Genomic DNA, 42,466 nt, shown 5'->3' with positions numbered 1-42,466 from the left:
CGGGTGGGGGCGCCCCGAGGAGCGCCCCCACCCGCGTACGGGGAACGTCAGTCGGCGAACGTGGCCGCCAGCGCCTCCGCGAGCCCCGGGACCAGGTCGGACCCCGTGAGGACCTCGGTCGGCGAGTCCTTCTCGCGCAGCCGCAGGGCCGAGTCGCGCGCACCGTCACGGAGCACGGCGACCGTCATGCGGACCTCCTGGCGGTCGGGGTGCCGCGCGACCCACTTCGCGAGCTGCGCCTCGCCCAGCCCTTCGGGTACGGACGTCTCCGCGGACGGCGGCAGCATCAGGCGCTCCACCGTGAGGGCGCAGCCCACCACGGCGTCCGGCCAGGCGATGGTGCCGAGGAACTCGTCCAGCGGCTTGCCCGCCGGGATCTCCTCCTGCTCGATGGGGGTCAGTGCGGTTTCTTCGGGGGAGTCGTCGAGGCCCAGCTGGGTGGCCAGACCGGGTTCTTGGGTGCGCAGTCGCGCCGTGTCGACGAGCGCGAAGAGGCGTGCGGGCTGGTCCCAGCCGAGGCCGGACGCGTACTCATCGATCTCGAGCACGGCACGGGTGAGGGGGCTCGCTGCCATGGGAGTGTTGGACATGGTCACAATCCTGCCTCGTTAGTCCCGCAAAACGGGAACCGAGTAAAGCGTGAGTAAGTTGCATAGGTGTGGGTCCACGATCAAAGGACCCTGACGGATCAACAGAATCAACATCGAACTTCGAGGTGCGCACCTTGGCTTTCCAGATGCCGGACCGCGGCGGAGGCCCGACGGGGCCACGGATCAGAGTGGGCCGACCGTCCCGTCGCGTCCGGACCCTGCTCATGACACTGGGCATCCTGGCTGTACTCGCCATGGTGTTCGTCATGTTCGCGGGGTTCTGGACGGACTGGCTCTGGTACCGCTCGGTCAACTATTCGTCGGTCTTCACGACGACCCTGTGGACCAAGATCGGCCTGTTCTTCGTCTTCGGCCTCCTCATGGCGGCCGCGGTCGGCTTGAACATCTGGCTGGCGCACCGGCTGCGCCCGCCGCTGAGCGCCATGTCGATGGAGCAGCAGTCCCTCGACCGGTACCGCATGAGCATCGCGCCGTACAAGAAGTGGCTGCTGCTCGGCATCGCCACGCTCGTCGGCCTCATCGCGGGCGCGTCGGCCGCGGGGCAGTGGCGCACATGGCTGCTCTGGGTGAACGGCGTCTCCTTCGGTCAGAAGGACCCGCAGTTCCACCTGGACGTGTCGTTCTTCGCGTTCGACCTTCCCTGGTACCGCTTCCTGCTGGGCTTCGGCTTCGCGGCCACGGTGCTCTCGCTGATCGCCGCGGCCCTCACCCACTACCTGTACGGCGGGCTGCGCATCACCAGCCCCGGCGCGCGGGCCACGGCGGCCTCGACGGGCCACCTGTCGGTGCTCCTGGGCGTCTTCGTGACGCTCAAGGCCGTGGCGTACTGGCTCGACCGGTACGGCCTCGCGGTGAAGTCCAGTGACTTCAAGGCGACCGGCGACTGGACGGGCCTTCGCTACGTGGACGCGAACGCGTACCTGCCGGCGAAGACCATCCTGTTCTGCATCGCCGTCATCTGCGCGCTGCTCTTCTTCGGGACGCTGTGGCGCCGCACCTGGCAGCTGCCGGTCATCGGCTTCGGTCTGATGGTCCTCTCCGCCATCCTCATCGGCGGTCTGTACCCGGCCATCGTGCAGAAGTTCCAGGTCCAGCCGAACGAGCAGGCCAAGGAAGCGCCGTACATCGAGAAGAACATCGAGGCCACGCGCAACGCGTACGGCATCAGCGGTGTGAAGCCCGAGGACTACAAGGGCGCCGGCAAGGCCGACGAGGACCCCAAGAAGAAGCGCGACGACGCGGACTCGGCGGCCAACTACCGGCTGAACGACCCGAACATCGTCTCGCCGACGTTCCAGCAGCTGGAGCAGGAGCGCGAGTACTACCGCTTCCCCAAGACCCTGGACGTGGACCGCTACAACGGCCAGGACACCATCGTCGGTCTGCGTGAGCTGAGCCTCGACAAGCTCGACAAGCGCAACTGGATCAACGACCACTTCGCCTACACCCACGGCTACGGCATGGTCACCGCCAAGGGCACGGAGACGAAGAAGGGCTCCAAGGGCGCCCCGGACTTCACGGAGTCCGGCCTGCCGACCACCGGCAACCTCGGCCCGTACCAGCAGCGGATCTACTACGGAGAGAAGACCACCCAGTACTCGATCGTGGGCGGGCCCCAGAAGGAGCTCGACTACGAGGAGGACGGCGGCGGTCAGAAGACCTACAGCTACAAGGGCGACAGCGGGGTCAACCTCTCGAACCCGATCAACCGCGCCGCGTACGCCGTGTCCTTCGGCGAACCGCAGATGCTGTACTCGGGCGCGATCGGCGAGGGCTCGCGGATCCTCTACAACCGCACGCCCAAGGAGCGCGTCGAGTCGGTGGCTCCCTGGCTGACCATCGACGGCGACACGTATCCGACGGTGGTCGACGGCAAGATCCAGTGGGTCGTCGACGCGTACACGACGAGCAACGGCTATCCGTACGCCTCGCGGACCACGCTCGGCGACACGACGGCCGACTCGCTCTCCGAGTCGGACGACGCGCGCGCGGTGGTGGCCCAGCAGAACCAGGTCAACTACATCCGCAACTCGGTGAAGGCGACCGTCGACGCGTACACGGGTGAGGTCAAGCTCTACACCTGGGACGACAAGGACCCGGTCCTCAAGACCTGGAAGAAGGCGTTCCCGGACACCGTCAAGGACAAGGGTGAGATCCCCAAGGCCCTGATGGACCACCTGCGCTACCCCCAGGACATGTTCAAGGTGCAGCGCGAGCTCCTGACGCTCTACCACGTCACGGACCCGGGCCAGTTCTACAACGCGAGTGACGCGTGGCAGGTGCCGAACGACCCGACCAAGAAGGACAACAGCGCGGTTCCGCCGTACTACCTGTCCATGAAGGCACCGGGTCAGGCACAGCAGCAGTTCTCGCTGACGACGACGTTCACCCCGAGCGGGCGCCCCAACCTACGAGCCTTCATGACGGTCGACGCCGACGCAAGAAGCAAGAACTTCGGCACCATGAAGCTGCTGAGAGTCACGGGCGACGTGGACGGCCCGGAACAGGTCCAGAACAAGCTGAACTCGATGACGGAGGTCGGCAACTTCGTCCGGGACATGAAGGGCGCCGACTCCGACGTCCTCTACGGAAACCTGCTGACCGTGCCACTGGACGACGGGTTCCTCTACGTCGAGCCCGTGTACGTCCAGGGACGTAAATCGGCGTATCCGCTCCTGAAGAAGGTCGCGGTGTCCTACGGCACGGAGACCGCGTTCGCGGACTCCCTGAGCGACGGCCTCAACCAGGTCTTCGGCGCCGAGGGGACCACCAAGCCACCGGCCGACGAGGGCGACACGGACGAGCCCGCCGAGCCGCCCAAGACGAACGACCCGACGGTGCAGGCTGCCCTCGACGACGCCCAGACGGCGTTCGAGGACGGGCAGACGGCCCTGAAGGACGGCGACTGGAAGGCCTACGGAGAAGCCCAGGAGAAGCTGGAGGACGCCCTCCAGCGAGCCGAGGACGCGCAGGCCGCGGCGGACAAGAAGGGCGACAAGAACGCCGACAAGAGCGAGGACAAGAACGGCGACAAGAAGGGCGGCTGACCAGCTGCGAAACACCCCCTCCGCGCCGTGGTACGGTTTGAACACAACGGCGCGGGGTGGAGCAGCTCGGTAGCTCGCTGGGCTCATAACCCAGAGGTCGCAGGTTCAAATCCTGTCCCCGCTACTAGTAGGCGAAGGCCCGGATCCTTATCGGATCCGGGCCTTCGTCGTGTGTGCGTGGGGTCCGTGGCGGCATGCGCTGGTCTGTGCGAACGGTGCGCCGCCCGAGGGGAGTTGGGAAATCTGTGTTTGACTTATCTCTCTGTGGGCATGTCGACAAAACGCTGAAGTGACCTCACTGGCTGCGGTATACCAGGTGTACCCAGGTTGCAGGTGGTGCGACGATGGACGTTATGGGGGACAAGGCAACTCTGTTGGAGACAGGGCGGTTTGTGCAGCCGGCCGACCGGGAGGATCCCGGGGCGGCCGCCGAGGAGATGCGCCATCGGCTGGCCGCCGAGGCCGGAGACGTCGACGCGATGAGCGTCCTCGGAAGCCTTCTGCTGCGCCGCGGTGATCTCGACGGGGCCGAATCCCTGCTGCGCGCCGCGACCGCCGAGGGCGACCGCGCCGCGGCCAACAACCTCGGAGTCCTCCTTCACCAGCGCGGGTACGCCGATGAGGCCGCCGGATGGTGGCGGGTCGCCGCCGTCGCGGGTTCCGCGGCGGCCGCGCACGCGCTCGGGCGCCACCACCGCGAGCGCGGCGACGAGCCCGCCGCCGAGTACTGGCTGCGGCAGTCCGCCGAGCAGGGCCACGCCCTGGGCGCGTACGCCCTCGCCGACCTTCTGGAGCACCGCGGTGACGTCGGCGCCGAGCGCTGGATGCGCGCGTCCGCCGAGCGCGGCCACCGCGAGGCCGCCTACCGCATCGCGCGCGCTCTGGACCGGCGGGCCACGGCCGAGCGCGGAGACGTCGGAGCCGCCGCCAAGGCGGACATCAAGGCCAAAGGGGCACGTTCCGCCGAGGCCGAGGCCGAGCAGTGGTACCGCCAGGCCGCCGCGCGCGGTCACCGGCGGGCCGCGCTGCACCTCGGCGCGATCCTGGAGCAGCGCGGCGAGCTGAAGGAGGCGGGGCGCTGGTACCTGAACTCCGCGAAGGACGGGGAGGCGCGGGCCGCCTGCGCCCTCGGCTTCCTGCTGCGTGACGCGGGCGACGAGGAGAGCGCCGCCGTCTGGTGGCTGAAAGCGGCCCAGGACGGCGACGGGAACGCCGCGAACGCCCTGGGCGCGCTGCACGCCGAGCGCGGCGAGACCCAGACCGCCGAGCGGTGGTATCGCGCCGCCATGGACGCGGGCGACGTGAACGGCGCGTACAACCTCGGCCTGCTCTGCGCCGAGCAGGGGCGGACCGCGCAGGCCGACCAGTGGTATCGGCGTGCCGCGTACGCCGGTCACCGCGAGGCCGCCAACGCGCTTGCCGTGCTGCTGCTCCAGGGCGGCGACGCGGCGGGCGCCGAGCCGTGGTTCTCCAAGGCCGCAGAGGCGGGCAGCGTGGACGCGGCCTTCAACCTCGGGATTCTGTACGCGTCCCGTGACGACGAGGGCTCCGCCCTGCCCTGGTACGAGCGTGCGGCGGCCGCCGGGCACACCGAGGCCGCGCTCCAGGTCGGCACCGCGCGGCTGCGTGAGGGCGACGAGCAGGACGCCGAGCGGCATCTGCGGTGCGCGGCGGGCGGCGGCAGTGCGGAGGCCGCCTACCGCCTCGGCACCGTGCTCGACGCGCGGCGGCCCCCCGCGGGTCCGCCCGCGCTCGGGGAGCCCGCAGCCGAGAAGACCGAGTGCGAGGAGTGGTACGAGCGGGCCGCCGAGCAGGGGCACCGGCGTGCGCAGGTCCGGGTCGGGATGCTGGCCGCGGGGCGCGGGGACGTCGTGGAGGCCGCCCGGTGGTACCGCCTGGCGGCGGACGCGGGCAGCCGGAACGGGGCGTTCAACCTGGGGCTGCTGCTCGCGCGTGAGGGCAGTGAGCCCGAGGCCGCGCTCTGGTGGACCCGGGCCGCCGACGCGGGACACGGGCGGGCCGCGCTGCGGCTCGCGCTGCTCTACGCTCGGCGCGGGCAGCTGGTCGAGGGACAGCGGTGGGCTTCGCGTGCGGTGGAGCTCGGCCCTGCTGAGGTTTCCGAGCGGGCGGCTCGACTCCGTGAAGCCCTTCAGCAGGAGCTGACCGCTTAGCTCCTGCCGGCGCCCGTGCCCACCCGCGGCCTGCGCAATGCCTGCCCACAGCGGGGGCGCGGAACGGATTTGCGCTGGTCGTAGGCGTTGACATACGCTTACAACACAACGGCGCGGGGTGGAGCAGCTCGGTAGCTCGCTGGGCTCATAACCCAGAGGTCGCAGGTTCAAATCCTGTCCCCGCTACTAAAGACCAGAGGCCGGGAAGCATTAGCTTCCCGGCCTCTGGTGCGTTCAGGCTCGGCTTCGGTGAGCGGCTACCGCTTGTGGCCCACCGCCTCCTCGTACAGCCTGCGGTCCACCGCCTTGTCCTCCGGAACCTTCTCGCCCTTGGCGACACCCGCCGCCTCGTACGCGGCCTGGAGCCGGTCGGTGGTCCCCGACCTGATCTCCCAGTCCATGCGCAGCGACGGAGTCGACTTCAGGACCGCCTCGTCGGTCTTCAGGAGCTTCGCCAGCTCGCTCACGAAGGCCTTGTCCGCCTTGTAGTCACCGGCGAAGTACGTGTTCACGGTCCTGATGTACGCGCGCAGGAGCGCGACCCCCGCGTCCGGGTCCTCCGTCAGGAGGTTGGGGCCGAACAGCAGGCCGCCGAGCGGTTCGCCCTGGGGCTGGCCGCCGAGGAACGCGTACTGCTTGTCGCCGTCGACTTTGCGCCAGACCGGGTCGAGCAGCCAGGCGGAGTCGGTGCCGCCGTTCTGGAGGGCGGTCAGGACGTCCGCCGAACCCAGCTGCTGGAACTGGATCTTGTCGAGGCCGCCGCCGTGCTTCTTCAGGGTCTTTCCCATGGGGTACGAGATGACCGAGCCCTTGCCGATCATGGTGCCGAGCTTCCGGCCCGCCATCGGGACGTGGCCCGCGCTCTCGCCCTTCTTCAGTTTCACCCACAGGCCGCTCTTGGATCCGGGGCCGGGGGAGAAGTTGCCGGCCGCCCACTTGATGGTGAATCCGCCGGTGATGCCGTTCATGACGGCGGCCTCGGGGGCCGCCCACTGGGCGTCGATGTCTCCCTTGGCGAGGAGCGGGAGGGCGTCGGGGGTCGGGAGCACCTTGAGGTTGACGTCCAGGCCCTCCTTCTTGAACTCGCCCTTCGCCACGGCCATTTGGAGAGGCGCGACGTACTCGGCGCTCAGCGTGCCGGTGGCGATGGTGAGGCTGCGCTCCTTGGACAGCCGGCGCGGGGCCGGGCTGCCCTTGTCGCAGCGGGCGGGCGCGCGGTTCTCGGCGAGGTCGGACGGGTCCGTCCAGCTTCCCTTGCCGCAGCCGGGGACGGCCTTGACGGTGCGGGGCTTCGCGGGCGCCGCCGGGTCCGTGGCGTCGTCCTCCTTCGCGCAGCCCGCGGCGGCGAGCAGCGAGCCGGCGACAAGGAGGGCCAGGGCGGAAAACCGGGTGCGGGTGTGCATGGAGCCTCCGTACGCATGCGAGGGGATCATGACTGGCTTCTACCGCGGTCGCGCGGGGCCCAGGGAGTGAGCAACCGGCCCGCGATCCGCACCAGTTCGGAGAAGACGACGCCGAGTACGGCGACGCAGACGATGCCGACGAACATCACGTCGTTCTGGAACAGCGCCCGGGAGTCGAAGATCAGATGCCCCAGGCCGTTCGACGCCGCGATCTGCTCCGAAGCGACGATCACCAGGACCGCGACGCCCGCCGCGATCCGCGCGCCGACGAGCACGGCGGGCAGCGAGGCGGGCAGCAGGACGTGGCGGAACATCTGCCACGGCGACGCGCCGAAGACCTGGCCCGCGTCGCGATGGCCGGAGGGCACGGCGAGCACCGCCGCCATCGTGGAGATCCATACGAAGAAGAAGACGGTGGCCGCCACGAGCGCGATCTGCGGGCCCTCCCCGAGGCCGAACATGTTCAGGAAGACGGGCAGCAGGGCCAGCTTCGGTACGACGTACAGCGCGTCCAGGAGTGGTTCGAGCGCGGCGCGCACCAGGGAGAGCGAGCCCATGAGGAGGCCGAGCGCGTAACCGGCGACCGTGCCGATCGCGTAGCCGCCGAGCACGCGCTTGAGCGTGGCCCATACGTCCGGCCACAGGTCGCCGTCCGCCGCGCGCTGCCAGCCGTCCTCCAGGATGGTCTGGGGAGCGGGGTAGACGCGGTCGTCGATCCAGGCCTGGGTGGCGGCCAGTTGCCACAGGAGGACCAGGGCCAGGGGGACGGCGACGGCGAGGCCGATCTCCAGGGTGCGGCGCCTGCGGTGGGTGCGGGCGGGGTGCAGCTCCTGGGGTCCGGGCCTGCGGACGAGCAGGCCGTCCTCGGGGGTGGCCGCTTTGCGCGGGGTGGTCGTCGTCATGCCACGGCCGCCTCGTCCTTGGCGTCCTCGCGGACCACCTCGCCGCGCAGCAGATCCCACAACTCGCCCTTCAGGGCCGTGAATTCGGGAGTCGCTCGTACGTCGCCGGTGCGGGGCCTGGGGAACGGCGGGCGGTGTTCGGCGATGATGCGGCCCGGCCGCGCGGACATGACCAGGACGCGGTCGCCGAGCACGATCGCCTCTTCGAGGCTGTGGGTGATGAAGAGGGTGGTGGTGCGGGTGGTCTGGGTGAGGTCGAGGAGCTCGTCCTGGAGGATGGTGCGGAGCTGGGCGTCCAGGGCCGCGAACGGCTCGTCCATCAGGAGGATCTCGGGCTCCACGGCCAGGGCGCGGGCGATGGCCACGCGTTGGCGCATGCCGCCGGAGAGGGTGGCGGGGTAGGCGTCGGCGAAGTCGGCCAGGCCGAGGCGGGTCAGCCAGTCCTTGGCCCTCGTGTCCGCCTCGCGGCGGGGGACCTTCTGGATGTCCAGGCCGAAGCGGACGTTGGCCTGGACGGTCTTCCAGTCGTAGATGCCGTAGTCCTGGAAGATCATCGCGGCGGGGCGCGGGTCCGCGGTGCGGATCTTCAACTCCCCCTGGCTGGGGCGCAGGAGGCCCGCGGCTATGCGGAGCAGGGTTGATTTTCCGCAGCCTGAGGGGCCGACGATGCAGGTGAATTCGCCTGGAGCCATCTCCAGGTCCACGGGGCCAAGGGCGTGCACGGCCTTGGGGCCGCGGCCGAAGGTTCTTGTTACTGCGTGGGCTTCTAGTTTGGGGTGCGGGTCTCCCACGGGGTCTCCTTGCGGAGGGCAGGCGGACATTGGGCGCCGCCGACCATATGACGCACCGTCAGATTCCGGAAGGGGTGCGCCTGGCAGGGACTCGCCGCTCCCCGCAGACCACGCGGAAGAAGTGCTACGCCGCCGCGCAGCTGGGGCACGTACCCCTGTAGGTGACGTCCGCGCCCTCGACCGTGAAGCCGAAGCGTTCCGAGTCGGGGAGGCTGGACAGCGGGTTGCCCGTGGGGTGGACGTCGCGGATCGTGCCGCACTGCGCGCACACCAGGTGCTGGTGGGGGCGGTGGGCGTTCGGGTCGTACCGCTTGGCCCTGCGGTCCGTCGACACCTCGAGGACCTCGCCGAGGGTCACCAGCTCGCCCAGGGTGTTGTAGACCGTCGCCCGGGAGATCTCGGGCAGTTTGTTCACCGCGCGGGAGTGCACCTCGTCCGCGGTCAGGTGTACGTGATCCCCGTCGAGGACCTCGGCGACGACGCGCCGCTGTGCGGTCATGCGCCAACCGCGTCCGCGCAGTCGTTCCAACAGGTCGCTCATGAGAACCAGCCTAGCAGGCGAGGAACCTAAGTCCCGACGAGGTGTGACTTTGGATGTTTACTTGACTTAGACAAAGTCCATCGTAGGATCGGGTTCGGCGGAAGCCAAGGGTGTACGCCGATGGCAACCGCCACGGGCAACCGCCAAGGGCAATCGCCGAAGGACAGGACTTGCAGGAAATGACGCAGGAGGCGCACGTGACGCAGGGACCGCTCACCACGGAGGCCGGCGCGCCGGTCGCCGACAACCAGAACAGCGAGACCGCTGGTGTCGGCGGTCCGGTGCTCGTCCAGGACCAGGCGCTGCTTGAGAAGCTCGCGCACTTCAACCGCGAGCGCATCCCGGAGCGCATCGTCCACGCCCGCGGCGCCGGTGCGTACGGCACGTTCACGCTGACCCGTGACGTGTCGCAGTGGACGCGTGCGAAGTTCCTCTCCGAGGTCGGCAAGCAGACGGAGACCTTCCTCCGGTTCTCCACCGTCGCCGGCAACCTCGGCTCCGCCGACGCCGTGCGCGACCCCCGCGGCTTCGCGCTGAAGTTCTACACGGAGGAGGGGAACTACGACCTGGTCGGGAACAACACCCCCGTCTTCTTCATCAAGGACGCCATCAAGTTCCCCGACTTCATCCACACGCAGAAGCGCGACCCGTACACGGGCTCGCAGGAAGCCGACAACGTGTGGGACTTCTGGGGCCTGAGCCCCGAGTCGACCCACCAGGTCACCTGGCTCTTCGGCGACCGCGGCATCCCGGCGACGCTGCGCCACATGAACGGCTACGGCTCGCACACGTTCCAGTGGAACAACGAGGCCGGTGAGGTCTTCTGGGTCAAGTACCACTTCAAGACCGACCAGGGGATCAAGAACCTCACCACCGAGGACGCCAACCAGATGTCCGGCATGGACCCGGACTCCCACCAGCGCGACCTGCGTGAGGCCATCGAGCGCGGCGAGTTCCCGTCCTGGACCGTGCAGGTGCAGATCATGCCGGCGGCCGAAGCGTCGACGTACCGCTTCAACCCGTTCGACCTCACCAAGGTGTGGCCGCACGAGGACTACCCGCCGATCGAGATCGGCAAGCTGGAGCTCAACCGGAACCCGGAGAACATCTTCGCGGAGGTCGAGCAGAGCATCTTCTCGCCCGCGCACTTCGTTCCCGGCATCGGCCCGTCCCCGGACAAGATGCTCCAGGGCCGCCTCTTCGCGTACGGCGACGCCCACCGCTACCGCGTCGGCATCAACGCCGACCACCTGCCGGTGAACCGCCCGCACGCCACCGAGGCGCGCACCAACTCCCGTGACGGCGCGCTGTACGACGGCCGCCACAAGGGCACGAAGAACTACGAGCCGAACTCCTTCGGCGGCCCCTTCCAGACGGACCGGCCCCTCTGGGTGACCACCCCCGTCTCGGGTGGCACGGGCAACCACGAAGCCCCCTCGCACGCCGAGGACAACGACTTCGTGCAGGCGGGCAACCTCTACCGCAACATGTCCGAGGACGAGAAGGCGCGTCTGATCGAGAACCTCGCGGGCAACATCGCGGGCGTCTCGCGCGACGACATCGCCGAGCGCGCGATCAACAACTTCCGTCAGGCGGACGGTGACTTCGGCAAGCGCCTCGAAGCCGCGGTCCAGGCCCTTCGCGGCTGAGGGGAGAACAGGCGGGCCGGGTCCCTTGGGGGGTCCGGCCCGCCTTTCGTTCACCCGGTGAGCGTCGGTACGCGGTTCCTGCTCGGTGCCCAGCAGCGGATGATGTCGCGGACCGAGACGATGCCCGCGGGTTCGTTGTCCTCAAGGACGATCAGGTGCCGGAAGCCGCCGTGCGACATGGCGTCGGCGGCTTCCTCCAGGGTCCAGGACGGGCTGGCGAAGACGACTTCGGTCGTGGTGTGGGTGCCTGCGGTCTCGGTGTCGGGGTCCTGTCCGAGGCCCACCGAGATGAGGACGTCGCGCTCGGTCAGAATGCCTAGGCCGGTGTCGGCGTCGAGGACGACGGCCGCGCCGACGCGGCGCGTCGACATCAGCCTGGCCGCCTGGCGCAGCGTGTGGGCGGGACCGATGGTGAGGACCATCGTGCTCATGGCGTCGCGGACGAGCATGGGCTTGAGCCACCTCCTGAGTGGACCGCAAGAGAAGCGATTCACAAGTTCACAAGTGGGGGGACTCTCAGAGTCGCAGCCATGCGGGTCATCAACAAGGGGGCGCGTGCTGCCGGTTCAGGGCGTGCGGGCCAGGAACGCGCGGGGGTGCGTGCGCCTCAGTAGCGCTGGTTGAGGTAGCCGAGCAGCTCGTCGTGGAGCAGGCCGTTCGACGCCGCCGCGTTGCCGCTGTGCGGGCCGGGAGCGCCGTCGAGCCCGGTGAAGGTGCCGCCCGCCTCGGTCACGATGATCGCGGTCGCCGCCATGTCCCAGAGCGAGAGCTCGGGCTCAGCGCAGATGTCGATCGAGCCCTCGGCGACCATCATGTACGGCCAGAAGTCGCCATAGCCACGGGTGCGCCAGACCGCCCGCGTGAGGTCCATGAACCCGTCGAGGCGACCCTGCTCCTCCCAGCCCGAGAGCGAGGAGTACGCGAAGGACGCGTCCTGGAGCCGCGAGACTTTGGAGGCCTTGAGTCGCGTCGCGGAGGTCAGGCTGCGCCCGGTGTACGCGCCGCCGCCCTTCGCCGCCCACCAGCGCCGGCCGAGCGCGGGCGCCGACACGACACCCACCACCGGCTGGAATCCGCCCTCGCCCGCCTCCATCAGGGAGATGAGCGTGGCCCAGACCGGCACCCCGCGCACGTAGTTCTTGGTGCCGTCGATCGGGTCGATCACCCAGCGGCGGGGGCCCGTGCCCTCCACGCCGAACTCCTCGCCCAGGATCGCGTCGCGCGGCCGGCCCCGCTTCAGGTTCGACCGGATCAGCTCCTCGGCCGTTTTGTCCGCCTCGCTCACCGGCGTCATGTCCGGCTTGGTCTCGACCTTGAGGTCGAGGGCCTTGAACCGGTCCATCGTCGCGGCGTCGGCGGTGTCCGCGAGGACGTGGGCAAGACGCAGATCATCGTGGTAGTCGGGCATGAGTGAACAGTATCGATCTCGTTGTGGCTGAGCCACAGCGCCGTATGTCCGGGCCATTCCGGGACATGACGCATACCGTGCGAGGTCGTGCCGGGACTCGCCAGGACTCGCCAGGACTATTGACACGGCTCCCGAGCACGTCAACTCTGGCCGCAGAGCCGCTTCGGCCCCCGGGAGGCGACGATGCCTGCGGCACGGGAATCCTTACTGGACGCGGCCGGTACCGCGCTCGCACGCCGAGCGTGGCCAGGCGTACGCATGGTCGATGTCGCGGCCACCGCCGGAGTGTCCCGGCAGACCCTCTACAACGAGTTCGGCAGCAAGGACGGCCTCGCGCGCGCCCTGCTCCGACGCGAGACCGACGCGTATCTGCACGGCGTGGAGCGCGCGTTGGCCGTGGCGGGCGATCCGGTGGACCGGCTCGCCGCGGTGAGCGCGTGGACGATCACCGCCGCGCGCGGGAGCGAGCTCACGCGGGCCATGCTCACCGGCTGCTGGAGCGAACGCCTGCCCGCGCCGAGCAGGCCAGGCGCCTCCGCGTCACCCGTACCGGCGCAGCGGCGTGCGGACGCGGGCGTCCCCTCGCCCGCCGAACTGCTCGCCCTCGTCCGGGACAAGGCGGTGAACGCCCTGAACGGCAGAGCGCGCCCGAAGGACACCGAAGAGCTGGCCATGGCCTGCGAGAGCGCCGTGCGGATGGCGCTTTCGTACGTCGTCGCGCCCTCGCCCGCGGGGGAGGATCCGGTGGAGCTGGTGCGCGGCGTCCTCGGACACTGGACCGGCGCCTGAGGCCGGTGCGGGCTCAGTGGGCGGAGCCCGAGAGCTGCAGGCCGATGACGCCTGCGATCACCAGCGAGATGGAGACGATCTTGAGGGTGGAGACCACGTCGCCGAGGAAGATCATTCCGTAGATCGCGGTGCCCGCGGCGCCGATGCCCGTCCAGACCGCGTACGCGGGACCCACGTCGAGCTTGCGCAGCGCGAGCGTGAGCAGGCCGAAGCTGCCGAGGGCGAAGGCCGCGAAGGTGATCGTCGGCCAGAGCCGGGTGAAGCCGTGCGAGAGCTTGAGGCAGACCGCGAAACCGGTCTCCAGGAACCCCGCGACGATGACCAGCAGCCACGCCATGTTTCTGCCTCCCGGGCCGTACGTTCGGTGACCGCTTCGCCTGGCTTGGATCAGGCTTGGTGCGATTATGCCCTTGCCGCTCGGCCCCCGGCGCAAACAACGCCCAGGTCAGTCTTCCTCGCGTCGCTCACGGGTGGCGAGGAGCCTGCGCAGTGAGTAGAGCCGCTGCGGGTCCGCGTGACCCTGGGCCACCCACGCGTCGAGCGCGCAGTCCGCCTCGTCGTGGCTGCACGCGCGCGGGCAGCCCTCCGTCCCCGGCACCAGGTCGGGGAAGGCGAGGATGACGCGGGAGGGGTCGACGTGATGCAGGCCGAAGGAGCGCACGCCGGGCGTGTCGATCACCCATCCGCCCGTCGAACCCGCCAGGGGCAGCGCGAGCGCCGACACGGTGGTGTGCCGGCCGCGGCCGGTGACGGCGTTGACGTGCCCGGTGCTGCGCCGCTGCTCCTCCGGGACCAGGGCGTTGACCAGCGTCGTCTTGCCCACCCCTGAGTGGCCGACGAACGCGGTGACCTTGCCGTCGAGCACCTCGTGCACCCGGGCGAGCTCCGCGCCGTCGGTGAACTCCTCGCGGCTGGTGACGACATAGGGCATGTCGAGCGTGGAGTAGGTCTCCAGGATCTTGTCGGGCGACGCCAGGTCGGACTTGGTCAGGACGAGGAGCGGTGTGAGACCGCCGTCGTACGCCGCCACGATGCAGCGGTCGATCAGGCGCGTGCGCGGCTCCGGATCGGCGAGGGCGGTGACGATGGCCAGCTGGTCGGCGTTGGCGACGACCACCCGCTCGTAGGGGTCGTCGTCGTCGGCCGTGCGCCGCAGGACCGACGTACGCGGTGAGATGCGCACGATGCGCGCGAGGGTGTCCTTCTTGCCGGAGAGATCACCGACGAGCGAGACCCGGTCGCCCACCACGGCTGCCTTGCGGCCCAGTTCGCGGGCCTTCATGGCCAGCACGATCCGGTCGTCGACCAGGACGGTCAGGCGGCCCCGGTCGACGGTGAGGACCATGCCGTCGGAGGCGTCCTCGTGCTTGGGCCTGATGTGAGTGCGCGGGCGGTTGCCCTTGCGGTTGGGGCGGACGCGGATGTCGTCCTCGTCGGGGTTCTTTCCGTAACGGCGCATGTCCTGGGTCCGCCCGTCAGTTCCCGAGCATTCCGGTCCAGAGGTCGGGGAAGTCGGGCAGCGTCTTCGCCGTCGTCGCGACATTCTCGATCTGCACGCCCTCCACCGCCAGACCGATGATGGCGCCCGCGGTGGCCATGCGGTGGTCGTCGTACGTGTGGAAGATCCCGCCGTGCAGGCGGCGCGGCCGGATGTGCAGGCCGTCGGCGGTCTCGGTGACGTCGCCGCCGAGTTCGTTGATCTCCTTGGTGAGGGCCGCGAGGCGGTCCGTCTCGTGCAGCCGCAGGTGGGCGACGCCGCGCAGGGTCGAGGGGGAGTCCGCGAGGGCCGCGACGGCCGCGATGCCGGGGGTGAGCTCGCCGACCTCGCTCAGGTCCACGTCGATGCCGTGGATCGAGCCGGAGCCGGTGAACACGAGCCCCTGGGCGGTCAGTTCGCAGGAACCGCCCATCTCGGTGAAGATCTCCCGCAGCTTGTCGCCGGGCTGCGTGGTGTGCGCGGGCCAGTCCGGGACGGTCACCCGGCCGCCGGTCACCAGCGCGGCGGCCAGGAACGGCTGGGCGTTGGAGAGGTCGGGCTCGACGGTCAGGTCACGGCCGAGGAGCGCGCCGGGGGTGACCCGCCACACGTTGGGCTCGCCGCCCGACTCGGGGGTGTCCACCTGGGCGCCGACCGCGCGGAGCATGTCGACGGTCATCCGGATGTGCGGCATGGAGGGCAGGGCGGAGCCGGTGTGGCGCACCTCGACACCCTGGTTGAAACGCGGGCCCGAGAGCAGCAGGGCGCTCACGAACTGCGAGGAGGAGGAGGCGTCGATCTCGACCGTGCCGCCGTCCAGGGCGCCGCCGCCGTGCACGGTCAGCGGGAGCGCGCCGCGGCTGTCGTCGTCGATACGGGCGCCGAGCGCGCGCAGGGCGTCGATCACGCCGTTCAGCGGACGCTCGTAGGAACGGGGATCGCCGTCGAAGCGGATCGCGCCGTCGGCGAGGGTGGCGACCGGGGGCAGGAACCGCATGACCGTGCCCGCGTTGCCCACGTCGACCGTGGCGGGACCCTGCAGACCGGAGGGGATGATCCGCCAGGCCTCACCGGAGCCGTCCGGACCCACGCCTTCCTCGATGCCGACGCCCAGCGCGCGCAGGGCGCCCGCCATCAGCAGGGTGTCGCGCGAGCGCAGCGGCCGGCGCAGCCAGCCGGGCTCGGCGGCGAGGGCGGCGAGGACGAGGCCGCGGTTGGTGACCGATTTGGACCCGGGTACATGGACCGTCGCGGCGACGGCTCCGCTCGCGTGCGGGGCTGGCCAGAGGGTGCTGTGCGCTGGGTTTACGGTCATGCCCTCACTTTAGTGGCTCACGGTGACGGCGCAGTCGGCGCTGCTCAGAGGCCGAGCAGCCAGCGCCCGCCGCCTATCAGTGAGCACAGTGAGACGGCGTGGAAGAGGAAGAGCCACATCCCCGCGGGCACGTGCGTGAGCCGGGACAGCTGGTCCGCGTCCGAGTCGCCCGCGCCGCCGCGCCTGCGCTTGGACTGCAGCTCGAAGGCGGGACGTACGCCTCCGAGGAGCAGGAACCACACCACCGCGTACGCGAAAGCCGCCTGCACCTGCGAGCTGGTGAGCCAGGAGACGAGCAGGAAGGTGCCGCCGGTGATGATCACGGTGAGGGCGCCGTACGCGTTCCGGATCATGACCAGCATCACGATGAGCAGGGCCGTCGCGAGCCACAGGAACGCCGTGATGTGTCCGGCGGCGAGCAGCGCGGCGCCGCCGAGGCCGAGCAGCGGCGGCGCGGTGTAGCCCGAGGCCGCGGTGAGGATCATGCCGAGGCCGGTGGGCTTGCCGCGCGAGACGGTGAGGCCGCTGGTGTCGGAGTGCAGCCGGATGCCGTCGAGGCGGCGCCCGGTGAGCAGGGCGACCAGGCCGTGGCCGCCCTCGTGCGCGATGGTGATCGCGTTGCGGGCTATCCGCCAGACGCCGTGCGGGATGACGACGGCGAGCGCGACGAGGCCGGTGATGATCACGAGCCACTCGTCGGGGGCGGACTGTGTGCCGAAGACCCGGTCCCAGAGGTCGGTCAGGCTGGCGTTCGCCATGCTTTCCATTGCTCGTGCCATTGTCTGGACCGGCTCCTCTGGTCGTACGGGGTCTGGCAGTCTGGCACGTATGTGCGGACGGTATGCATCGAGTCGTAGGCCCGAGGATCTCGCAGGGGTCTTTGAGATCGAGAAGTGGGAGCCGGAGGAGGCGCTGGCCCCCGATTTCAACGTGGCCCCCACCAAGGAGGTCTACGCGGTCCTGGACCGTCCACTGAAAGACGCCGATGACCCGGCTCCGGTTCGTCAGCTGCGCACGCTGAAGTGGGGCCTCGTGCCCTCCTGGGCCAAGACGCCCGAGGGCGGCGCCCGGATGATCAACGCCCGCGCCGAGACCGTCCACGAGAAGCCCTCGTACCGCAAGGCCTTCACCTCCCGCCGCTGCGTCATCCCGGCCGACGGCTACTACGAGTGGGTCACCGCGCCCGGCGAGCGGGACCTGGAGGTCGAGGGCAAGAAGAAGCGCCCCCGCAAGCAGCCGTACTTCGTGACGCCCGCCGACGGCTCGGTCTTCGCGATGGCGGGGCTCTACGAGTTCTGGCGCGACAAGACGCTCCCCGACGAGCACCCCCTGGCCTGGTGGGTGACGTGCACGGTGATCACCACGGAGGCGGAGAGCTCGCCCCTGGCGGTCGGTCCCGAGGAGGGCCCGCGCTCGCTGGCCGACATCCACCCCCGGATGCCCCTGATGCTGACCCCGGACCGCTGGGACGCGTGGCTCGATCCCTCGCGCACGGACCCCGAGGACCTGCGCACGCTCCTGGAACCGCCGCCGCACGGCCTGATGCGGGCCTACCCGGTGTCGACGGCGGTCAGCAACGTACGCAACAACGGGCCGGAGCTGCTTACGGAGCTGGAGGGCCCCGAGGAAGGCACACTCTTCTGACGTGACCAAGAGCGAGATCAAGAGCGAGACCGTCGAGACCGACGCGGGTGAGGCACGCATCACGTGGCACCCCGCCCCGAAGGGCAAGGCCCGCATGGTGCTGGCCGTCAGCCACGGCGCGGGCGGCGGCATCGAGGCCCGCGACCTCCAGGCCGTCGCCGCGGCCCTGCCCGCGCACGGCGTGACCGTAGCCCTGGTGGAGCAGCCCTGGCGGGTGGCGGGCAAGAAGCTGGCGCCCGCCCCGAAGACGCTTGACGTGGGCTGGCGCGGCCTGTGGCCCGCCGTGGCGAAGCCCGGCCTCCCGGTGATCGCGGGCGGCCGCAGCGCAGGCGCCCGCGTCGCGTGCCGCACCGCCACGGAGCTCGGCGCCGCCGCCGTACTCGCCCTCAGCTTCCCCCTGCACCCGCCGGGCAAGCCCGAGAAGTCGCGCGCGGACGAGCTGCTCGGCGCCGGTGTGCCCACCCTGGTCGTCCAGGGAGGCAACGACCCCTTCGGAAAGCCCGCCGAGTTCCCCGAAGGGACGTACGAACTCCTAGAGGTGCCTTTCGGCGACCACAGCTTCAAGACGCCCAAACGCGCCGACCTCACCGAGGCCGATGCCATGACGCTCATCACGGATGGAGTCATCCGGTGGACGGGAATGTTGGCTGCATGACCTCTGTTGTGCCGAACAGACGCTAAACGCTGTTCGTACGAGAGGAAGTCCGCCGCATGGGTTCGACCATCTGCCCGGCCCGCTCCAGCGCCTCTGACCTGGAATGGACGGTGCTGAGCGCGCCCAAGACCGCTCCTATTCGGGCGGCGGCGGGACCGGATCGTCGTCTATCCTCCGATTCGAGTGGGACTGCATTCGGTCTCACCACGTCTTTGGAGGAGGTGGGTCCGGTCACTGGGACCGACGCAGGGGCCGAGAACGGCCAGGCGGAGCGACCCGACGGAGGCGCTGAGACGTCGGCGGAGCGCACCGCCCGCTTCGAGCGGGACGCCTTGGGCTTCCTCGACCAGATGTACTCGGCGGCGCTGCGCATGACGCGCAACCCGGCGGACGCGGAGGACCTGGTGCAGGAGACCTACGCCAAGGCGTACGCGTCGTTCCACCAGTTCCGTGAGGGCACCAACCTCAAGGCGTGGCTGTACCGCATCCTCACCAACACGTTCATCAACTCGTACCGCAAGAAGCAGCGCGAGCCCCAGCGCAGCGCCGCCGAGGAGATCGAGGACTGGCAGCTCGCGCGCGCCGAGTCGCACATGTCCACAGGTCTGCGCTCGGCCGAGTCGCAGGCGCTCGATCACCTGCCGGACTCGGACGTGAAGTCCGCCCTGCAGGCGATCCCCGAGGAATTCCGCATCGCCGTCTATCTGGCCGATGTAGAGGGCTTTGCGTACAAGGAGATCGCGGACATTATGGGGACACCCATCGGTACGGTGATGTCCCGGTTGCACCGCGGCCGTCGCCAACTGCGCGGCATGCTCGAGGACTACGCCCGTGACCGCGGCCTCGTCCCCGCCGGCGCCGCGTCAGAGTCGTCGAACGAAGCGAAAGGCTCAGGCTCATGAGCTGCGGAGAGCCGCACGAGACGGATTGCAGTGAAGTCCTGGACCATCTCTATGAGTTCCTGGACCACGAGATGCCGGACAGCGACTGCACCAAGTTCGAGACGCACTTCGAGGAGTGCTCCCCGTGCCTGGAGAAGTACGGCCTTGAGCAGGCCGTCAAGAAGCTGGTGAAGCGCTGCTGCGGCCAGGACGACGTCCCCACCGACCTGCGCGCCAAGGTCATGGGACGCATCGATCTGATCCGCTCGGGCGAGGCCGTGCCCGAGCACGACGTGACGGTGGAGACGGTGACCGCCGAGGGCGGCGTCTCGGCCAAGGGCCTGCGGGCCAAGGAGGCCTGAGCTTCCGGAAGTTGAACAGGGGCAGGCCGTGACGGAATCCGTCACGGCCTGCTTTTTCATGCCCACCATCACTCATACGTGCCAATTTCCGCGAGGGGGGCTCGGAGCGGGGGGTAGCCGTTCTAGTCTCCGGACCTTGGAACGTGGCCTCTGGGGACGGTCACGGGGGAGCCTGCGAAGCCATCGGGGGAGGAGACAGTGCCATGCGGTCCATCGCTCCGTGGGCGCGCGCCTACATCCTGTGCGTCGTCCTCGCCGGCGCCGCCTGCGCCGCGCCCGCGCTGACCTCGCGCACGCCGTGGGGCGCGGTCGTGCTGCTCGGCGCGCTCTATGCCGGGTGCGAGCAGGTCTCGCGGTGCCGTGTCATCGGCCGCCGCGCGGGGGCGCCCCCGGGTGGCCTGGGGACCTTCTTCCCCGTGCTGCTCGCCGCCGTCTTCCTGGTGCCGCCCGCTGCCGCCGCGCTCGTCGCGGTGCCCGGCGCGCTGCTCGCCCGCGTCGAGCGACGCCCCAGGTGGGTGCGTAAGGTCTGGCGCGCGGCTCAGATCGCCCTGGCCGCCTGCGCCTCGGCGTGGGTGCACGGAGCGCTCGGCGGGCGCGAGGCGGTGGCCGCGCCCGACTTTCCGTACGCCCTCGCGCCCGCCGGAGCGGCCGTCCTCGCCTTCTCCTTCGTACTGACCGTCCTGGACGGCGGCATCCTGGCCACCGCGGAACGGGTGCCGGTGCGGACCGCGTGGCGGGGGCTCTTCCTGCGGTCGTTCGCGCCGGTCGCCGTGCACGGCCTCGCCGGTCTGATGATGGCCGTCCTGTGGCGCAGTCCGTACGGGCCGCTCGCGGCTCTCCTCGTGCTGCTTCCGATGGGGGTCTCCTGCTGGGTCTTCGCGCAGTACCACCGCGAGCGCGCCGCCCACCAGGCCACGATCCGGGCGCTCGTGCAGGCCGTCGACATCAAGGACCGCTACACCCGCGGGCACAGCGAGCGCGTCGGCCGGGCCTCCGTGATGATCGCGCGGGAGCTCGGCATGACGGACGAGCGGGTGGAGAGCCTGCGGTTCGCCGGGATCCTGCACGACGTCGGCAAACTCGGCGTACCGACCCGGCTGCTGCGCAAGGACGGGCCGCTGACCCCGCAGGAGCGGCGGATCATCGAACTGCATCCCGAGTACGGGCACGAGATGGTGCGCGGGATCGGCTTCCTGGGGGAGGCGCGGGCGGCGATCCTGCACCACCACGAGCGGATCGACGGGAGCGGGTACCCCTACGGGCTCGTGGGGCGGCAGATCCCTGAGTTCGCGCGGGTGGTGGCGGTCGCGGACGCGTTCGACGCGATGACGTCCACGCGGTCCTACCGGCGGGGACGGCCCGTCGCCGCCGCTGTGGCCGAGCTGTCCCGGTGCGCGGGGGCGCAGTTCGATCCCGTGATGGTTGCCGCGTTGCGGCGGGCTCTTGATCGGCACGGGTGGCATCCGGAGGTGACAGCCGACGTCGCCTCGGTGCCGTTCCCCCGGAACGGAGCGTCCGGTGTTCCCGCGGAGCCGGTGCCCGGGGCGGGAGCGCGGTGAGCGCCGAACGCCTGCCCACGACGGTGACGGTGTTCGTGTACGGCGCCGCCGGCGTCCTCACCCTCCTCGCCCTCGGCTGGACCCTCTGGCACGGCGTGGCCGAAGGCGGGGTCGCGCTGGCCTTCGGGGGGCTTGTCGCCGTGGGGGAGCTGGCCCGGTGGGGGGCAGGGGGCAGCGACCGGGAGCCCGCGCCGCTCGGGGCCGCGGGGGCGCTCGCGTACGCGCTGCTCGGAGAGGTCGGGGGGCGGACCACGCACCACGGGGCGTTCCAGGTGATCGCCGTCGTCGTCGCGGCGGCGCTCGTCGGGGCCGTGCCGCACGTGGCGCTCGGCAGGGGGCCCGCCCTCGATCACGTGGCCCGGCGGGTGCTGACCGTCGGGTTCGCCGCCGCGTGCTTCCAACCGCTCTACAACGCGGGCAAGTTGGGGGAGTGGGTGGGGCAGGGGCCCGCCTTCGCCGTCGTCATAGCGGCGCTGCTGGTCCTGACCGCCCTGTGCGACGCCGTGCTCGCCGCGGCCATGGCCCACGCCCGGACCCGCTGGCCCTTCGGACCGCTCCTGCGCGACGAGCTGCGGGCCATGCTCGGCATCGGGTCCGCCGTCTGCGCCACCGGGGCCGTCATGGCGCTCGCGGTGGCCGTGGCGGGGCTCTGGGCGCTGCCGGTGTTCAGCCTGCCGCTGCTCCTGACCCAGCTGTCGTTCGGGCGGTACGCGGCGGTGCGGACCACCTACCGGCAGACCATCACCTCGCTCGCCCGGTCCACCGAGATCGCCGGATACACCCCGCAGGGCCACGCCCGCCGCGTGGCCGGGCTCAGCAGGGCCGTCGGGCGTGAGCTGGGGCTCTCCGCGCCGGACCTCGCCGTCCTGGAGTACGCGGCCCTGATGCACGACATCGGGCAGCTCTCCCTCCTGGACCCCGTGCCCGCGGGCGCCACCGCGGCCCTGCCGGACGCCGAACAGCGGCGGATCGCCCTGCTCGGGGGCGCCGTCGTGCGTCAGACGGGGGTGAACGGCGACGTCGCCGTGGTCGTGGAGCGGCAGGCCGACCCGTACCGCGACCAGCCCCTCACCGCCCGTATCGTCCGCGCCGCCAACGCGTACGACGAGATGGCCAGGGGAGAAGGTCCTGGAGGCCCTCTCAACGCCCTGGAGCGGCTGCGGCTGGGCACCGGCCGCGACTACCAGCCCGAAGTCGTGGAAGCCCTGGCCCGGGTGCTCGCGCGAGGCGGTCATAGCTTGCCGTCGGCTGGGTAACCCATGGGTAATGAGCGGCCGTCCGACCGTACGTGGTTGGATGCAAAGAGGCCCTCAGGGCACATCGGAACGCAGGACTCAAGGACCGGCAGGCGGGAATCGTGAGGATCTTCGGCAAGGGACGGCACCGGCCCTCCGCCTCATGGCGGCAGGCCACCGACCGCGCCTTCACGCTGATCGGCGACGGGCGGTACGAGGACGCGGGCGCGCTCCTTACCCGTGCGGCGGATCTGGAGCCGTGGCTCTCGGAGTCCTGGTTCAACCTCGCGCTGCTCCACAAGTTCCGGCACGACTGGGAGCAGGCGCGGGCCGCGGGTCTGCGGGCCGTCGCGCTGCTCGACCGGTCGGCGGGAGCCCCCGACTGGTGGAACGTGGGCATCGCCGCCACCGCGTTGCAGGACTGGCCCCTCGCCCGGCGCGCCTGGCAGGCGTACGGCCTGAAGGTGCCCGGCGGTGTGGCCGCCTCCGGTGAGCCCACCGGCATGGACCTGGGCAGCGCCGCCGTGCGGCTCTCGCCCGAGGGTGAGGCCGAGGTCGTGTGGGGGCGCAGGCTGGACCCCGCGCGGATCGAGGTGCTCTCCATTCCGCTGCCCTCGTCCGGGCGCCGCTGGGGCGAGGTCGTGCTGCACGACGGCGTCCCGCACGGCGAGCGGACGACGGGGGCGGGCGACTCGTATCCCGTCTTCGACGAGATCGAGCTGTGGGCGCCGTCACCGGTCCCGACCTGGGTGGTCCTCCTGGAGGCCGCCACCGAGGACGACCGGGACGCCCTGGAGAAGCTCGCCGCGGACGCGGGCTTCGCCGCCGAGGACTGGTCGTCGTCCGTGCGGCTGCTGTGCCGCATGTGCTCCGAGAGCCGCATGCCGAGCGACGAGGGCGACGGCGAGCACCTGGACCCGCACGACCACAGCGAACCGGGTCATCCAGGACCGCTGGGCCACCGCAGCCCCGGCGCCCTGTGGGTGCCCGAGCGCGAGTGCGGCATCGCGGCGCCCGCCGCCCTGGTGCGCGGACTGCTCGACGGCTGGGTCGCGGACAGCCCGGACTCCCGTGACTGGCGGGATCTGGAAGAGGTCTGCTGACTCCTGGCCGTAGGCTGTACCGGCACTATCTCTTGTGGGTTCCCAGGAAGGCGTACGTCGGACAATGGCGCAGGACACTGAGCAGCAGGCCTCGGGCGGGGTCCTCCCCGTCGACGACGAGGGCTTCGTCATCGACACGGAGGACTGCGACGAGCGGGAGACGGCCCACCGCGAGCGCGGCACGTCCCGGCCCATCACGGTCGTCGGCAACCCTGTGCTGCACAAGGAGTGCAAGGACGTCACCGCCTTCGACGACGAGCTCGCGCAGCTCGTCGCCGACATGTTCGCCAGCCAGCGGACCGCCGAGGGCGTGGGCCTTGCCGCCAACCAGATCGGCGTCGACCTGAAGGTCTTCGTCTACGACTGCCTGGACGACGAGGGCCGCCGCCACGTCGGCGCGGTCTGCAACCCGGTGCTGCGCGACGTGCCCGCCGACCGGCGCCAGCTGGACGAGTCGAACGAGGGCTGCCTCTCCGTGCCCACGGCCTACGCCGAGCTGGCACGCCCGGACTACGCCGAGGTGACCGGCCAGGACGAGAAGGGCAACCCCATCAAGGTGCGGGGCACCGGCTACTTCTCGCGCTGCCTCCAGCACGAGACGGACCACCTGTACGGCTACCTCTACATCGACCGCCTGTCCAAGCGTGATCGCAAGGACGCGCTGCGGCAGATGGAAGAGGGCACACCGCGCTACCCCGTCGTGTCGAACGACTGAGTCCACTCCAGATCCACTCCAGGCACGCGCGCACCGCGAGCCACCTGCGGCCCCTGCTCGGGAACTCCCTCCCGGACAGGGGCCGTTCGCATGCGCCGGTCGGCCACCGGTCAGCTGTGCGAGCAAAACAGGCTTGTGATGATCCATATTCAGTCACGTACGGGGATTTTCTCGGCACTGGGGGGTAGTGAATGGCGCAAATCTGTTCCCTGAACGGTCAGTTGTGGTGCTGAATGGAAAGCGCGGGGATACGCAACGGCGCGCGCCCGGTACGGCGGGAGGGGCGTGCGTCCCCAGGCGGCTGAGAGGGGCTTGTTCGTGCCTGCATATTCATATGGCACTTCACCGACGAAGCCACAGACACCGGGGGTATCCGTGCCACCGGCGCTGGCGCTCCCGGTGATCGAGGCAGATTTTCCACGACGACTGCATCCGTATTGGCCGGAGCTTCAGGAGAAGTCCAGGACATGGCTGCGCGAAATGCGCCTCATGCCCCCGGACAAGGTCGAGCGGTACGCCGACAGCCTGTGCTACACCGACCTGGTCGCCGGCTACTACATTGGTGCGCCCGACGAGTTGCTCAGCGCGATAGCCGACCTCAGCAGTTGGTTCTTCGCGTGGGACGACCGGCACGACCGCGACTCCGTGCACGGCAGGGCGACGCAGTGGCGCCGCCTGTGCCGCGGGCTCCACGAGACGCTCCGGGCACCCCGGCAGCAACTGCACCACCGCGATCCCCTGGTGGCGGGGTTCGCGGACTGCGTCCTGAGGCTGTACTCGCACCTCGGGGCCAGCTGGAACGCCCGGTTCGCCCGGCATTTCCACAGCGTGATCGAGGCGTACGACCTGGAGTTCAGGAACCGCAGGACCGGCACGGTCCCGACGGTCGAGGCCTACATCGAGCTGCGCAGGCTGACCTTCGCCCACTGGACGTGGATCGACCTGCTCGAACCCACGGCGCGCCACGAACTGCCGCGGGACGTGCGGAAGCATCCGGCATACCGGCGGGCCGCGCTCGCCACGCAGGACTTCTCCGCCTGGTACAACGACCTGTGCTCACTCCCCAAAGAACTCGCGGGAGATGAACTGCACAATCTCGGAATCAGTCTGATCCAGCACGAGGGACTTTCTCTCGAAGAGGCCGTGGCGGAAGTCCACCGGCGGGTCGTCGGCTGCATTTCGGATTTCCTCGCGGCAGAGAAAGAAGTGCTGAATCTCGCCGGGAGATTGGCCGACGGGAGCGCGCACGGACAGGAACTCTCGGACGCGGTGGAGTCCTGCGTCTTCAATATGCGGAACTGGTTCTCTTCCGTGTACTGGTTCCACCACGAATCCGGCCGCTACCGGGTGGACAGCTGGGACGACAGGTCCATTCCCCCGTACGTGAGCGACGCCGGAATGCACGACATGGCCGAAACCGAATTGGTTGGTGAGGAATGAGCGTCGAATCCGCGATACCCGCGACAACTCCACCGCTCGTCAGTGGCGGCGCCCCGCTCATCGGGCACGCCTGGAACCTGGTGCGCGACCCGCTCGGCTTCCTCGGCGCGCTGCGGGACCACGGCGATCTCGTACGCATCAGGCTGGGACCCAAGACGGCGTACGCGGTCTGCGACCCGGAGCTGGTCGGGCAGCTCCTGAGGAGCCCCGACTACATCGTCGGGGGGCCGCTCTGGGACACCCTGGAGGTGCTTCTCGGCAAGGGGGTGGCGACCAGCAACGGCAAGGTGCACCGGCGCCAGCGGCGCATGATGCAGCCCGCGTTCCGTCCCGAGCGGATCGCCGACTACGCCAAGGTGATGGAGGAGGAGGCCCGTACGACGGCCGCGCGCTGGCGGCCGGGCGACACGGTCGACATCAACGCGGAGATGTTCCGCACCGCCGTGCGCGTCGTGTCCCGCTCGCTCCTGGAGGTCGACGCGATCGGGGAGAAGGCGGACCGCATCGCCGACTCGCTGCACACCGTCTTCGAGGGGCTCTACCGCAGGATGGTCCTGTCGGTCGGGCCGCTGTACCGCGTGCCGACCCAGGGCAACCGGCGCTTCCAGAGCGCGCTCGCCGATCTGCACGCGGTGGTCGACGAGATCGTCGCCGAAGGCAGGGCGGCCGGTGCGAGCAAGGACGACCTGTTGGCCGAAATGCTGCGGGCGCACGATGAATCAGGGCAGCCGCTCGGCGATCAGGAGATCCACGACCACGTGATCTCGCTCGTCGTGGCGGGTGCCGAGAATATCGCGTCGACCCTGGCGTGGACGTTCCATCTCCTGGCCGAACACCCCGAGCAGGAAAGGCGATTGGTTGAAGAAGTAAATGCTGTCGCGCCGGACCGGGAGATCACATTCGCCGACCTCAAGGACCTGCCGCACACGCGGAATGTCGTCACCGAGGCCATGCGTATACAACCCGCGGCCTGGATATTCACGCGCCGGTCGGTAGGGGAAACCACGCTGGGTGGCTATCGCATTCCGGCCAACGCCGACATCGTCTACAGCGTGTACGCGATGCAGCGCGATCCGCGTTCCTTCGAGCAGCATCTTCGGTTCGACCCGGACCGCTGGAATCCGGAACGGGCGCAAGACGTACCGGAGTTCGCGATGATGCCGTTCGGCACCGGTAACCGCAAGTGCCCGGGAGACCATTTCAGCCTCGCGGAACTGGCCATCATCCTGGCGACGGTCGCCCCGAAGTGGCATCTGGCGCCGGTCGCGGAGACCGACGCCGACACGAAGATCGGGATCACCCTGCAGCCGAAGAAGCTGGTTCTGCGGGCCGAGCGGCGCTGCTGACCGCAGGACCGCGGAAGGTGCGGCGGTAGGCGTTCGGTGTGGTGCCGAGCGCCCGCAGGAACTGGTGGCGCATCGCCGCGGCGTTGCCGAAACCGGCACGTCCGGCGATGGCGTCCACCGTCTCGCCCGACCCTTCGAGCAACTCCTGCGCCAGGAGCACCCGTTGGCGCAGGAGCCAGCGGTAGGGCGTGGTGCCCGTCTCCTGCTGGAAGCGGCGCGCGAAGGTGCGCGGCGACATGTGCGCGCGCTCGGCGAGCAGCTCGACGGTGATGTCCGTGTCCAGATGGCGCTCCATCCAGGCGAGCACCCCGCCCACCGTGTCGCACGCGGCGCGCGGCAGCGGGCGCTCCACGAACTGGGCCTGTCCGCCGTCGCGATGGGGCGGTACGACCATGCGCCGGGCGATGGCGTTGGCGACCTCGATGCCGTGCTCCTGGCGCACGATGTGCAGGCAGGCGTCGATCCCGGCGGCGGTCCCCGCCGACGTGACGACCGGGCCCTCGTCCACGTACAGCACGTCGGGCTCGACCCGGGCCCGCGGATGGCGCACCGCGAGCTCCGTGGAGTGCCGCCAGTGCACGGCGCACCGGCGGCCGTCGAGCAGCCCCGCGGCGCCGAGCACGAAGACCCCGGAGCAGACGGAGAGGACGCGTGCCCCGCGGCCCACCGCACGGCGCAGGGCGGCCAGCAGCTCCTCGGGGTAGGTGCGGTCCACGAAGGCCTGGCCCGCGGGCACGGCGATGAGATCGGCCTCTTCCAGCCGGTCCAGGCCGTACGCAGTGGTGATCGTGAACCCCGCGTGATTGCCCAGGGGTCCCTCCTCCGCGGCGACCACCGCGAAGTCGTACACCGGAAGACCCGCGTCGCTCCGGTCGAGGCCGAACACCTCGCAGACGACGCCGAGTTCGAAGGGATTCACGCCGTCGAGCAGTACGACGGCCACGTTCCTCAGCATGGCTGCCAGTGTGCCGCAGGACTGGCAGTAAGTCGATGGTGTGTGGCAGTCCTGCCACTGACGCTTCCGTCCGGCGCGCAGGACAGTAAGGACATGAACGCAATCACCGATTACGCGACCGTCCTGACCGTCCTCCTCCTCCTTGCCGCACCCTCGCTCGTCGGGTACGTCCACGAGCGCCGGATCGACCGCGAGCTGCGGGAGGCGGCGTCCGCCCCCTCCCGCGGCCCGGCGCGGCTAGAACTCGTCGTCGAAGGAGACCGAACCCTCGACCGCGACCTGGTAGGCCGAAGGACGCCGCTCGAAGAAGTTGGTCAGCTCCTGGACTCCCTGGAGTTCCATGAACGAGAACGGGTTTGAGGAGCCGTAGACCGGCGCGAACCCGAGCCGCTGGAGCCGCTGGTCGGCGACGCACTGGAGGTACTCGCGCATGGAGTCGGTGTTCATGCCGGGCAGGCCCTCACCGCACAGGTCGCGCGCGAACTGCAGCTCGGCCTCGACGGCCTCCTTGAGCATGTCCGTGACCTGCGTCTGCAGCGCGTCGTCGAAGAGCTCCGGCTCCTCCTTGCGGACGGTGTCCACGACGTCGAAGGCGAAGCTCATGTGCATCGTCTCGTCGCGGAAGACCCAGTTCGTGCCGGTCGCGAGGCCGTGCAGCAGACCGCGCGAGCGGAACCAGTAGACGTACGCGAAGGCACCGTAGAAGAAGAGTCCCTCGATGCACGCGGCGAAGCAGATCAGGTTCAGCAGGAAGCGGCGCCGGTCGGACTTGCTCTCCAGTTGGTCCATCTTCTCGACGGAGTCCATCCAGCGGAAGCAGAACTCCGCCTTCTCGCGGATGGAGGGGATCTCCTCGACCGCGTCGAAGGCCGCCGCGCGGTCCGCCGGGTCGGGGAGATAGGTGTCGAGCAGCGTCAGATAGAACTGGACGTGCACGGCCTCCTCGAAGAGCTGGCGGCTCAGGTAGAGCCGGGCCTCGGGGGAGTTGATGTGCTTGTAGAGCGTCAGCACCAGGTTGTTGGAGACGATCGAGTCGCCGGTCGCGAAGAACGCGACCAGGCGGCCGATCATGTGCTGCTCGCCGGGCGAGAGCTTGGCGAGGTCGGAGACGTCCGAGTGGAGGTCGACCTCCTCGACGGTCCAGGTGTTCTTGATCGCGTCCCGGTAGCGCTCGTAGAAGTCGGGGTAGCGCATCGGGCGCAGGGTGAGCTCGAAGCCCGGGTCGAGGAGGTTCTTCTCGGCGTTGGTGGTGCTGGACATTACTGGCAGGCCTCGCAGGACTCGGGGTTTTCCAGGGAGCAGGCGACGGCGTCTTCGTCGGCCGTGGCCTGGGCGGGTACGGGGGCGGCGGCCTCGGTGCGGCCCGCCGCGGCGCGGGCGATCCGGGTCGCCGGGCGCGAACGCAGGTAGTACGTGGTCTTCAGACCCTGCTGCCAGGCGTACGCGTACATCGAGGAGAGCTTGCCGATGGTCGGCGTCTCCAGGAACAGGTTCAGGGACTGCGCCTGGTCCAGGAACGGCGTGCGCGCGGCGGCCATGTCGATCAGGCCGCGCTGCGGGATCTCCCACGCGGTGCGGTAGAGCTCGCGCACATCGGCGGGGATCCAGCTGAAGCCCTGCACGGAGCCGCTGGCCTCGCGCAGCGCCTCGCGGGTCTGCGCGTCCCAGACGCCGAGCCGTTTGAGCTCCTGCACCAGGTAGGCGTTGACCTGGAGGAACTCGCCGGACAGCGTCTCGCGCTTGAAGAGGTTGGAGACCTGCGGCTCGATGCACTCGTACACGCCCGCGATGGACGCGATCGTGGCGGTGGGCGCGATCGCGAGAAGCAGCGAGTTGCGCATGCCGGTCACGGCGATACGTTCCCGCAGCGCGGCCCAGCGCTCCGGCCAGGTCAGCTCGACGCCGTAGTGGTCGGGGTGCAGGACGCCGCGCGCGGTGCGGGTCTTCTCCCAGGCGGGGACGGGTCCGTTGCGCTCGGCTAGGTCGGCGGACGCCTCGTACGCGGCGAGCATGATCCGCTCGGCGATGCGCGTCGAGAGGGCGCGCGCGGCAGGGGAGTCGAAGGGCAGCTTCAGCTGGAAGAAGACGTCCTGCAGACCCATCGCGCCCAGGCCCACCGGACGCCACCTGGCGTTCGAACGGCCGGCCTGCTCGGTCGGGTAGAAGTTGATGTCGACCACGCGGTCGAGGAACGTGACGGCGGTGCGTACGGTCTCGTCGAGCCGCTCCCAGTCGATGTCACCCGCGGCGGTGTCCACGAAGGCGCCGAGGTTCACCGAACCCAGGTTGCAGACGGCCGTCTCCCCGTCGTCCGTCACCTCCAGGATCTCCGTGCAGAGGTTGGAGGAGTGGACCGTGTGGCCGGGCTCCGCCGTCTGGTTGGCGGTGCGGTTGGCGGCGTCCTTGAACGTCATCCAGCCGTTGCCGGTCTGCGCCAGGGTGCGCATCATGCGGCCGTACAGGTCGCGGGCCGGGATGGTCTTGCGGGCGAGCCCGGCGGCCTCGGCCTTGCGGTACGCGGCGTCGAACTCGTCGCCCCACAGGTCGACGAGCTCGGGCACGTCGGCGGGGGAGAACAGCGACCAGTCCTGGCTCGCGGCGACCCGGCGCATGAACTCGTCCGGGATCCAGTGCGCGAGGTTGAGATTGTGCGTGCGCCGCTGGTCCTCGCCCGTGTTGTCGCGCAGCTCCAGGAACTCCTCGATGTCGGAGTGCCACGTCTCCAGGTAGACCGCGGCGGCGCCCTTGCGCCGGCCGCCCTGGTTCACGGCGGCGACGGAGGCGTCCAGGGTCTTGAGGAACGGCACGATGCCGTTGGAGTGGCCGTTCGTGCCGCGGATCAGCGAACCGCGGGCGCGGATGCGGGAGTACGAGAGGCCGATGCCGCCCGCGTGCTTGGAGAGGCGCGCGACCTGGTGGTAGCGGTCGTAGATGGAGTCCAGCTCGTCCAGCGGGGAGTCGAGGAGGTAGCAGGAGGACATCTGCGGGTGCCGGGTGCCGGAGTTGAAGAGCGTCGGCGAGGACGGCAGGTAGTCCAGGCGGCTCATCAGGCGGTACAGGGAGGCGACTTCGTCCACCGCGCGCAGGCTCCCGTCCTCCGCCAGGCCGCTCGCGACGCGCAGCATGAAGTGCTGCGGGGTCTCGATGACCTGCCGGGTGATCGGGTGGCGAAGCAGATAGCGGCTGTGCAGGGTGCGCAGGCCGAAGTAGCCGAAGCGGAAGTCCGCGCCGTCCTGGAGGGCGTCCTGGACGAGAGCGTCCAGGTGTTCGGCGTGGTCGACGACGAACGCGGCGGTGCGGTCCGCGATCAGGCCCTCGCGGTGCCCCACGGCGACCGAGTCGGAGAAGGAGCGCACGCCCTGCGACGCGGCCTCGTCACGGATGCTGAGGCTGAGGAGCCTGGCCGCGAGCTGCGAGTACGTCGGGTCCTCGGAGATGAGCCCCGCGGCGGCCTCGGTCGCCAGCTCCCGCAGCTCCGCTGTGCTCTCTGCGTCCCCCCTGGCCGAGCGGCCACGCAGCGCGGCGGCCGCGACTCTGCCGGGGTCGGCGTCGGGGAGGTCGGCGGTGAGGTCGGTCAGGGTACGCAGCAGCGCGGTTCCTGGGCCGTCGGCGGTCTGCTGACCGTCGGTGGTCTGCGCTGACGCAGGTTCGGCTGGCGCGATGGTCACGGAGCACTCCCTCGCTCGGCTCGGAGCCTCGGGGAGGGGAGGAGTGACACACGGGGGCGCCCAGGGCAGGGCTGCGCTCCGCGTCCACCAGCCCATTCCACGAGGCCCGGACGTCGTTGGCACCCGGACCGGTCGGAACGGGCGCGCTGCCGACAGGTCTTCGGACTAGAGAGCACGACAAATGCGTACTCATACACCGTTGCGGGACAGTTCCGGACTTGCACCGGATTCCCCTGCGGCGACAGCGAGCACGAGCATACATCTTGTGCTGGCTCTGAGTGGCAGCCCCATATCTTGTGTCGGGGTGCGTCGCAGTGCATGAGAACGGGCCGCCGGATTCCTCCGGCGGCCCGTGTGGCGTACGTAGCGGGACGTACGTGGCGGAAGGGTCAGTGCCCGCCCGGCGCCCCCACCGTGGCCGGCGGCAGGTCCTCCACGACGCCCGGGTCGCCCGCGTCCGCGGTGTAGTCCCCGGGAGAGGTCTCGTCGATGCCGTCAGGGGCCTTCACGGCGCGCAGGACGAACGTCATGACCACGGTGACCACCACGTTCAGGACGAACGCCGTGAGGCCGATGTAGCCGATCTCGCCGATGCCGGGGATCTCGTCGGACGAGCCGCCGAAGTGCTTCTGCGTCGGCGAGGCGACCCCGTACGCGGCGACCGTTCCGTAGACCATGCCGACCGCCCAGCCCGCGAGCAGCGCCCACCGGTGGAACCACCGCGTGAACAGGCCGCCGACCAGTGCGGGCATGGTCTGCAGGATCCAGATGCCGCCCAGGAGCTGGAAGTTGATCGCGACCGTCTTGTCCATGGTGAGGACGAAGGCCAGCGCGCCGACCTTCACCAGGAGCGAGACCAGCTTGGAGATCTTCATCTCCTGTGCGGGTGTCGCGTCCGGCTTGAGGAAGTCCTTGTAGATGTTCCTGGTGAAGAGATTCGCTGCCGCGATCGACATGATGGCGGCCGGTACGAGCGCGCCGATGCCGATCGCCGCGAACGCGACGCCGGTGAACCAGTCCGGGAACATCGTCTCGAACAGCTGCGGGATCGCCAGCTGCCCGTTCTCCACCTTGACCCCGGCCGCGATCGCCATGAAGCCGAGCAGCGCCAGCAGGCCCAGCATCAGCGAGTAGAGCGGCAGGATCGTGGTGTTGCGGCGGATCACGTTGCGGCTCTTGGAGGAGAGCGTCGCCGTGATCGAGTGCGGGTACATGAACAGCGCGAGCGCGGAGCCGAGCGCGAGCGTGGCGTAGGTCCACTGCCCCGTGTGGCCCGGCGCGAGGCCCGCGACGGGCTTGCCCGCCGCCTCGTTCGCCGACGAGAACTTGTCGTTCGCCGCCTGGAAGATCTCGTCGAAGCCGCCGAGCTTGATCGGGATGTAGATGATCGCGACGGCGATCACGAGGTAGATCAGACCGTCCTTCACGAACGCGATCAGCGCGGGGGCGCGCAGACCCGACGAGTACGTGTACGCGGCGAGCACCGCGAACGCGATCAGGAGCGGCAGGTCCTTGACGAACCAGTTGGTGTCCGGACCGCCGCCGACGCCCATGACGTCGAGCACGGCCTGGATGCCGACCAGTTGGAGCGCGATGTACGGCATCGTGGCGAGGATGCCGGTGACCGCGACGGCGAGCGAGAGCCCCTTGGAGCCGAAGCGCCCGCGCACGAAGTCCGAGGTCGTCACGTACCCGTGCTTGTGCGAGACCGACCACAGGCGCGGCAGGAAGGTGAAGATCAGCGGGTAGACGAGGATCGTGTACGGCACCGCGAAGAAGCCGGCCGCGCCCGCCGCGTAGATCGCCGCCGGGACGGCGACGAAGGTGTACGCGGTGTAGAGGTCGCCGCCGAGCAGGAACCACGTGACCCAGGTGCCGAACGAGCGGCCTCCCAGGCCCCATTCGTCCAGGCTCTCGGTCTCGGCCTTGCGCCAGCGCGCGGCCAGGAAGCCCATCGCCGTGACGGCGGCGAAGAAGAAGATGAAGACGGCGAGGGCGATGCCGTTGACGCCGCCCGTGTCCGCTGCGAGCTCGTTCATCGGGTCGCACCCCCCTGGGCCTGCTCGGCCTTGCGGGCGCGCTGGTCACGCTGCCACAGTTTGTAGGCGATCATGGTGAGAACGGTGGATATGAGCACCCACAGCATCTGGTACCAGTAGAAGAACGGGATGCCGATGAAGGTCGGTTCGACCTTCGCGTAGGAGCCCACCCAGAGCATCGCCACGAACGGCGCGACGAGACAGAGGGCAATGACCACGCGGACCGGCGTGATCACCGGTCTGCTCACTTCAGGCGCATCTGACACTTCGCGGCTCCGCTCCCTCGCTTATCCCACCTTTAACGTGCGGGAAATCTAGGCGAGAGGATTGATCTATGGAACCCCCGTCCGGATACCGGACGGGTCGCGATGCCCTCGTCGTACCTGCTCAGCAGCAGCGGAACCCCTGTCGGGGGTCGGACTCCTGCCGGTCCGTCCGCATTCGCTCGAACTCCCTCCGGGAGGGCACGGATGCCCCGGGATGCGTCTTGCGCGTGTGCGCGACATAACGGTCGTACGCGGACTCGTCGGTCAACTCCCGCGCGTACCACCGCACCCAGCGCAGCCCGCGCAGCACCCACGTCATGACGGGACCTGCGCGTCGTCGGAAGCCTCCGTCTTCGCCGCCGCCAGTTCCGCCTTCTCCTGCGGGGTCGCGATGAGCCCGGCGGGCGCGGTCAGCTTCGACTCGACGTACTCCGCCTCGCTCAGCCTGGACGAGCGCGGGTCGCGGACGTGCTTCACGCAGATGCGGGCCGCGTCCGCGATCACGACGACGATGAGCAGGGCGAGCGCGGCCGACAGGACGCCGTCCACCGTGGAGTTGGTGACGACGGTGTGCATGTCGTCCATGGACTTGGCGGGCGGCAGGATCTTTCCGTCGTCGATCGCGTCCTGGTAGATCGAGCGCTGTTTGAAGAAGCCGACGCGCGGATCGCTGGAGAACACCTTCTGCCAGCTCGCGGTGAGCGTGACCGTGGCGTCCCAGACCAGCGGAACGCCGGTGATCCAGGCCCACTTGAGGCGTCCCGACTTCACCAGGAGCGTCGTGCAGACGGCGAGCGCGACCGCCGCGAGGAGCTGGTTGGAGATGCCGAAGATCGGGAAGAGCTGGTTGATCCCGCCGAGCGGCTCGTGCACGCCCACCCACAGGAAGTAGCCCCACAGGCCGGTGACGACCGCGCTCGTGATGATGAGTCCGGGCTTCCAGCTGACCCTCTTGAAGGGCTTGTAGACGTTCCCGAGCATGTCCTGGAGCATGAAGCGGCCCACGCGCGTGCCCGCGTCGAGCGCGGTCAGGATGAACAGCGCCTCAAACATGATCGCGAAGTGGTACCAGAACGCCTTCATGGAGCCGCCGGTGACCTTCGAGAAGATCTCGGAGACGCCGACCGCGAGCGTGGGAGCGCCGCCGGTGCGCGAGAGCAGCGAGGACTCCTCGACGTTCTTGGCGGCCTGCGCCAGGTCCTCGGGGGAGATGGAGTACCCGAAGCCCGCGACCGCCTGGGACGCGGCCTGGACGTTGTCCCCGATGACGCCCGCGGGCGCGTTCATCGCGAAGTAGAGCCCCGGATCGATGATGCTCGCGGCGACGAGCGCCATGACCGCGACCGCCGACTCCATCAGCATGGAGCCGTAGCCGATCATCCGGATCTGCGTCTCCTTCTGGACCATCTTCGGCGTCGTGCCCGAGGAGATCAGCGCGTGGAAGCCGGAGAGGGCCCCGCAGGCGATGGTGATGAAGACGAAGGGGAAGAGCGATCCCGCGAAGACGGGGCCGTCGCCGCGCGAGGCGAAGTCGGTTACCGGGTCCATCTTCAGCGTCGGCAGCGTGACGACGACGCCGATCGCGAGCAGCAGGATCGTGCCGATCTTCATGAACGTGGAGAGGTAGTCGCGCGGCGCGAGCAGCATCCACACCGGCAGGATCGAGGCGATGAATCCGTACGCCACCAGCCAGATCACCAGCGTCGACGGCGCGAGCGTGAAGGTGTCGGCCAGCGACGACTCGGCGACCCAGCGCCCGGCGACGAGCGCGAGAAGCAGCAGCGTGATCCCGATGAGGGAGACCTCGCTGACCCGCCCTGGGCGCAGGATGCGCAGGTAGAAGCCCATGAACAGCGCGATCGGGATGGTCATCGCGATGGAGAAGGTGCCCCACGGCGAGTCGGCGAGCGCGTTGACGACGACGAGCGCGAGCACCCCGAGCAGGATGATCATGATGGCGAAGGCGGCGAGCAGCGCGGCGGCCCCGCCGAAGGGGCCGATCTCCTCGCGCGCCATCTGGCCCAGCGACTTGCCGTCACGCCGCGTGGAGAAGAAGAGGACGACCATGTCCTGCACGGCACCGGCGAAGATCACGCCGACGATGATCCAGATCGTGCCCGGCAAGTACCCCATCTGCGCGGCCAGTACGGGCCCGACCAGGGGGCCCGCGCCCGCGATCGCCGCGAAGTGGTGGCCGAGCAGGACGCGGCGGTCGGTCGGGTGGAAGTCGATGCCGTTGTCGAGGCGCTCGGCCGGGGTGGCCCGGTTCTTGTCGACCTTCAGGACGCGGTCGACGATGAACTTGGAGTAGAAGCGATAGGCGATGGCGTACGAGCCGAGAGCCGCGGCCACCATCCAGGCGGCCGACACCTCCTCGTCGCGCGAGAGCGCGAGCACGGCCCAGCCCGCGGCGCCCACCAGCGCGACGAGGGTCCAGATGACGATGGATCGGGGATTCGCTGTGCGCACCGGGTCGTCCTCCCGTTCATCATGCGATGACGGGAGGAACGTAGAGCAGCAGGGGGACCCCGCGCCAGACCCCGGAAGGGGGTTGGTCCCCGGGGAGGCGGGTCAGTCCGTGGGGCGCTTGAGGCGTGCCACGAATTTGTAGCGGTCGCCGCGGTAGACCGAACGCACCCATTCCACCGGCTGGCCGCCGCCGTCCAGGGAGTGCCGCGACAGGAGCAGCATCGGCAGGCCCACGTCCGTGCCGAGCAGGCCGGCCTCGCGCGGGGTCGCCAGGGAGGTCTCGATGGTCTCCTCGGCCTCCGCGAGGTGGACGTCGTACACCTCGGCGAGTGCCGTGTAGAGGGAGGTGTACTTGACCAGGGAGCGGCGCAGGGCCGGGAAGCGCTTGGCCGAGAGGTGCGTGGTCTCGATGGCCATCGCCTCGCCGTTGGCCAGGCGCAGCCGCTCGATCCGGAGCACCCGGCCGCCCGCGCTGATGTCGAGCAGCCCGGCGAGGGTGTCGTCGGCGGTGATGTACCCGATGTCCAGGAGCTGGGAGGTGGGTTCGAGGCCCTGCGCCCGCATGTCCTCGGTGTACGAGGTGAGTTGGAGGGCCTGGGAGACCTTGGGCTTGGCCACGAAGGTGCCCTTGCCCTGGATCCGCTCCAGGCGACCCTCGACGACCAGCTCCTGGAGGGCCTGGCGGACCGTCGTGCGGGAGGTGTCGAACTCGGCGGCCAGCGTGCGCTCCGGGGGGACCGGGGTGCCGGGCGGCAGGGTCTCCGTCATGTCGAGCAAGTGGCGCTTCAGGCGGTAGTACTTGGGCACGCGCGCGGTGCGGCCGACGCTCGGGGGCGCACCCGCGTCGGTTCCTGAACTGGCCGCCTCTGTGCCCATGGTCTGCCTTCCCGGCTCCTGTGCTGCTGCCGTCACCGGCTCCTCCGTCTGTCGCGGCTCACATGGTGGCACGTACCGGGCTGAGCTAACCGTGCTCGCTCAGGTGTCGGTCCGATAACGGACCTGACAGCCCTTCTTATACACCCTTGACACCCCTAAAGGTCTAGGCCAAGCTCCCCGTACTGGTCTACACCATTAAAGACCAGGTTCCAGTCCCACGGGCAGATCTCGGTCCATTTGGTCGCTGCGGGTGGGGGGTTGACTGGCATCCCTTGAGGAGGGTGACGTGAAGCGCAAGCTCATAGCGGCCATCGGTGTCGCTGGCATGTTGGTCTCGATCGCGGCCTGTGGCAGCGACGACAGTGACGACAAGAAGGCCGGAGCGGACGGCTTCAAGGGGGAGACCCTGACGCTCTGGGCGATGGACGGCTCCACGCCCGCCGGCTGGACCAAGGACGTCAAGGCCGCCTTCGAGAAGAAGACCGGCGCCAAGCTGAAGCTCGAAGTCCAGCAGTGGAACGGCATCCAGCAGAAGCTGACCACCGCCCTCTCCGAGGAGAACCCGCCGGACGTCTTCGAGATCGGCAACACCCAGACCGCCGCGTACGCCAAGACCGGCGGCCTCGCCGAACTGGGCGACCTCAAGTCGGGGCTCGGCGCCGACTGGACCGAGTCGATCAACAAGTCCTCGGTCGTGGACGGCAAGCAGTACGCGGCCCCGTGGTTCGTCCTGAACCGCGTGGTGATCTACAACAAGAAGGTCTGGGCCGACGCCGGCATCAAGGAGACCCCCAAGACCCGCGCCGAGTTCCTCAAGGACCTCAAGGCGATCGACTCCAAGACGGACGCCGAGCCGATCTACCTGCCGGGCCAGAACTGGTACCACTTCGTCGGCCTGACCATCGGTGAGGGCGCCGAGCTGGTCAAGAAGGACGGCGACAAGTACGTCTCCAACCTGACCGACCCCAAGGTCGCCAAGGCCATGAAGACGTACAAGGAGTTCGCGGACCTCTCCAAGGCCCCCAAGAACAAGGACGAGGCCACCCCGCAGCAGGCCGAGGTCTTCGCCAAGGGCAAGACCGGCGCCTTCATCGGCATGAGCTGGGAGGCCGCGACCGCGATCGAGGCCAGCAAGGACAAGAAGTTCAAGGACAACATCGGCTACTTCACCATCCCCGGTGCGACGGCCGACAAGCCCGAGGGCGTCTTCCTGGGCGGCTCGAACCTCGCCGTCGCCGCGACCAGCAAGAAGCAGGAGCTCGCCAAGGAGTTCCTGAAGATCGCGCTGAACGACAAGTTCGAGGGTGCGCTCGCCAAGGAAGGCGGCGTCATCCCGAACAAGCAGGCCCTGGAGGCCCAGCTCAAGGGCAACCCGGCAGCCGAGGCCATGGCCCCCGCCACCGCCGGCGGCGGCACGACCCCGCTGATCCCGGAGTGGGCCGCGGTGGAGAACCCGCCGAACCCGATCAAGAACTACATGACCGCGGTGCTGAACGGTAAGTCGAACGACGCCGCCGCCAAGCAGGTCGAGGGCGAGCTCAACAAGCGCCTGTCGCAGAAGCAGTAAGGACGCGCTCCTGCCGGGGACTCCGGGCCCGGGGTGACTTCCGCCCCCGGGCCCGCTGCCCCGGCACAGCGCTGCGTTCCGCGATGCCCACGAAAGAGATGGCGAGCATGACCGTGCAGACCGAACGGCCGCCCACCGGCCCGCCGGACGTCCTGAAAACGGACGGACGGCCGGGAGATCCGGGCAAGCCCCGCGAGCGTGCCCGGTCGCTCGCCCCCTATCTGCTCCTGCTTCCCGCGATCGCGGCCACGCTCGTGTTCCTCGGCTGGCCGCTGATCAACAACGCGATGCTGTCGTTCCAGAACCTCAACATGAGGCAGTTCATCCTCCACCTCACGGAGTGGAACGGGATCGACAACTTCAAGGAGGTCCTCACCGGAGAGGACTTCTGGCGGGTCACCGGCCGCTCGATCGCGTTCACCGCGGTCAATGTCGTCCTGATCATGGTGATCGGCACCCTGGTGGGCCTGCTGCTCGCCCGGCTCGGCAAGCGGATGCGGACGTTCCTCCTGGTCGGGCTCGTGCTCGCCTGGGCGATGCCGGTCATCGCGGCGACGACCGTCTACCAGTGGCTGTTCGCCCAGCGCTTCGGCGTCGTCAACTGGGTCCTGGACAAGGCCGGCTGGCACTCGATGGCCGACTACGACTGGATGGGCAGCCAGATGTCCACGTTCTTCGTGGTCATCTTCCTGATCGTCTGGATGTCGATCCCCTTCGTGGCGATCAACCTGTACGCCGCGACGACGGTGATCCCCAAGGAGCTCTACGAGGCCGCGTCGCTCGACGGCGCCGGCGCCTGGAAGCGCTTCACGAACGTCACGCTGCCCTACCTGCGGCCCTTCCTCTACGCGACGACGTTCCTGGAGATCATCTGGGTCTTCAAGGCGTTCGCGCAGGTCATGGCGCTCAACGAAGGCGGCCCGGACCGGCTCACCGAGATCCTGCCCGTCTACGCCTACATCGAGGGCATGGGCAACCAGCACTTCGGCATGGGCGCGGCGATCGCGCTGCTCACCATCGTGATCCTGCTGGCCCTGACCGCCTTCTACCTGCGGATCGTGCTCAAGCAAGAGGAGGACGAGCTGTGAACCGCACCGCTTCGTCGAAGTCGTCGCGGCCGGCGCGGCCGACGCGTTCGGCACGTTCGTCGGGTTCTTCAATGGCCCGCCGCATCTGGCCCAACGCGGTCGCCGTCGTACTCTTCATCGGCTTCGTCTTCCCCGTCTACTGGATGTTCGCCACGGCCTTCAAGCCGACCGGCGACATCATCAGCGAGGACCCGGTGTGGGTCCCGACCGACGTGACGTTCGAGCACTTCAAGACGGCCGTGAACGCCGACCACTTCTGGACGATGGTCGGTAACTCCCTCACCGTCACGCTGCTCGCCGTGGTCTTCTCGCTGATCATCGGCCTGGCGTCGGCCTTCGCGCTGGCCCGGATGCGGTTCAAGGGCCGCAAGGGCTTCATCATCGGCTTCATGCTGGCGCAGATGGCGCCCTGGGAAGTCATGGTCATCGCGATCTACATCATCGTGCGCGACGCCGACATGCTGAACAGCCTCGTCCCGCTCACCCTCTTCTACATGGTGATGATCCTGCCCTTCACGCTCCTGACGCTGCGCGGCTTCGTCGCCGCGGTGCCGCGCGAGCTGGAGGAGTCGGCGATGGTGGACGGCTGTTCACGGATGCAGGCGTTCCGGCGGGTGATCCTGCCGCTGCTCGCGCCGGGCCTGATGTCAACCTCGCTCTTCGGATTCATCACCGCCTGGAACGAATTCCCGCTCGTCCTTGTCCTCAACAAGGAGGCGGAAGCCAAGACCCTGCCGGTGTGGCTCTCCGGTTTCCAGACCGCATTCGGCGACGACTGGGGTGCCACCATGGCCGCCGCCTCGCTCTTCGCCATCCCGATCCTGGTCCTCTTCGTCTTCCTGCAGCGCAGGGCCGTCAGCGGTCTGACCGACGGCGCCGTGAAGGGATAACACGCCATATGACGACACTCACCAGCCCCACCGACACCTTGACCCGTGACGCCCTGACCGTCCTGCAGCCCGGCTTCGTCGGCACCAGCGCGCCGGACTGGCTGCTGCGCAGGATCGGTGAAGGCCTCGCCTCGGTCGGCCTGTTCGGCCGCAACATCGCCTCGCCCGAACAACTGGCCGCCCTTACGGCCCAGTTGCGTGCCGAGCGCGACGACGTCCTGGTCGCCATCGACGAGGAGGGCGGTGACGTGACCCGCCTGGAGGTCCGCTCCGGCTCCTCCTTCCCCGGCAACCACGCGCTCGGGGCGGTCGACGACACGGCGCTGACCCGTGACGTGGCCGCCGAGCTGGGCCGCAGGCTCGCCGCGTGCGGCGTCAACCTCAACTGGGCGCCGTCCGCCGACGTCAACTCCAACCCGGACAATCCCGTCATCGGCGTACGGTCCTTCGGCGCGGATCCGCTCCTGGTGGCCCGGCACACCGCCGCGTACGTCGAGGGCCTGCAGTCCGCGGGCGTCGCCGCCTGCACCAAGCACTTCCCGGGGCACGGCGACACCGCGGTCGACTCGCACCTCGACGTGCCGCGCATCGGGGTGGACCCCGAGGTGCTGCGGGCGCGCGATCTCGCGCCGTTCCGGGCCGCGATCGCCGCGGGCTCGCGCGCCGTGATGAGCGCGCACATCCTCGTCCCGTCCCTGGACGCCGAATACCCGGCGACGCTCTCGCGCCGCATCCTGACGGGCATCCTGCGCGAGGAACTGAACTACGACGGCCTGATCGTCACGGACGGCATGGAGATGCAGGCCATCTCCGCCACCTACGGCATCGAGCGCGGCAGCGTCCTCGCCATCGCCGCCGGCGCCGACGCGATCTGCGTGGGCGGCGGCCTCGCGGACGACGAGACGGTGCTGCGCCTGCGGGACGCGCTGATCGCGGCCGTACGCACGGGTGAACTGTCCGAGGAACGTCTCGCCGATGCGGCGGCGCGCGTCCGCGCGCTGGCCCACTGGACCTCGGTGTCGGGCGCGGCCGATCGTTCGGGGGGCGCGCCCGACACCGAGATCGGCCTGGTCGCGGCCCGCCGCGCCCTGACGGTCACCCGGGGCGAGTCCTACGCGGCCCCGCTCACCGAAGCTCCGTTCGTCGCCGCCTTCACCCCGATGGCCAACATCGCGGTGGGCGACGAGACGCCGTGGGGCGTGGCCGCGGAGCTGGAACGCCTGCTCCCCGGCACCCAGACGGGCAGCTTCACCGGCGCGGACGCGGGTGCGCTCGCGCTGGCCGAGGCGGGGGAGCGGCGGATCGTGGCCGTGGTCCGCGACACCCACCGCCACGCGTGGATGGCGGAGTCCCTGACCACCCTGCTCACGGCCCGCCCCGACACGATCGTGGTCGAAATGGGCGTCCCCCAGTCACCTCCGACGGGCTCCCTGCACATCGCGACGCATGGCGCGGCAAGGGTCTGCGGCCTGGCGGCGGCAGAGGTGATCACGGGAGCATAGGGGGGCGGGCGCCCCGCAAGGGGCGCGAGGAACTGCGCGCCGAGCCCCCACGCGCTCGCAGTGCGCGTACGGACAGAAAGGTGCCGGGGCGCCCCCAGCAGG

General features: G+C 69.6%; 37 protein-coding genes, 2 tRNA genes and 1 riboswitch. Of the genes, 20 read left to right on the top strand and 19 right to left on the bottom strand.

The features are described from left to right. Window positions 1-47: 47 nt before the first annotated feature. The gene (locus ACFUPX_RS36500) at window positions 48-590 is read right to left on the bottom strand and encodes a PPA1309 family protein (protein WP_383332602.1); all 543 of its coding nucleotides are present in this window, start codon (window positions 588-590) and stop codon (window positions 48-50) included. A gap of 146 nt (window positions 591-736) precedes the next feature. Between ACFUPX_RS36500 and ACFUPX_RS36495 the strand changes: the two genes are divergently transcribed. The 4 genes from ACFUPX_RS36495 to ACFUPX_RS36480 all read left to right on the top strand — a co-directional run bounded on the left by ACFUPX_RS36495 (window position 737) and on the right by ACFUPX_RS36480 (window position 6,015). Then, entirely contained in the window at window positions 737-3,658 is a 2,922-nt protein-coding gene (locus ACFUPX_RS36495; protein WP_383332612.1) for a UPF0182 family protein, read from the top strand. 50 nt (window positions 3,659-3,708) lie between these two features. Next, a tRNA-Met gene (locus tag ACFUPX_RS36490) sits at window positions 3,709-3,782 on the top strand. A gap of 220 nt (window positions 3,783-4,002) precedes the next feature. Continuing rightward, window positions 4,003-5,829: a sel1 repeat family protein gene (locus ACFUPX_RS36485; RefSeq protein WP_383332600.1), complete on the top strand. Its 1,827-nt coding sequence runs from the start codon at window positions 4,003-4,005 to the stop codon at window positions 5,827-5,829. A gap of 112 nt (window positions 5,830-5,941) precedes the next feature. Next, a tRNA-Met gene (locus ACFUPX_RS36480) sits at window positions 5,942-6,015 on the top strand. A 71-nt stretch (window positions 6,016-6,086) separates the two neighbouring features. Here ACFUPX_RS36480 and ACFUPX_RS36475 read toward each other — a convergent pair. The 4 genes from ACFUPX_RS36475 to ACFUPX_RS36460 form a co-directional block, all read right to left on the bottom strand. Then, entirely contained in the window at window positions 6,087-7,232 is a 1,146-nt protein-coding gene (locus tag ACFUPX_RS36475; RefSeq protein WP_383332598.1) for an ABC transporter substrate-binding protein, read from the bottom strand. Window positions 7,233-7,258: 26 nt separating this feature from the next. Beyond that, entirely contained in the window at window positions 7,259-8,134 is an 876-nt protein-coding gene (locus tag ACFUPX_RS36470) for an ABC transporter permease (protein ID WP_383332597.1), read from the bottom strand. After that, the gene (locus ACFUPX_RS36465) at window positions 8,131-8,925 is read right to left on the bottom strand and encodes an ABC transporter ATP-binding protein (protein WP_383332595.1); all 795 of its coding nucleotides are present in this window, start codon (window positions 8,923-8,925) and stop codon (window positions 8,131-8,133) included. Before ACFUPX_RS36465 ends, ACFUPX_RS36470 begins: the two co-directional genes overlap by 4 nt. A 124-nt stretch (window positions 8,926-9,049) precedes the next feature. Then, the gene (locus ACFUPX_RS36460) at window positions 9,050-9,466 is read right to left on the bottom strand and encodes a Fur family transcriptional regulator (RefSeq protein WP_383332593.1); all 417 of its coding nucleotides are present in this window, start codon (window positions 9,464-9,466) and stop codon (window positions 9,050-9,052) included. Window positions 9,467-9,645: 179 nt separating this feature from the next. On the opposite strand from ACFUPX_RS36460, the gene ACFUPX_RS36455 reads away from it, so the two are divergent. Then, window positions 9,646-11,115 (top strand): catalase, encoded by a 1,470-nt coding sequence (locus ACFUPX_RS36455; RefSeq protein ID WP_383332610.1) that lies wholly within the window; start codon window positions 9,646-9,648, stop codon window positions 11,113-11,115. Between the two features lie 50 nt (window positions 11,116-11,165). Here the strand turns inward: ACFUPX_RS36455 and ACFUPX_RS36450 are convergent, their stop codons facing one another. Then, complete coding sequence (locus ACFUPX_RS36450) at window positions 11,166-11,564, bottom strand: cyclic nucleotide-binding/CBS domain-containing protein (protein ID WP_383332591.1); 399 nt, start codon at window positions 11,562-11,564, stop codon at window positions 11,166-11,168. A 158-nt stretch (window positions 11,565-11,722) separates the two neighbouring features. Further along, window positions 11,723-12,523 (bottom strand): histidinol-phosphatase, encoded by an 801-nt coding sequence (gene hisN / locus ACFUPX_RS36445; protein ID WP_383332589.1) that lies wholly within the window; start codon window positions 12,521-12,523, stop codon window positions 11,723-11,725. Between the two features lie 183 nt (window positions 12,524-12,706). Between hisN and ACFUPX_RS36440 the strand changes: the two genes are divergently transcribed. Then, the gene (locus ACFUPX_RS36440) at window positions 12,707-13,312 is read left to right on the top strand and encodes a TetR/AcrR family transcriptional regulator (RefSeq protein WP_383332587.1); all 606 of its coding nucleotides are present in this window, start codon (window positions 12,707-12,709) and stop codon (window positions 13,310-13,312) included. Window positions 13,313-13,325: 13 nt separating this feature from the next. On the opposite strand, the gene ACFUPX_RS36435 is transcribed toward ACFUPX_RS36440, so the two are convergent. The 4 genes from ACFUPX_RS36435 to ACFUPX_RS36420 all read right to left on the bottom strand — a co-directional run bounded on the left by ACFUPX_RS36435 (window position 13,326) and on the right by ACFUPX_RS36420 (window position 16,871). Continuing rightward, entirely contained in the window at window positions 13,326-13,649 is a 324-nt protein-coding gene (locus ACFUPX_RS36435; protein WP_344525002.1) for a multidrug efflux SMR transporter, read from the bottom strand. Between the two features lie 108 nt (window positions 13,650-13,757). Further along, window positions 13,758-14,771, bottom strand: coding sequence for a ribosome small subunit-dependent GTPase A (gene rsgA / locus ACFUPX_RS36430; protein ID WP_383332585.1), 1,014 nt, complete (start codon window positions 14,769-14,771; stop codon window positions 13,758-13,760). Window positions 14,772-14,787: 16 nt separating this feature from the next. After that, window positions 14,788-16,104, bottom strand: coding sequence for a 3-phosphoshikimate 1-carboxyvinyltransferase (gene aroA, locus ACFUPX_RS36425; RefSeq protein WP_383332583.1), 1,317 nt, complete (start codon window positions 16,102-16,104; stop codon window positions 14,788-14,790). Window positions 16,105-16,148: 44 nt separating this feature from the next. Continuing rightward, the gene (locus ACFUPX_RS36420; RefSeq protein ID WP_383332608.1) at window positions 16,149-16,871 is read right to left on the bottom strand and encodes a M50 family metallopeptidase; all 723 of its coding nucleotides are present in this window, start codon (window positions 16,869-16,871) and stop codon (window positions 16,149-16,151) included. A 61-nt stretch (window positions 16,872-16,932) separates the two neighbouring features. On the opposite strand from ACFUPX_RS36420, the gene ACFUPX_RS36415 reads away from it, so the two are divergent. The 10 genes from ACFUPX_RS36415 to ACFUPX_RS36370 all read left to right on the top strand — a co-directional run bounded on the left by ACFUPX_RS36415 (window position 16,933) and on the right by ACFUPX_RS36370 (window position 27,044). Continuing rightward, window positions 16,933-17,748 (top strand): SOS response-associated peptidase, encoded by an 816-nt coding sequence (locus tag ACFUPX_RS36415; RefSeq protein WP_383332581.1) that lies wholly within the window; start codon window positions 16,933-16,935, stop codon window positions 17,746-17,748. 1 nt (window position 17,749) lies between these two features. Then, window positions 17,750-18,403: an alpha/beta family hydrolase gene (locus ACFUPX_RS36410; RefSeq protein WP_383332579.1), complete on the top strand. Its 654-nt coding sequence runs from the start codon at window positions 17,750-17,752 to the stop codon at window positions 18,401-18,403. A 221-nt stretch (window positions 18,404-18,624) separates the two neighbouring features. Next, window positions 18,625-19,305 carry a sigma-70 family RNA polymerase sigma factor gene (locus tag ACFUPX_RS36405; RefSeq protein WP_361833409.1) on the top strand — a complete coding sequence of 227 codons (681 nt, stop codon included), beginning with the start codon at window positions 18,625-18,627 and terminating at the stop codon, window positions 19,303-19,305. After that, complete coding sequence (gene rsrA / locus ACFUPX_RS36400; protein ID WP_383332577.1) at window positions 19,302-19,646, top strand: mycothiol system anti-sigma-R factor; 345 nt, start codon at window positions 19,302-19,304, stop codon at window positions 19,644-19,646. Before ACFUPX_RS36405 ends, rsrA begins: the two co-directional genes overlap by 4 nt. Before the next feature lie 203 nt (window positions 19,647-19,849). Further along, window positions 19,850-21,205 carry an HD-GYP domain-containing protein gene (locus tag ACFUPX_RS36395; protein WP_383332575.1) on the top strand — a complete coding sequence of 452 codons (1,356 nt, stop codon included), beginning with the start codon at window positions 19,850-19,852 and terminating at the stop codon, window positions 21,203-21,205. A 23-nt stretch (window positions 21,206-21,228) separates the two neighbouring features. Then, the gene (locus ACFUPX_RS36390; RefSeq protein ID WP_383332606.1) at window positions 21,229-22,461 is read left to right on the top strand and encodes an HD-GYP domain-containing protein; all 1,233 of its coding nucleotides are present in this window, start codon (window positions 21,229-21,231) and stop codon (window positions 22,459-22,461) included. Window positions 22,462-22,562: 101 nt separating this feature from the next. Continuing rightward, window positions 22,563-23,543, top strand: a complete 981-nt coding sequence (locus ACFUPX_RS36385; protein WP_351163657.1) for a hypothetical protein — start codon at window positions 22,563-22,565, stop codon at window positions 23,541-23,543. 64 nt (window positions 23,544-23,607) lie between these two features. After that, window positions 23,608-24,258, top strand: coding sequence for a peptide deformylase (gene def / locus ACFUPX_RS36380; protein ID WP_383332572.1), 651 nt, complete (start codon window positions 23,608-23,610; stop codon window positions 24,256-24,258). A 318-nt stretch (window positions 24,259-24,576) separates the two neighbouring features. Beyond that, entirely contained in the window at window positions 24,577-25,698 is a 1,122-nt protein-coding gene (gene cyc1 / locus ACFUPX_RS36375; RefSeq protein ID WP_383332570.1) for an epi-isozizaene synthase, read from the top strand. Further along, a complete protein-coding gene (locus ACFUPX_RS36370; protein WP_383332568.1) occupies window positions 25,695-27,044 on the top strand; it encodes a cytochrome P450 in 1,350 nt (449 codons plus the stop codon). The genes cyc1 and ACFUPX_RS36370 overlap by 4 nt, the downstream gene beginning before the upstream one ends. On the opposite strand, the gene ACFUPX_RS36365 is transcribed toward ACFUPX_RS36370, so the two are convergent. The 8 genes from ACFUPX_RS36365 to ACFUPX_RS36330 form a co-directional block, all read right to left on the bottom strand. After that, window positions 26,995-27,999, bottom strand: coding sequence for a helix-turn-helix domain-containing protein (locus tag ACFUPX_RS36365; protein ID WP_383332566.1), 1,005 nt, complete (start codon window positions 27,997-27,999; stop codon window positions 26,995-26,997). The genes ACFUPX_RS36370 and ACFUPX_RS36365 overlap by 50 nt on opposite strands. A 237-nt stretch (window positions 28,000-28,236) precedes the next feature. Then, window positions 28,237-29,259 (bottom strand): ribonucleotide-diphosphate reductase subunit beta, encoded by a 1,023-nt coding sequence (locus ACFUPX_RS36360; RefSeq protein WP_383332564.1) that lies wholly within the window; start codon window positions 29,257-29,259, stop codon window positions 28,237-28,239. After that, on the bottom strand, window positions 29,259-31,667 hold the full coding sequence (locus ACFUPX_RS36355; protein WP_383332562.1) for a ribonucleoside-diphosphate reductase subunit alpha: 2,409 nt from the start codon (window positions 31,665-31,667) through the stop codon (window positions 29,259-29,261). Before ACFUPX_RS36355 ends, ACFUPX_RS36360 begins: the two co-directional genes overlap by 1 nt. A 133-nt stretch (window positions 31,668-31,800) precedes the next feature. Further along, window positions 31,801-31,938, bottom strand: a riboswitch (cobalamin riboswitch). Window positions 31,939-32,056: 118 nt separating this feature from the next. Further along, entirely contained in the window at window positions 32,057-33,706 is a 1,650-nt protein-coding gene (mctP, locus tag ACFUPX_RS36350; protein WP_383332560.1) for a monocarboxylate uptake permease MctP, read from the bottom strand. Further along, the gene (locus tag ACFUPX_RS36345) at window positions 33,703-33,972 is read right to left on the bottom strand and encodes a DUF3311 domain-containing protein (RefSeq protein ID WP_383332558.1); all 270 of its coding nucleotides are present in this window, start codon (window positions 33,970-33,972) and stop codon (window positions 33,703-33,705) included. The genes mctP and ACFUPX_RS36345 overlap by 4 nt, the downstream gene beginning before the upstream one ends. Before the next feature lie 121 nt (window positions 33,973-34,093). Continuing rightward, window positions 34,094-34,291: a YbdD/YjiX family protein gene (locus ACFUPX_RS36340; RefSeq protein ID WP_383332556.1), complete on the bottom strand. Its 198-nt coding sequence runs from the start codon at window positions 34,289-34,291 to the stop codon at window positions 34,094-34,096. Then, a complete protein-coding gene (locus ACFUPX_RS36335) occupies window positions 34,288-36,441 on the bottom strand; it encodes a carbon starvation CstA family protein (protein ID WP_383332554.1) in 2,154 nt (717 codons plus the stop codon). Before ACFUPX_RS36335 ends, ACFUPX_RS36340 begins: the two co-directional genes overlap by 4 nt. A gap of 102 nt (window positions 36,442-36,543) precedes the next feature. Next, the gene (locus tag ACFUPX_RS36330; RefSeq protein WP_383332604.1) at window positions 36,544-37,317 is read right to left on the bottom strand and encodes a GntR family transcriptional regulator; all 774 of its coding nucleotides are present in this window, start codon (window positions 37,315-37,317) and stop codon (window positions 36,544-36,546) included. 286 nt (window positions 37,318-37,603) lie between these two features. On the opposite strand from ACFUPX_RS36330, the gene ACFUPX_RS36325 reads away from it, so the two are divergent. From ACFUPX_RS36325 to ACFUPX_RS36310, 4 genes are all read left to right on the top strand, one after another. Continuing rightward, entirely contained in the window at window positions 37,604-38,884 is a 1,281-nt protein-coding gene (locus ACFUPX_RS36325) for an extracellular solute-binding protein (protein ID WP_383332552.1), read from the top strand. 107 nt (window positions 38,885-38,991) lie between these two features. Next, window positions 38,992-39,972, top strand: a complete 981-nt coding sequence (locus ACFUPX_RS36320) for a carbohydrate ABC transporter permease (RefSeq protein WP_383332550.1) — start codon at window positions 38,992-38,994, stop codon at window positions 39,970-39,972. A gap of 71 nt (window positions 39,973-40,043) precedes the next feature. Next, window positions 40,044-40,862 carry a carbohydrate ABC transporter permease gene (locus ACFUPX_RS36315; protein WP_383332548.1) on the top strand — a complete coding sequence of 273 codons (819 nt, stop codon included), beginning with the start codon at window positions 40,044-40,046 and terminating at the stop codon, window positions 40,860-40,862. Window positions 40,863-40,870: 8 nt separating this feature from the next. After that, window positions 40,871-42,364 (top strand): glycoside hydrolase family 3 protein, encoded by a 1,494-nt coding sequence (locus ACFUPX_RS36310; protein WP_383332546.1) that lies wholly within the window; start codon window positions 40,871-40,873, stop codon window positions 42,362-42,364. The last annotated feature ends 102 nt before the right edge of the window (window positions 42,365-42,466 follow it).

Origin of the sequence: Streptomyces sp. NPDC057302 (assembly GCF_042667685.1) — a bacterium.
In the GTDB taxonomy this organism is placed as follows: domain Bacteria; phylum Actinomycetota; class Actinomycetes; order Streptomycetales; family Streptomycetaceae; genus Streptomyces.
The sequence above is the reverse complement of the archived record's forward strand: the minus strand, read 5'-3'. Positions and strand labels throughout refer to the sequence as shown.

Excerpts from the sequence above, each read along its gene's own strand:
- mctP (WP_383332560.1), bottom strand. The coding sequence starts at position 33,706 with ATGAACGAGCTCGCAGCGGACACGGGCGGCGTCAACGGCATCGCCCTC.
- ACFUPX_RS36310 (WP_383332546.1), top strand. The coding sequence starts at position 40,871 with ATGACGACACTCACCAGCCCCACCGACACCTTGACCCGTGACGCCCTG.
- ACFUPX_RS36440 (WP_383332587.1), top strand. The coding sequence starts at position 12,707 with ATGCCTGCGGCACGGGAATCCTTACTGGACGCGGCCGGTACCGCGCTC.
- ACFUPX_RS36460 (WP_383332593.1), bottom strand. The coding sequence starts at position 9,466 with ATGAGCGACCTGTTGGAACGACTGCGCGGACGCGGTTGGCGCATGACC.
- aroA (WP_383332583.1), bottom strand. The coding sequence starts at position 16,104 with ATGACCGTAAACCCAGCGCACAGCACCCTCTGGCCAGCCCCGCACGCG.
- ACFUPX_RS36500 (WP_383332602.1), bottom strand. The coding sequence starts at position 590 with ATGTCCAACACTCCCATGGCAGCGAGCCCCCTCACCCGTGCCGTGCTC.
- ACFUPX_RS36420 (WP_383332608.1), bottom strand. The coding sequence starts at position 16,871 with ATGGAAAGCATGGCGAACGCCAGCCTGACCGACCTCTGGGACCGGGTC.
- ACFUPX_RS36395 (WP_383332575.1), top strand. The coding sequence starts at position 19,850 with ATGCGGTCCATCGCTCCGTGGGCGCGCGCCTACATCCTGTGCGTCGTC.
- ACFUPX_RS36340 (WP_383332556.1), bottom strand. The coding sequence starts at position 34,291 with ATGACGTGGGTGCTGCGCGGGCTGCGCTGGGTGCGGTGGTACGCGCGG.
- ACFUPX_RS36455 (WP_383332610.1), top strand. The coding sequence starts at position 9,646 with ATGACGCAGGAGGCGCACGTGACGCAGGGACCGCTCACCACGGAGGCC.
- ACFUPX_RS36475 (WP_383332598.1), bottom strand. The coding sequence starts at position 7,232 with ATGCACACCCGCACCCGGTTTTCCGCCCTGGCCCTCCTTGTCGCCGGC.
- ACFUPX_RS36470 (WP_383332597.1), bottom strand. The coding sequence starts at position 8,134 with ATGACGACGACCACCCCGCGCAAAGCGGCCACCCCCGAGGACGGCCTG.
- ACFUPX_RS36485 (WP_383332600.1), top strand. The coding sequence starts at position 4,003 with ATGGACGTTATGGGGGACAAGGCAACTCTGTTGGAGACAGGGCGGTTT.
- ACFUPX_RS36315 (WP_383332548.1), top strand. The coding sequence starts at position 40,044 with ATGGCCCGCCGCATCTGGCCCAACGCGGTCGCCGTCGTACTCTTCATC.
- rsgA (WP_383332585.1), bottom strand. The coding sequence starts at position 14,771 with ATGCGCCGTTACGGAAAGAACCCCGACGAGGACGACATCCGCGTCCGC.
- ACFUPX_RS36330 (WP_383332604.1), bottom strand. The coding sequence starts at position 37,317 with ATGGGCACAGAGGCGGCCAGTTCAGGAACCGACGCGGGTGCGCCCCCG.
- ACFUPX_RS36415 (WP_383332581.1), top strand. The coding sequence starts at position 16,933 with ATGTGCGGACGGTATGCATCGAGTCGTAGGCCCGAGGATCTCGCAGGG.
- hisN (WP_383332589.1), bottom strand. The coding sequence starts at position 12,523 with ATGCCCGACTACCACGATGATCTGCGTCTTGCCCACGTCCTCGCGGAC.
- ACFUPX_RS36370 (WP_383332568.1), top strand. The coding sequence starts at position 25,695 with ATGAGCGTCGAATCCGCGATACCCGCGACAACTCCACCGCTCGTCAGT.
- ACFUPX_RS36360 (WP_383332564.1), bottom strand. The coding sequence starts at position 29,259 with ATGTCCAGCACCACCAACGCCGAGAAGAACCTCCTCGACCCGGGCTTC.
- ACFUPX_RS36495 (WP_383332612.1), top strand. The coding sequence starts at position 737 with ATGCCGGACCGCGGCGGAGGCCCGACGGGGCCACGGATCAGAGTGGGC.
- ACFUPX_RS36450 (WP_383332591.1), bottom strand. The coding sequence starts at position 11,564 with ATGCTCGTCCGCGACGCCATGAGCACGATGGTCCTCACCATCGGTCCC.
- def (WP_383332572.1), top strand. The coding sequence starts at position 23,608 with ATGGCGCAGGACACTGAGCAGCAGGCCTCGGGCGGGGTCCTCCCCGTC.
- ACFUPX_RS36365 (WP_383332566.1), bottom strand. The coding sequence starts at position 27,999 with ATGCTGAGGAACGTGGCCGTCGTACTGCTCGACGGCGTGAATCCCTTC.
- ACFUPX_RS36435 (WP_344525002.1), bottom strand. The coding sequence starts at position 13,649 with ATGGCGTGGCTGCTGGTCATCGTCGCGGGGTTCCTGGAGACCGGTTTC.
- ACFUPX_RS36320 (WP_383332550.1), top strand. The coding sequence starts at position 38,992 with ATGACCGTGCAGACCGAACGGCCGCCCACCGGCCCGCCGGACGTCCTG.
- rsrA (WP_383332577.1), top strand. The coding sequence starts at position 19,302 with ATGAGCTGCGGAGAGCCGCACGAGACGGATTGCAGTGAAGTCCTGGAC.